The organism is Mesorhizobium huakuii (assembly GCF_030160235.1).
Taxonomy (GTDB): Bacteria; Pseudomonadota; Alphaproteobacteria; order Rhizobiales; family Rhizobiaceae; genus Mesorhizobium; species Mesorhizobium huakuii.
Map to the genome: position 1 here is coordinate 115344 of NZ_BSNY01000007.1, position 42610 is coordinate 157953.

At 63.1% G+C, this 42610-nt stretch carries 35 protein-coding genes and 1 tRNA gene; 13 read left to right on the forward strand and 23 right to left on the reverse strand.

The window, feature by feature from the left end:
* Nucleotides 1-80: 80 nt before the first annotated feature.
* Together yidD and QQK95_RS01875 are read right to left on the reverse strand one after the other, a co-directional pair.
* Nucleotides 81-455 carry a membrane protein insertion efficiency factor YidD gene (gene yidD / locus QQK95_RS01870; RefSeq protein WP_284268263.1) on the reverse strand — a complete coding sequence of 125 codons (375 nt, stop codon included), beginning with the start codon at nt 453-455 and terminating at the stop codon, nt 81-83.
* A gap of 65 nt (nt 456-520) precedes the next feature.
* Nucleotides 521-703, reverse strand: a complete 183-nt coding sequence (locus tag QQK95_RS01875; protein WP_284268265.1) for a hypothetical protein — start codon at nt 701-703, stop codon at nt 521-523.
* Nucleotides 704-794: 91 nt separating this feature from the next.
* Between QQK95_RS01875 and QQK95_RS01880 the strand changes: the two genes are divergently transcribed.
* On the forward strand, nt 795-1703 hold the full coding sequence (locus QQK95_RS01880) for a LysR substrate-binding domain-containing protein (protein ID WP_284268266.1): 909 nt from the start codon (nt 795-797) through the stop codon (nt 1701-1703).
* A gap of 57 nt (nt 1704-1760) precedes the next feature.
* Here QQK95_RS01880 and QQK95_RS01885 read toward each other — a convergent pair whose 3' ends face one another.
* Together QQK95_RS01885 and QQK95_RS01890 are read right to left on the reverse strand one after the other, a co-directional pair.
* Complete coding sequence (locus tag QQK95_RS01885) at nt 1761-2195, reverse strand: cell envelope integrity protein TolA (protein WP_284268268.1); 435 nt, start codon at nt 2193-2195, stop codon at nt 1761-1763.
* Nucleotides 2196-2258: 63 nt separating this feature from the next.
* On the reverse strand, nt 2259-2705 hold the full coding sequence (locus QQK95_RS01890; protein ID WP_284268270.1) for an iron-sulfur cluster assembly scaffold protein: 447 nt from the start codon (nt 2703-2705) through the stop codon (nt 2259-2261).
* Between the two features lie 241 nt (nt 2706-2946).
* Here QQK95_RS01890 and folE point away from each other — a divergent pair, with 241 nt between their 5' ends.
* The 3 genes from folE (at nt 2947) to QQK95_RS01905 (ending at nt 5141) form a co-directional block, all read left to right on the forward strand.
* Complete coding sequence (folE, locus tag QQK95_RS01895; RefSeq protein ID WP_284268272.1) at nt 2947-3582, forward strand: GTP cyclohydrolase I FolE; 636 nt, start codon at nt 2947-2949, stop codon at nt 3580-3582.
* Between the two features lie 41 nt (nt 3583-3623).
* The gene (gene hisI / locus QQK95_RS01900; RefSeq protein ID WP_284268275.1) at nt 3624-4085 is read left to right on the forward strand and encodes a phosphoribosyl-AMP cyclohydrolase; all 462 of its coding nucleotides are present in this window, start codon (nt 3624-3626) and stop codon (nt 4083-4085) included.
* An 84-nt stretch (nt 4086-4169) separates the two neighbouring features.
* Entirely contained in the window at nt 4170-5141 is a 972-nt protein-coding gene (locus tag QQK95_RS01905) for a patatin family protein (protein WP_284268277.1), read from the forward strand.
* Nucleotides 5142-5158: 17 nt separating this feature from the next.
* Here QQK95_RS01905 and recJ read toward each other — a convergent pair whose 3' ends face one another.
* From recJ to QQK95_RS01945, 8 genes are all read right to left on the reverse strand, one after another.
* Nucleotides 5159-6937, reverse strand: a complete 1779-nt coding sequence (gene recJ / locus QQK95_RS01910; RefSeq protein WP_409371645.1) for a single-stranded-DNA-specific exonuclease RecJ — start codon at nt 6935-6937, stop codon at nt 5159-5161.
* Nucleotides 6938-7130: 193 nt separating this feature from the next.
* A complete protein-coding gene (locus QQK95_RS01915; protein WP_284268279.1) occupies nt 7131-7355 on the reverse strand; it encodes a DUF6434 domain-containing protein in 225 nt (74 codons plus the stop codon).
* Between the two features lie 72 nt (nt 7356-7427).
* Entirely contained in the window at nt 7428-8411 is a 984-nt protein-coding gene (glpX, locus tag QQK95_RS01920; RefSeq protein ID WP_010909766.1) for a class II fructose-bisphosphatase, read from the reverse strand.
* Between the two features lie 203 nt (nt 8412-8614).
* A complete protein-coding gene (locus QQK95_RS01925; RefSeq protein ID WP_010909767.1) occupies nt 8615-8782 on the reverse strand; it encodes a Thivi_2564 family membrane protein in 168 nt (55 codons plus the stop codon).
* Nucleotides 8783-8852: 70 nt separating this feature from the next.
* Nucleotides 8853-9212: a hypothetical protein gene (locus QQK95_RS01930; protein WP_284268281.1), complete on the reverse strand. Its 360-nt coding sequence runs from the start codon at nt 9210-9212 to the stop codon at nt 8853-8855.
* Nucleotides 9213-9335: 123 nt separating this feature from the next.
* Nucleotides 9336-10649 (reverse strand): homoserine dehydrogenase, encoded by a 1314-nt coding sequence (locus QQK95_RS01935; RefSeq protein WP_284268282.1) that lies wholly within the window; start codon nt 10647-10649, stop codon nt 9336-9338.
* Nucleotides 10650-10686: 37 nt separating this feature from the next.
* Entirely contained in the window at nt 10687-11904 is a 1218-nt protein-coding gene (locus QQK95_RS01940; RefSeq protein WP_284268284.1) for an LL-diaminopimelate aminotransferase, read from the reverse strand.
* 45 nt (nt 11905-11949) lie between these two features.
* Nucleotides 11950-12345 carry a hypothetical protein gene (locus QQK95_RS01945; protein ID WP_284268286.1) on the reverse strand — a complete coding sequence of 132 codons (396 nt, stop codon included), beginning with the start codon at nt 12343-12345 and terminating at the stop codon, nt 11950-11952.
* A gap of 98 nt (nt 12346-12443) precedes the next feature.
* On the opposite strand from QQK95_RS01945, the gene phaC reads away from it, so the two are divergent.
* From phaC to QQK95_RS01965, 4 genes are all read left to right on the forward strand, one after another.
* Nucleotides 12444-14279, forward strand: a complete 1836-nt coding sequence (gene phaC, locus QQK95_RS01950) for a class I poly(R)-hydroxyalkanoic acid synthase (RefSeq protein ID WP_284268288.1) — start codon at nt 12444-12446, stop codon at nt 14277-14279.
* Between the two features lie 216 nt (nt 14280-14495).
* The gene (locus QQK95_RS01955) at nt 14496-15752 is read left to right on the forward strand and encodes a YcbK family protein (protein ID WP_284268290.1); all 1257 of its coding nucleotides are present in this window, start codon (nt 14496-14498) and stop codon (nt 15750-15752) included.
* 297 nt (nt 15753-16049) lie between these two features.
* A tRNA-Glu gene (locus QQK95_RS01960) sits at nt 16050-16124 on the forward strand.
* 422 nt (nt 16125-16546) lie between these two features.
* Nucleotides 16547-17083, forward strand: coding sequence for a DnaJ domain-containing protein (locus QQK95_RS01965; RefSeq protein ID WP_284268292.1), 537 nt, complete (start codon nt 16547-16549; stop codon nt 17081-17083).
* A 31-nt stretch (nt 17084-17114) separates the two neighbouring features.
* Here the strand turns inward: QQK95_RS01965 and QQK95_RS01970 are convergent, their stop codons facing one another.
* The 3 genes from QQK95_RS01970 to QQK95_RS01980 all read right to left on the reverse strand — a co-directional run bounded on the left by QQK95_RS01970 (nt 17115) and on the right by QQK95_RS01980 (nt 19311).
* A complete protein-coding gene (locus tag QQK95_RS01970) occupies nt 17115-17468 on the reverse strand; it encodes a TadE/TadG family type IV pilus assembly protein (protein ID WP_284268294.1) in 354 nt (117 codons plus the stop codon).
* 166 nt (nt 17469-17634) lie between these two features.
* On the reverse strand, nt 17635-18075 hold the full coding sequence (locus tag QQK95_RS01975) for a TadE/TadG family type IV pilus assembly protein (protein WP_199643412.1): 441 nt from the start codon (nt 18073-18075) through the stop codon (nt 17635-17637).
* A gap of 6 nt (nt 18076-18081) precedes the next feature.
* Nucleotides 18082-19311, reverse strand: a complete 1230-nt coding sequence (locus tag QQK95_RS01980; RefSeq protein WP_284268295.1) for a pilus assembly protein TadG-related protein — start codon at nt 19309-19311, stop codon at nt 18082-18084.
* Between the two features lie 609 nt (nt 19312-19920).
* On the opposite strand from QQK95_RS01980, the gene QQK95_RS01985 reads away from it, so the two are divergent.
* On the forward strand, nt 19921-20454 hold the full coding sequence (locus QQK95_RS01985) for a hypothetical protein (RefSeq protein ID WP_284268296.1): 534 nt from the start codon (nt 19921-19923) through the stop codon (nt 20452-20454).
* An 81-nt stretch (nt 20455-20535) separates the two neighbouring features.
* On the opposite strand, the gene QQK95_RS01990 is transcribed toward QQK95_RS01985, so the two are convergent.
* The 5 genes from QQK95_RS01990 to QQK95_RS02010 form a co-directional block, all read right to left on the reverse strand.
* Nucleotides 20536-31491, reverse strand: coding sequence for an autotransporter outer membrane beta-barrel domain-containing protein (locus tag QQK95_RS01990; RefSeq protein WP_284268298.1), 10956 nt, complete (start codon nt 31489-31491; stop codon nt 20536-20538).
* Between the two features lie 313 nt (nt 31492-31804).
* Nucleotides 31805-32068, reverse strand: coding sequence for a DUF6074 family protein (locus QQK95_RS01995; protein WP_284268299.1), 264 nt, complete (start codon nt 32066-32068; stop codon nt 31805-31807).
* Nucleotides 32069-32278: 210 nt separating this feature from the next.
* Nucleotides 32279-32575 carry a DUF982 domain-containing protein gene (locus QQK95_RS02000; protein WP_284268301.1) on the reverse strand — a complete coding sequence of 99 codons (297 nt, stop codon included), beginning with the start codon at nt 32573-32575 and terminating at the stop codon, nt 32279-32281.
* A 182-nt stretch (nt 32576-32757) separates the two neighbouring features.
* Nucleotides 32758-32997, reverse strand: a complete 240-nt coding sequence (locus QQK95_RS02005) for a hypothetical protein (protein ID WP_140890411.1) — start codon at nt 32995-32997, stop codon at nt 32758-32760.
* 110 nt (nt 32998-33107) lie between these two features.
* Nucleotides 33108-33446, reverse strand: a complete 339-nt coding sequence (locus QQK95_RS02010) for a hypothetical protein (protein WP_284268305.1) — start codon at nt 33444-33446, stop codon at nt 33108-33110.
* A 276-nt stretch (nt 33447-33722) separates the two neighbouring features.
* Between QQK95_RS02010 and map the strand changes: the two genes are divergently transcribed.
* The 3 genes from map (at nt 33723) to QQK95_RS02025 (ending at nt 36668) form a co-directional block, all read left to right on the forward strand.
* Nucleotides 33723-34550 (forward strand): type I methionyl aminopeptidase, encoded by an 828-nt coding sequence (gene map / locus QQK95_RS02015; protein WP_284268308.1) that lies wholly within the window; start codon nt 33723-33725, stop codon nt 34548-34550.
* Between the two features lie 57 nt (nt 34551-34607).
* Nucleotides 34608-35267, forward strand: a complete 660-nt coding sequence (locus QQK95_RS02020) for a JAB domain-containing protein (protein ID WP_284268310.1) — start codon at nt 34608-34610, stop codon at nt 35265-35267.
* A gap of 147 nt (nt 35268-35414) precedes the next feature.
* Nucleotides 35415-36668, forward strand: a complete 1254-nt coding sequence (locus QQK95_RS02025) for a tyrosine-type recombinase/integrase (RefSeq protein WP_202359845.1) — start codon at nt 35415-35417, stop codon at nt 36666-36668.
* A 335-nt stretch (nt 36669-37003) separates the two neighbouring features.
* Here the strand turns inward: QQK95_RS02025 and QQK95_RS02030 are convergent, their stop codons facing one another.
* Complete coding sequence (locus QQK95_RS02030; protein ID WP_284268314.1) at nt 37004-38464, reverse strand: winged helix-turn-helix domain-containing protein; 1461 nt, start codon at nt 38462-38464, stop codon at nt 37004-37006.
* Between the two features lie 767 nt (nt 38465-39231).
* Here QQK95_RS02030 and QQK95_RS02035 point away from each other — a divergent pair.
* Nucleotides 39232-39924, forward strand: coding sequence for a class I SAM-dependent methyltransferase (locus QQK95_RS02035; protein ID WP_202359843.1), 693 nt, complete (start codon nt 39232-39234; stop codon nt 39922-39924).
* Between the two features lie 130 nt (nt 39925-40054).
* Here the strand turns inward: QQK95_RS02035 and QQK95_RS02040 are convergent, their stop codons facing one another.
* Together QQK95_RS02040 and QQK95_RS02045 are read right to left on the reverse strand one after the other, a co-directional pair.
* Nucleotides 40055-41704, reverse strand: coding sequence for an alpha/beta hydrolase (locus QQK95_RS02040; RefSeq protein ID WP_202359842.1), 1650 nt, complete (start codon nt 41702-41704; stop codon nt 40055-40057).
* Between the two features lie 571 nt (nt 41705-42275).
* A complete protein-coding gene (locus QQK95_RS02045; RefSeq protein WP_202359841.1) occupies nt 42276-42491 on the reverse strand; it encodes a helix-turn-helix transcriptional regulator in 216 nt (71 codons plus the stop codon).
* Nucleotides 42492-42610: the final 119 nt, after the last annotated feature.

Here is a 42610-nt window from a genome sequence, read left to right on the forward strand (position 1 = left end):
AATGCGCAGTCTTTGTGCAGGCTTGCGTTAACCCTACCGGATCGTAAACATGCGCCCTGCCCGAGATGTGGCCGGCGCGATCATGCCCGCTTTTCGGCGCGCTTGCGGCCGATCCGCCAGTACCGCCACGGCATGAACCAGACATAGCGATCCGCCAGCACTTCCGGTACCAGGTCGATGCCGTGCGTGCCGAACGGCCCGCAGCGCAGCACGCGGAAAAATCCCATCCAGCCGCCGGCCCACAGGCCATGGCGGGCGATCGCCTCATGCGCGTATTCGGAACAGGTCGGCAGATGCCGGCAGGAATTGCCGATAAAGCCAGACAAAGTCAGCTGGTAGAGACGTACGAACGAGGTGCCGAGAAGACGGCCAGGCGTCTTGCGCCATGGGCCCGGCCAGTTGCGGCCACGCCCTGGTGGTCTGGCGCTATGCGCATGCCCATGATGGTCGCGCACCGCAGTCTCCGTATCGCGTTTCCCATGCGATAGATGTGAGCTTCGGCTGGAGAACGCAATCCCTTTCACTTCCTCCCCTCACCATTGGCTTCAGTGTCTTGAACGCGAAAAGGATGCAGGTCGGTCGAAGGCGACCAACGGCCAGGTCTTGTCGGTTCTTCGCGGCGTTTTGCATGCAGTCTGCCGCCATGCCGTTGAAACGTCGCGATCAGCATCACGTCGCGGAGAATACTCAGAAATTCATTCATCTCAGATCTCCTTTGACGCCGATTAGACCGCTGCTGGCCATAGCCCTCAAACGAGTATATTTTCCGCCTCGGATAACTTGAGATTATGCGAATGAAGCGCGGACGGCTCCCGCTGACGGCACTGAGGAGTTTCGAGGCAGCCGGCCGGCATCTGAGCTTCAGCCGGGCGGCTGAAGAGCTTTTCGTTTCACAGGCGGCGATCAGCCGACAAATACGGGAATTGGAAATCTTGATCGGCAGGCCACTCTTCGAGCGGCTTCACCGCAGAGTCGAATTGACGGAAACGGGGCAAACGCTCCTCGGTCAATTGACCACCAGCTTTGACGACATCGACCGTCGGCTGTCGGAAATCATCAGCAAGCCGGCTCAGAGCCCGTTGCGGGTCAGCGTCGAGCCATCCTTTGCGGGCGAATTTCTGATACAGCGGCTCAATTCGTTCCAGCAACACCATCCTGAGATCGACATTTCGGTCGACGCGGACTCTCGGCTTATAGAGTTTCGTGGCCACGAAGCAGAAATCGCGATCCGATACGGAGCCCATGCCCGGTCCTGGCCACGTACCGAAGCGCGGCATTTGGTCGACGTTCTGGTGACGCCGGTCATGGCATCGGGATTGCTTGCGTCGGGCGCGCCCCTGACATCGCCTGTCGACCTACGGCACTACACCTTGCTCCATGACTACAATCGCGATGGCTGGGCGACCTGGTTTCAGGCAATGGGCCTTCCAGAACTCGCCCTCCAGAGAGGACCGCTTTACACGGACGCCGCGCTTGCCATGCAGGCCGCGAAACTTGGGCACGGTGTTGCTTTGGGCGATCGCATTCTGAACGGCGCAGATCTTCATGCCGGTCTTTTGGTCCGTCCGTTCGAAATGGAAGTCCCTTATGGCGCGTATTGGCTTGTCGCCTCCGACTTCCGGCGCCTTAGCCGCCAGGCGGAGGTTTTTGTGGACTGGCTTGTCGAAGAGCTGCGCGCGAGACCAACGGACGGTGAGGTCTAAGCCACCCATTCCGCACGTCTCCTGTCCCTCGCTAAATGGAACCCACCAGGCTCGCGGCTACTTTGCCTTTTTGTATTTTTCGAGAAACTTGTCGATGTCGTTTGCCCCGGCTGCCGGAGGCCCGCCCATTGTGACGTGCGCCGGGTGGAATGTCAGGACGACCTCACGCCACAGATCATAATGGGCCGCGTAGGGCACCAGCCCGGAAAATGGCGCGCAGCGCGTGATTGCCCGCGCGGCGGCCTCGGCGACCTTGTCGAGCGGTGGTGTCACAGGATCGAGGATCTTCGGCGGGCCGGCGAGCGAACCGTCCTTGTTCAGGTTGATCCGGACGCGCGCAACGCTCGTGGCATTTGCGGGCACTGCCCAACAGGCCTGGATAGCCTTCATGAGATAACCGTGGATATCCCACGTGACTGCCACGTCGGCCCGGCTCGCGCCGCAGCCCGAGATGAGTGCGGCGGCAAGGCTCCAAAACGAATACCGGGCCATGGAAGGGTCGGTGTCGCGGGCTGCCGCGAAGTCCGCACATCGTGAGAATGGAAAACGGCAAGATCAGGCCGCTTGTTCGGCGCGCTTCTTCTCGATCTGGCCGATAGCGTCGACCACGGCGTCGAAGGTCAGCATGGTCGAGGCATGGCGTGCCTTGTAGTCGCGCACCGGCTCGAGGTACTTCAGGTCGGCGAAGCGCCCTTCCGGCGGCGCGCCGTTCTCCTTCAGCATCTTCAGCATGGTGTCGCGCACCGTGCGCAATTCCTCGGCGCTCGCGCCGACCACATTCTGGGCCATGATCGAGGACGACGCCTGGCCGAGCGCGCAGGCCTTCACGTCATGGGCGAAGTCGGTGACCACGCCGTCCTCCATCTTGAGATCGACGGTAACGGTCGAGCCGCACAGCTTGGAATGGGCCTTGGCGGTCGCGTCCGGATGATCGAGCCGTCCGATGCGGGCGATGTTTCCGGCAAAACCGAGAATTTTCGCGTTGTAGACATCGTTGATCATTATTTTCCAATCCGTCGCCGCCAAGCGAACAGCGATTGCCGCTGCTGCGTCTTCCTTTCGCTCGCTACGACCTTATATAATGCTGGCAGTCCGGTAACGACAAGGCGATGAGCGCCGCTGTCCTGGCCGGGAAGTTCACGCCGCTTACGGGGCTGGAAACGGGGCGAGTTTCCGACACCGAAAGGTCGTGGTCCGTTCAACTCGTTCCTCCTTGGAGAGGAACTACGGGAGACGCCTTTTTATGGATGCCGTCATCAAGAAACTCATGCCCCAGTCCGTCTACATGGAAAAGCCGGTCACCGACCGGCCGAGCGAAGCTGAGGTTGAGGCGGCCGTGCGCACATTGCTGCGCTGGACCGGCGACAATCCGGACCGCGAGGGGCTGATCGATACGCCCAAGCGCGTGGCCAAGGCCTACCGTGAAATGTTCGGCGGCTACGACATGTGCCCGGCCGAGGAACTCGGCCGCACCTTCGAGGAGGTCGCCGGCTACGACGATCTCGTCATCGTCAAGGACATTCAGTTCCACTCGCATTGCGAGCACCACATGGTGCCGATCATCGGCAAGGCACATGTCGGCTACCTGCCGGATGGCAAGGTCGTCGGCCTGTCCAAGATCGCGCGCGTCGTCGATATCTTCGCCCATCGGCTGCAGACGCAGGAAGCGCTGACCGCGCAGATCGCCGGCGTCATCCAGGATGTGCTCAATCCTCGCGGCGTCGCTGTCATGATCGAGGCCGAGCACATGTGCATGGCCATGCGCGGCATCCGCAAGCAGGGCTCCACCACCCTCACCTCCACCTTCACCGGCGTCTTCAAGGATACGCCCGAGGAGCAGGTTCGTTTTGTCACCATGGTGCGTGGCGGCGGGGCGTAAGCCCCTCGCCGGCGTCTGGTCAACAGGAAAATAGACCGGCGATGTCGGCACTGGAATTTCCCAAAACTCCATCTGACAAGAAGGCCTTGGAGGAAGGCGCGGTGTTCTCGCCGCGCTTTGACGCCGCCGGCCTTGTCACCGTCGTCGTCACCGATGCCGAAGACGGCATGCTGCTGATGGTCGCGCACATGAATGCGCAAGCACTCGCGCTGACACTGGAAACCGGCATCGCCCACTATTGGTCGCGCTCGCGCAACGCGCTTTGGAAGAAGGGCGAAACCTCGGGCAATTTCCAGCATGTCGTCGAGATGCGCACCGACTGCGATCAGGACGCATTGTGGCTGCGCGTCAAAGTGTTGGGCCACGACGCAACCTGTCACACCGGCCGGCGTTCATGCTTTTATCGGACGGTGGGGCTCGTCGACGGCAAGGGGACGCTTGTTGACGACGGCAGCAAGCCGCTGTTCGATGCGGAATTCACGTATCGGAAGCCATCGTCTTGAACCATCTGCCTCACGCCAACCACACAGATTCATCATTTCGATACGGCCTGTCCGTATATTAGTCTTGGGACAAGGGAGATCATGATGCTCGAGTGGGCGTCATTGCGGAACAGACCAGATGTCAGGGAGGCCAACGGCCTGACCTCTTCCGGCGGTGCGTCCGAAACCAAATCTCCCAAGAAAACAGGCATTTCGCTCGCTTTGGGCGGCGGTTGCGCCAGAGGCTGGGCTCATATCGGCGTGCTGCGCGCGCTCGATGAAGCCGGCATCGAAGTCTCTATGATCGCCGGCACCTCGATTGGCGCACTGGTCGGCGGCTGTTATCTCGCCGGCAAACTGGATGAGCTGGAAGAGTTCGCCCGCAGCCTCACCAAGCGACGCATTTTCGGCCTGCTCGATCTCAATCTGCGCGGCAGCGGCCTGTTCGGCGGCATGAAACTCGATGCCCGTCTGCGCGAGCATGTGGCGGGCGTCCGTTTCGAGGACCTGCCGAAACCCTTCGTCAGCGTCGCGTCGGAAATCCGCACCGGCCACGAGATCTGGCTGTCGCACGGCTCGCTGATCACAGCCATGCGCGCGTCCTACGCATTGCCTGGCGTGTTCGAGCCGGTGAATTGCAACGGCCGCATGCTGGTCGACGGCGCGCTGGTCAATCCGGTTCCGGTCTCGGTTTGCCGCGCCTACGAACAGCCGCTGGTCGTGGCGGTCAATCTTCACTACGACCTGTTCGGCCGCGCCGCCGTGATCAAGCACAGCGCCGGCGAACTGGTTGTCGAAAAGGACGCGCCGCGCGCCGGCCATGTCGACCCGCAGCACCAGTCGCATCAGAGCCGCCTCGGCATCACCGGCGTCATGGTCGAGGCTTTCAACATCATCCAGGACCGCATTTCGCGCGCCAGGCTGGCCGGCGATCCGCCCGACATGTCGCTGCAGCCCAAGCTCAGCCATATCGGCCTCACCGAATTCCATCGCGCCGACGAGGCGATCCAGCTCGGTTATCAGGCGACGATGGCCCAGATCGGCGAGCTGACCCGGCTGCAGACCGTTCTCGCCTGATCAAGTCCGGATAGCGCTCACGCCCGCGCCGCATCGACGATGCGGAATTGCACCGTGCGGTTGCCGTTCCAGTAATTGCCCGACAGCGAGCCGGCGACGTGCACGCTCTTGCCCCGGTTCTTGAACAGGAATTCGCCAAGCACCGTATCGACGGCACGAAAGGCGATCGCCTGGATGCGGCCGCCGCTGTCCGACTGCAATTCGCAGCGTATATGGTTGGTGCCGACCGGCCGGGCGTCGGCCAGCCTGTGGCGCGGCAGCACGAAGACTGGCGCGACGTGGCCGGCGCCAAAGGGGCCGGCCTTTTCCAGCGCGTCGAGCAGGCTGAGCGTCGCGCCTTCGGCTGCCAGCGCGCCGTCGATCGCCAGGCTCTCCTCATCCTGCAGCCGAAACACGTCGGCAGCCGCCCGTTCCTCGAAGAACGCCCTGAGTTCGCCCAGCCTGGCGCGCTCCACGGTGATGCCGGCCGCCATGCCATGGCCGCCGCCCTTGACGATCAGCCCGGCATCGGCGGCCTCGCGTACCAGCCGGCCGAGGTCGAAGCCCGACACCGAACGGCCCGAACCGGTACCGATGCCCACAGCGTTGAAGGCGATGGCGAAAGCCGGCCGGCGCGCATGATCCTTCAGCCTCGAGGCGAGCAGGCCGACAATGCCGGGATGCCAGTTGTTGCTGGCAGTGACGACGATCGCCGGGCCGCTGCCGCCGGCGAGCTCGGCATCGGCCTCGGCACGCGCCGCGGCCAGCATCTCCTGCTCCATCTGTTGCCGTTCCTGGTTCAGCCGATCGAGCGTCTCGGCGATGGTCCGGGCCTCGACCGGATCGTCGGTTGCAAGCAGCCGGCTGCCAAGTGCTGCGTCGCCGATGCGCCCGCCGGCGTTGATGCGCGGCCCGATCAGATAGGCGAGATGGAACGTGCTGATAGGCTCGCCAATGCGCGATACCCGCGCCAATGCGGCCAAGCCTTCATTCTTCTGCTGGCGCGCCATTTGCAGCCCTTTGACGACAAAGGCACGGTTGACGCCAGTGAGCGGCACCACATCGCAAACGGTCGCCAACGCAACGAGATCGAGCAGCGACAGCAGGTCGGGCGGCGGGACGTCGCTCAGGCCACGCAGGATCTTTGCGGTCTGCACCAGGGTCAGGAACACGACGCCGGCGGCGCACAGATGCCCCTGCCCGGAAAGATCGTCGTCACGGTTTGGATTGACCACGGCAATCGCCGCCGGCAACGCGCCGCCGACCTGATGGTGGTCGAGCACCACGACATCGGCGCCGGCTTCATTGGCGGCATCGACGGAAATGGCACTGTTGGTGCCGCAATCGACGGTGACGATCAGCGTCGCGCCGCGCGAGACGAGTTCGCGCATCGCATCGGGATTGGGACCGTAACCCTCGAAGATACGATCCGGAATATAGATTTCCGACGGTATGGAGAAATGCGCCAGGAACCGCTTCAGCAAGGCCGACGAGGCAGCGCCGTCGACATCATAGTCGCCGAAGATCGCCACCTTTTCCCGCGCTATCACTGCCGCGGCAATGCGGGTTGCGGCCTTGTCCATGTCGGTCAGCGAGGCCGGATTGGGCAGCAGGTCGCGGATCGTCGGGTCGAGGAACCGCTCGGTCTCGTCGGCGGTCACGCCGCGTCCGGCCAGAACGCGCGCGACGATGTCGGGCACGCCATGGCCCTGCGCAATGGCAAGCGCGACCATGTCCTGCCGTTCGGTCAGCCGGTGCTCCCATGAGAGACCGGTCGCCGACTGCCTGACATCGAGGAAAAGGCGCCTTTCGCCCATTATGCGCTTTGCCAATTCATGGTTGGCCGCACGATAATGCATGTCGCCCAAAAGTCTGCAGCGGTTTCGGGATGACGACATGCACAAACGACATCCTGAGGTGCTGCGCGTGAACGCAAGGCGCGTCAGGGCCAAAGACGGGCAAAGCCAGGCGGTTCGCGGCGGGTGGCGTCGCAGGAGAATTCAAGAAAAACTACGCTTTCCGCTTTTCAGCCTGGCGCCGGATCCATTCGTCGGCGGCGTCCCCCATCGTCTTTTCCCGGCCGTCCTTGAGCCAGGCCATGAAAGGCCGATCGAACCTGAACGCATCACCGCATGCGTGGGTGAAAAAGCGGCGTGCATTCTGGGTGTTGCGATAGGATTTCGTGATGGGCGTGGCACGCGAAATCGGATCCGCGTGCCAGTCGAACGCATTCATCGTCAATCCTTGCGCCGCCAGGTTCAGATGCAGCCATGGGCTAGCAACTGCGGCGCGGCTTAGCAAGCAGGCCTAGAACTTATCCAGATCCTGGTGCCGGGCCTTGATCTCGCGCACGGTGCGCGACGACGAACGCAAGACGATCGTATGCGTGGTGATATAGGTGCGGCCGAACTTGACGCCGGCCAGCATATTGCCATCGGTGACACCGGTGGCCGCGAACAGCACGTCGCCGCGCGCCATGTCTTCCGCATGGTAGATCCGCTTCGGATCGGAAATGCCCATTTTGGCGGCGCGCGCGACCTTTTCTGGCGTATCGAGGATCAGCCGGCCCTGCATCTGGCCGCCGGTGCAGCGCAGCGCAGCCGCGGCCAGCACGCCCTCCGGCGCGCCGCCAGTGCCGAGATAGAGATCAATGCCGGTTTCCTCAGGGTCGGTGGTGTGGATGACGCCGGCGACATCGCCGTCGCCGATCAGCCGGATCGCGGCTCCCGTGGCGCGCACGGCATCGATCAGCTTGGCATGGCGCGGCCGGTCGAGGATGCAGGTGGTGATGTCGGACACAGCGACGCCCTTGGCCCGCGCCAGGCTCGCGATGTTCTCGGCCGGCGAGGCGTCGATATCGATGACGCCTTCGGCATAGCCCGGACCGATGGCGATCTTGTCCATATAGACGTCGGGCGCGAACAGCAGGCTGCCCTTCTCGGCGATGGCGATGACGGCAAGCGCATTGGGCAGGTTCTTGGCGCAGATCGTCGTGCCTTCGAGCGGATCGAGCGCGATATCGACCGCCGGACCTTTGCCGGTGCCGACCTCCTCGCCGATATAGAGCATCGGCGCCTCGTCACGTTCGCCCTCGCCGATCACCACCGTGCCCTTGATGGCAAGGCGGTTGAGCTCCTGGCGCATGGCGTCGACAGCGACCTGGTCGGCAGCCTTCTCATCGCCACGGCCGCGCAGCCTGGCGGCTGCCACGGCGGCCCTTTCGGTGACGCGCACCAATTCCATGGTGAGTATCCGGTCAAGGCCGGCGACGATGTTCTGGGCCACATTCATGTTGGGGAAATCCTCGTTCGCATACCGCCTCCCGCCGGAGGCGCGCCTGTTTTGTCAAACGAGCATGACAACGGCAAGACCTGCCGGACGTTTTATCGAAAGGCCAGCAATATCAATCGATTGAACCGCATTTCGACATGATTGCGGCCCGGTCGGAAACGGCCGGGCCGCCGTGAAGACGCACAAAGGGTGGCTCTCGCGATCTAGAAAACCGCGAGATATCTGAGCAGCGAAATGATGCCGATGATGATGACGATGACCTGCACGATCTGTCGCATCCTGGCGTCGAGCGGCAGGCGCTGCACCAGATAGAGAACGAGAATGATGACAAGGAATGTGATCAGGATGCCGATCAACATGGATGAAGCCATGACGCCCTCCTTCAAATGATTTCCTGAAACGAGAAGACGAGCCGGCAATGCCGGCTCGATGCCGGCACGTTCAATACCAGCGGCGCGACGTGTCGTTGTTCATCGACTGGCCGACGGCGATCCCGGCCAGAAAGCCGAGCAGGCCGATCACGCCGATCACGGCTGTCGTGGTGCCCGGGTTTTCGCGCGCGACTTCCGAAACCGCCTGGGCCTGGTTGCGCAGCTGCTGTGCTGTGCGCGACGCACGCGCCGCGGCCGTATCATAGAAATCCGAGGCCTGCTCGCTGGCGTCATCGAGCATTTCCGCGCCCCGCGCCGAAATGCTCTTGTTGATCTTGGTGATCTCCTTGCGCAGTTCGGCGATCTGTTTTTCCAGCGTTTTCTGGATGTCGTCTATGCCTGGGCTGTCGGACTTGTTGGTATCGGCCATGAAGCGGCTCCCTTGGTTGCTGACCAAGAGAACGGCGCCGCAACGAATTCGTTCCGGCCGGTCATGGCTGAGCGCCATCGGGTCGACCGCAAGGCCGGCGGGGATTGTTACCCCCGGACGGAGTTACCCTGCCCGCTCGATGCGGATGACCTGCGGCTTGTCGGTCAGATGACCGTCCTTGGTTATGCCGTCGACGGCCTTGCGCACGGCGGCCTCGGTGGTCTCGTGGGTGACGAGGATCACCGTTTTCTGCGCCGCCGCCTCGCCGCTGACCGCATGCTGGACGATCGATTCCAGCGAAATATCGTTGTCGGCCATGCGCTTGGCGATCGCGGCGAAGACGCCGATGCGATCATGCACCGTCAGCCGGATGAAGTAGCCACCGGCATGGCTGCGCATCTGCGCCTTCTTGTAGGGCCTCAGTTCCTTCGCCGGCCGGCCAAAGACCGGACCATGCTGGAAGCCGGGCCGGCTCTTGGCGATGTCGGCGACGTCGCCGATGACCGCCGAGGCGGTGGCGTTGCCGCCGGCGCCCGGGCCTGAAAGCAGCAGTTCGCCAAGGATGTCGGTCTCGATCGCCACCGCATTGGTGACGCCGTGCACCTGCGCGATGACGGAGGCGGTCGGCACCATGGTCGGGTGCACGCGCTGCTCGATCCCGCTTTCGGTGCGCTGGGCGACGCCGAGCAGCTTGATCCGGTAGCCGAGATCGCCGGCCGCGCGGATGTCGGCCTGGGTGATGTTGGAAATGCCTTCCATATAGATGTCGTTGGCGGCGATCTTGGTGCCGAAGGCAAGGCTGGTCAGGATCGACAGCTTGTGCGCGGTGTCGTGGCCCTCGATGTCGAAGGTCGGGTCGGCCTCGGCGTAACCCAGCCGCTGCGCGTCCTTCAGGCAGGCATCGAACGAGATGCCTTCGGCCTCCATGCGGGTCAGGATGTAGTTGCAGGTGCCGTTGAGAATGCCGAACACGCGGGTGACCGAATTGCCGGCCATCGCCTCGCGCATCGTCTTGATGACGGGAATGCCGCCCGCCACCGCCGCCTCGTAGTTGAGCAGCACGCCCTTCTTCTCGGCGATTTCGGCCAGCGCCACGCCATGCTTGGCGAGCAGCGCCTTGTTGGCGGTGACGACATGACGGCCAGCTTCGAGCGCCGCCTTGACCGACAGGCGCGCCGGCCCTTCGTCGCCGCCGATCAGTTCGATGAACACGTCGATCTCGGCGCTCTGCGCCATCTTGACCGGATCCTCGAACCATTTCGCGGCGCTGACATCGACGCCACGGTCGCGTTTCGGGTCGCGCGCCGAGACCGCCGACACGACAATGTCGCGCCCGCATTGCCGGGTCAGTTCCGCAGCCTTGTCGCGCAGCACGCGCGCCACCGATGCACCGACAGTGCCAAGTCCGGCAATTCCAACACGCAGAGCTTCAGCCATGGAAGGCGACGTCCCTCAAATCAGATCGAATTTTTGCTTATCGGTGGGCGGACAGCGGCACCACATTGTTGGGCTGCTTGGCGCTGGTCGACAGGAAGCGCTTGATGTTGCGCGCCGCCTGGCGGATCCGGTGCTCGTTCTCCACCAGCGCCAGGCGCACGAAATCGTCGCCATGCTCGCCGAAGCCGACACCGGGCGCCACCGCCACATCGGCGTGCTCGATGAGCAGCTTGGAGAATTCGAGTGAGCCGAGATGCTTGAACGGTTCGGGGATCGGCGCCCAGGCGAACATCGAGGCGGCGGGAGCCGGAATGTTCCAGCCGGCGCGCCCGAAGGAATCGACCATCACGTCGCGGCGCTTGTGGTAGACCTCGCGCACCTCGGCGATATCGGCGCCGTCGCCGTTGAGCGCATGGGCCGCCGCCACCTGGATGGGCGTGAAGGCGCCGTAGTCGAGATAGGACTTCACCCGGGTCAGCGCCGAGATCAGCCGCTCGTTGCCGACGGCAAAACCCATGCGCCAGCCGGGCATGGAGAAGGTCTTCGACATCGAGGTGAATTCGACGCAGATATCGATGGCGCCGGGCACCTGCAGCACCGAAGGCGGCGGGTTGCCGTCGAAATAGATCTCCGAATAGGCAAGGTCGGACAGGATGATAATGTCGTTCTTCTTCGCGAACGCCACAACGTCCTTGTAGAAATCGAGCGAGGCGACCAACGCCGTCGGGTTCGACGGATAGTTGAGGATCAGCGCCAGCGGCTTGGGGATCGAATGGCGTATGCCGCGCTCGACCGCCGGAATGAAGCCGTCATCGGGCTCGACCTGCAGCGAGCGGATGACGCCGCCCGACATGATGAAGCCGAAAGCATGGATCGGATAGGTCGGGTTCGGGCACAGGATGACGTCGCCAGGCGCGGTGATCGCCTGCGCCATGTTGGCGAAGCCTTCCTTCGAGCCGAGCGTGGCCACCACTTGCGTGTCGGGGTTGAGCTTCACGCCGAAGCGGCGCTGATAATAGGCGGCCTGGGCGCGGCGCAGGCCGGGGATGCCGCGCGAGGAGGAATAACGATGCGTGCGCGGATCGCGCACCACTTCGCACAATTTGTCGACGATGGCCTTTGGCGTCGGCAGGTCCGGATTGCCCATGCCGAGGTCGATGATGTCGGCGCCGCGCGAACGGGCGCTGGCCTTGAGCCGGTTGACCTGCTCGAAAACGTAAGGCGGAAGCCGGCGGACCTTGTGAAACTCTTCCATGGCAGTTCCAGACAGCAAAAGGGGTATTGGGCGCGCGCTATATACTCATTTGCAGGTAGGGTCGAGGGTGGGATCGCATTTGCCTTCGATCTGCTTCAGCGCCTGCGGGCCATGTTTCGCGGCCAGCTCCGCCAGTGCCGCCTGGTTGGCGACCGCGGTGCCGCCGCGGCTTTTGGCGCCCTGCGCGTTGCCGTCAGCCTTGAGTTCGGCGAGCTTGGCGTTCGTCTCGGCTTCCGTAAGCTGCTTGTTCGCCACTTTGGGCGGGATGTTGAGATTCGGAAAGGTGCCGGTATCCTTCGGGCCTGCATTCTCGGCCATCGGCACCGGACCGCTGGTATTCGTGCTCGAACACCCGGCGATCCCCACAAGGACGATCGCCGCGCCGATGCGGCAAAACCGTGCGGCAGCAAAAAAAACAGTCTCGCCAATATTAATCGTCATATTGTTTCCTTGGCAGCCGAGGTAGAGCGAGATTGGACCCTGTCGGATGTCCCATGTTAATATGTCAAGAAAACGCTTCGGGAGGAACCCCGCGAACCATGTCCAAAACACCCGATTCGGGCAAAACGGAAGATGACGAGCCTTCGACCGTCGAGCAATATCTGGTGAAGGATCCGGAGCGCTTCGCGTTGAACATGGCGCGCATGATCGAGCAGGCCGGCAAGGCGGCGTCCGCCTGGGCCGAACCGCGCGAGCGCGGCGAAGTGCGCGACCACGTCGCCGAGCCGGTCGTCGACATGGTCAAGACGTTTTCCAAACTCAGCGAATACTGGCTCGCCGACCCGCAGCGCGCGCTCGAAGCGCAAACGCGGCTGTTCGCCGGCTACATGACCGTGTGGGCGAACGCCATCCAGCGCGTCAGCCCCAACGCCGAAGGCACCGACGACGCCGTCAAGCCGGAGCGCGGCGACAAGCGTTTCCAGGACCCGGAATGGGGCCGCAACGCCTTCTTCGATTTCCTCAAGCAGGCCTATCTCGTCACCTCGCGCTGGGCGTCCGAACTGGTCGAGCACGCCGAAGGTCTGGACGAACACACCCGCCACAAGGCGAGCTTCTACGTCAAGCAGGTGTCCAATGCCATCTCGCCGTCGAATTTCATTCTGACCAACCCGGAACTGTTTCGCGAGACCGTCGCTTCCAACGGCGAGAACCTGGTGCGCGGCATGAAGATGCTGGCCGAGGACATCGCCGCCGGCAAGGGCGACCTGAAGCTGCGGCAGGCCGACTATTCGCCCTTCGAGATCGGCAGGAACATCGCCACCACGCCCGGCAAGGTGGTCGGCCGCAGTGATGTCGCCGAGATCATCCAGTATGATCCGGCGACCGAGACGGTGCTGAAGCGCCCGCTGCTGATCTGCCCGCCCTGGATCAACAAGTTCTACATACTCGACCTCAACCCGCAGAAATCCTTTATCCGCTGGGCGATCGAGCAGGGCCACACCGTCTTCGTCATCTCCTGGATCAATCCGGACGAGCGCCACGGCGCGAAGGGATGGGAAGCCTATATCAGGGAAGGCCTGCAATATGGCCTCGACACGATTGAGGAGGCGACCGGCGAGCGGGATGTCAACGCGATCGGTTACTGCGTCGGCGGCACGCTGCTGGCGGCGGCTCTGGCTCTGATGGCACAGGAAGGCGACGACCGCATAAAGTCGGCGACCTTCTTCACCACGCAGGTCGACTTCACCTATGCCGGCGACCTGAAAGTCTTCGTCGACGAGGAACAGGTCGCGGCGGTGGAAAAGTCGATGAACGAGAAGGGCTATCTCGACGGCACCAAGATGGCGACCGCCTTCAACATGCTGCGCTCCGGCGACCTGATCTGGCCCTATGTCGTCAACAACTACATGCGCGGCAAGGATCCCCTGCCCTTCGACCTGCTGTACTGGAATGCCGATTCGACGCGCATGGCGGCGGCCAACCATTCCTTCTACCTGCGCAATTGCTATCTCGAGAACAACCTCTCGCGCGGCAAGATGGAACTGGCGGGGCATACGGTCTCGCTCGGCGATATCACCATTCCGGTCTACAACCTCGCCTCGCGGGAAGATCACATCGCGCCGGCGCTGTCCGTCTTCCTCGGTTCGAAATATTTCGGCGGCAAGGTCGACTACGTGATGGCGGGATCTGGCCATATCGCCGGCGTCGTCAATCCGCCCGCCTCCGGCAAGTACCAGTATTGGACCGGAGGCAAACCGGAAGGCGATTTCGGCCAATGGATTGCCAAGGCGGCCGAGCATCCCGGGTCGTGGTGGCCGCACTGGCAAAGCTGGATCGAGGCCAAGGACAACACCCGCGTGCCTGCCCGCAAACCCGGCAACCATATGAAAACCTTGGGCGATGCTCCCGGCAGCTATGTGAAGGTGCGTGTGTAACGGACTGTAATGTGTGGTGAGTTGACGGCCCGGTAAAAGCGGGCGAAATGGTGTCGTCAACCACCAAGCGGCCGTAATTCGGCAATCACTGCAAAAATACTTCCAGGCTTGCGGATTTGACACAGGTCTCGTTTCCGGATCGGAGACAAAGGTAACCTTGGACAGCGACTTCCAGTGCCGCGACAAGGACGTGCCGACCGGACATCGAGGGGGAATTTGACTTTGAAATCAGCAGGATGGAGCCTCGCAAAGGGAGAACGCAGCGCCATCTTGGCAGCGCTCTGCTGTGTGCTCTTGGCCTCCTGCACATCGGCCGGCGACCCGACAATGTCGGTCGGAATGCCCGGCTACAATGCCTCCGCCTCGGACATCAATGCGGCCGCCACCGGTAAGTCCGTCGCCACCGCCGATTCGACATCGCAGACGACGGCCACGCAAACGACCGTGATGAGCGAGGGCGATACGGCACTCCCCGAAAAAGTCGCTTACGTACCGATGGCCAAGCCGCAAGCGGCCTTTCCGCTGATAACGCCGGCCGGCGCCGAAACGATCGCGGGACAAACGCCGCAGGCCTTGCAGCAGCCGGCCCAGACGGCACAGCAGACGGACGCGGTCGCCCAGAAGATCGCCGCGGCCGATGCCGCGGTGACAACGCCAAAGCCGGCCGCGGCGCCGGTGATGAACAATCCGGTCTATGTGACAGCGGGTGAGGCGCCACAAGCCGAGGCGCCGAAGAAACGCGGCTTCCTGGCCTCGATGTTCGGAGCAACGCCCGCTTCGGCCACACCGGCTCCGCTGATCAACACACGATCGGGCGAACAGCCGGCCGCACAGGCCAAGCCCGCTCCTGCGCCGGCGGCAAAGCCGATCATCACTTTGGCCTCGGCCGACTCCACGGCAAAGCCGATACAGTTGGCCTCGACCGGTGACGACGCCGGTCATATCACCGGCAGCGATGCGTTGCCCGGCGTGCGCCAGACCGCCCTGTTCGAGATCAAGCGCAAATCCGGCCTCGACGACGAAAGCGACGTCGACCTCAATGAGGACGAGGGTCCAATCGGCGGCAGCTATCAGGTCGCGTCCGCCGCCGGCATGGCCCGACTCGCGCCCAATGGCCTGCTGAAGCAGAACGAAAGCGTCGACGTCGCCTGCCTGAAGCCGTCGCTGGTGCGCGTGCTGAAGACGATCGAAGGCCATTACGGCCGCAAGATGGTGGTCACGTCAGGCTACCGCGACCCTGCCCGCAACCGCCGCGCCAACGGCGCCAAGAACTCGCTGCACATGTACTGCGCCGCCGCCGACATCCAGGTGCCCGGCGTCTCCAAATGGGAACTGGCGAACTACATCAGGACCATGCCCGGCCGCGGCGGCGTCGGCACCTATTGCCACACCGAATCGGTCCATGTCGACGTCGGCCCCGAGCGCGACTGGAACTGGCGCTGCCGCCGGCGCAGCAGCGGTGGCGACGGCTAAACGGCCCGATTTGACAGCTGGCCCCTGTTCGCGAGCAAAGCCGTTCCGGCAGGATCGTTCCGCTGGATCATCTCCAAACATGCGAGATTGGCCGAGGCGCCCCCCTCTTCGTCTTCCACGGGCGGAGCAGGAGCGAAGACCCGTGGATGACGAAGCGATGGGTGTCTCCACCGATGATCAAGCCATGCGGTCGCGATGCCCCCCCTAATTCCAAAGCCCCGCAAAAAAGTTGTCCAAGGCGGCACCTGACGGGTTGCCGGCTGTGCACAACGTCAGTATAAGCCGCTTCGTCTGAGCGCGCCCATCGTCTAGCGGTTAGGACACCGCCCTTTCACGGCGGTAACAGGGGTTCGATTCCCCTTGGGCGTACCAGAGTTTCGAGCACTGAGCTCCATCCCTCTTTTTACCGAGTATCCATTCGTGTCTCAGACGCCCTTGGCTTAGTCTCGGGGCAACCGTATCAACCATCTTATTAGCAAATGCTTGTATTCCCCATTAAGCCGGATCATTATCCAGACCATCAGGTCGCTGAAGGGGTAGAGCGCCATGGAACTGAGTTGCTATGATCCGAGCGGGAGCATTTTTGCATCACCCGCCTTCCTTAACCTCACGGCTGTTTTCATCATTCTGGCAGCCTTCGCCGCTGCGCGGCTGATTGCAATGTCACGCGCGGATTCTCTTGACCAGCTTCAATTCGCGCCGATCCAAGCCGCAAGTTGAGGACTGTTGTTCCTTGCCTTCATCGGTCATGCTCTCGACGGTGTGCGCAATAGCGATGTTGTGGGGGCGCCATCTTGTTCGTTGATTACTACGAACTCCTGGAAATCAGCCCGAACGCCAACTCGGAAACGATAGAACGGGTGTTCCGCTATTTCGCCATGCGCTACCATCCTGACAATCAGGATACCGGCGATGAATCGCGCTTCAGCGAAATCCTGGAAGCCCACAATGTTCTCAAAGATCCGGTCAAGCGCGCGCGGTATGACATTCAGCACAAGGACCATTTGAATCTGCGAACGGAGTTGATTGGGGACGCCAGTAGCAACACAACCATCGAACGCGACGTGGCCATTCAGGCAAAACTGCTCTCGCTGCTCTATGTGAAACGCCGACAAGACGTAAACAATCCCGGCATTGGCGATACAGAGATCGAACGTTTGTCGGGCTGTCCACGAGAACATCTTGAGTTTCATCTCTGGTACCTGAAAGCCAAGGGCTGGATCGGAAGGATCGAGAACGGAACCTTCGCGATCACCGTGGAAGGCATCGATCGCGCCAATTCCGAACATCGCCGTGACACCCCAACAAGACTGCTGGACCATGCAGGCTGAAACGCGCGAACTCGCGTCAGCGTCGCATTGACTAACCACCGACCAGCGGCACGGTAACGGTGGTGGCGTAGTTGATCGGAAAGGTGTCGAGGTAAGGAAAATCGACGACGAAGGCATAGGTGGCGGTCAGATGGGCCATGCGGAAACCGCCGCTCACCGGGTCGATGGCGATCGTCACGTTGACATCCTTCAAACCCAAGGCCTGCAATTTCTGCGTGGCGATCGATTGGATGTCGGCCTGGGTCAGCGTGTTCTGAAGCTGCAGCGAGCGCGACGATGTCTCCAGCGTATAGCGAACGCTGGACACCGAATGCATCGACCAGCCCAAGGCAAAGATCCCGAACAGCAATATGATGAGGAACGGCGCGATCAGCGCGAACTCCAATCCGGCCCCGCCCGATCGATCCTGCCGGAAGGCGCTTGCGCCAGCGCAATTCCAGGAAAAGTCTGAACCGGTTTTCCCGGGAAAAGCGCGCAGCATGTTCCCTTGGGAATCGCGGCAAAACAGAGAGCCAGGGCGCTTCGCCGTTTCCGCGAAACGGTGAGCCCTCCTAGCGAACACGGATCACCTCCAGATGGCCGATGACGCTGGAAGCGGAAAAGACGCCGAAGGTGAAAGGCGGCGTCCAGGTGGCCGATGCCTGGATCTGAACATAGACCGATGGCACCTTTGGCCCGCTGCACAGAGTGGAGGCGTCGACCACGGTCGTCCCGCACATATAGATCCGGCTTAGCGTGACCTGGCCGTCCGCCGGCCGTTTCTCCCAGCTCGAAATGGCAACGGCCTGCGTCGCCGTATCATTGGTCGATCCTTCCATGATCAGGTTCGCGGCGGTCTTCACGCCGGCGCGCATCGACAGCGAGCTCGTTACATAGGACCAGCCGTCGATGATACCAAGCAGCGCCGCGCACAGGAACGGCAGGACCATCGCGAACTCGACTGCCGCAACGCCCGCATCGTCGCCAAGGATCGGCTTTGACCGGCGTTCCACGGAAGGCTACTCGACCAGTGCGACGGACTGCGTCGCCGGAATGTCGCGCATTCCCAGGCTCGTGCAATCCTGACTGATGGTCGAGTTACCCGACCATTGGATCAGGTCGGCAACAACCTGGGTGCACCCGCTCTTGCCGGAGAAATTGCCGAGATAATTGACCTGCTGCTTGGGGAAATAGAGTGCGCCCGTCAGCAGCGAATCCGCCGTGCCGTTGAAAGTGCTCTGTCCGCCGGTGCTCGTTCTGTCGCCATACATCAGCACGCCGGAATAGATGCCCGAAGTCGGCGCGCTCAGGGACACGGTGGCGTTGCCGTTCATCGAGACGCGCGAGGCGCCGGCGAGGTAGATGGTGACGCCGTCACCGGAGACGTTGGCATTCGCATTCACTTTGAAATCGCCGCTCTGGATGACATAGACGCCAGGCTGTAACGTGACGGTGCCGCTGAGGCTGAGCCCACTGCAGTAGGTGCCGGGCTTCAACGTCGACTTGTTGGCGTTCTGGCAGGGGTTCGAGGCGGCAGGGGCCGGCAGGTCGGCAAAAGGATCGGCGGCAGGCAGCGCCTGGGTTATCGGGGCCGCGCAGACGGTCGTAACGGGATTACTGAGAGCAACACCGCCCCCCGATATCAGGCAATCGGCCTGCAGGCCCGCCGAGCCCTGGAGCTTGATGGCGTCCGATGCGATCGAATTGGCCATGACCGAGCAACCGATGAGCTTGACGCTGGTGTTGCCGGAAAACAGCGCCGCCTGCGAAGCGGATGGGTCGAGCGCGAGCACGCAAGCCTTAGAAGCGTTGGTGATGAGGGCCACCGCCCTCGCCTGCTCGGGCACCTGACCTTGCGTGAAGATCGAGGTGAACATCCGGTTGAGGTTCTGGCCGACGATGACCTCGACCGCCTTCTTCGCCGTATTCGGCCCGGACGCCGGCGGCGTGTTGACGAGGATTGTGCCCGAGCCCAGACCGTTCGTCGCTGCCGACTGCGTCGCGGCCGCTATGATCGTCGGCTTGTCGGATCCCGAGATCTGTTCAAGCGCGCCGGCATAGGCCGCGGCATCGGCCGTCGCCTGCAGTCTCAGGCTGTTATAGTACCAGTAGGATGTCTCCACACCGAAGCCGGCCGCGCCGACGACGATCGGCAGGCTGAGGGCGAAGATGGTGGCGACATTCGCCCTCGTGCTCCGGCGTATACCGGTCGCAACGAACCGAATTCGGATGAAGCGATTGAAAGCCATGGCTTAAATTAGAAGACACGCATATATGAAGGAACGGCTAAAAAGTTCCGTTCATTTTTGATGATGGCTTCGATTGGGCTTCAAACTGGGCCGTCGGCTGATCGGCGCACGAAGACGACGCGACGAACAATAAACTCGCGCCGTGCGGCGCCGAAGCGGCAGCATCGTGTGGCACCCTTCACCCGTTGAGGCCGCCGAGTTTTTTCATGTTGCTGGCCGGACGAACCGGAGGCAGTGGGCGATGCAAAGGCTTCTGCCGCGGTTAAGGGGAAAGTCCGCCAGGGAGCCCAGCTGACATTTTGGCAATGAGGTCTCGTATTTCCATCGGCGCTCCTCCGAACAGCCCGCGGCAACGTCTTGTGGCGACGAAGCGAATTCCCGGCATTTAACTTTGATGTATTGAAGCCACGCAATGCCGCTTTAAACTCAGCGTCATCATCTTCCCATTGCCGCCCGCACTCGGTGTCCAGGCAGGACATTGGTCCGAGATATCGGCGAAATTGGTCTTATGAATCGCTTTCATTGGTCCTGGTTTGCCTTCTCCCCGGCAAGTTCAGGAATAATGGAGCAACGGGCCACGTTGCCTCCAGGTTAGCAAGGAGGACCATCATGCCCAAATTGACTTCAAGACGATTCGTCGGTCTCGCGCTGCGTGCAACAACAGCGTTGGCGCTGACATTGGCACCCTATCAGCTAAATCTCCATGCGGCGGCCAAGATCGGCCCCGCGGCGGCATACGCGAAGGGGGAAGGTGGTGGCGGAGAAGGCCATGGCGGCAGCTCCGGTTCTGGCGGCAGCTCTGGTTCCGGCAGCAGCTCTGGTTCCGACGGGAATTCCGGTTCTGGCGGCAATTCCGGCTCCGGCGGCGGAGATGACGGGGGCAATTCCGGCTCTGGCGGCCACGACGACGGCGCAGGCGACCATCACGGCGCCGACGACGGTAGCGATCACGACCACGGGCATGTCAATCCCACGACCGGCGACAAGGTCGAAGTGGACGGCAACAACATCGAAGTCAGTCATCCTGACGGGACCAAGGAGGAGATCGAGAACGGCAAGTTTGAGATGAAGGATGCCTTTGGCCGCACCATCATCGAGCGCCCGGCTACCCCTAAGGATATAGCCCGCCTCCAGGGTGCATAAGCCGAATACATTTTGGGCGAGGCTGGTTCGTCAAGGGCCGCCTCGCCGATTTCCTCGCTTCGCGGTCAGTTCCCGCCTCGCCTACCAGTTCAGCCTGAACCCGACATTGCCGCCATAGGTCTGCACCCTGTCGGCGAACTTGCCGTCGAAGGTGGCGAAGACCGATGTATTGGCGCTCCAGTTCAGCTTGACGCCGGCGTTGACGGTGACCGCGTCCTCGGCCGCCCCTGCTCCCTGAACAACGAAGGCATAGCCGGGGGCGGCGTGGAAGGTAGGTTCCACCGAGCGGTCGGGCTTGAATTCATGCAGCCAGGCGGCGCGGCCCCAGGCCTGCAGCGTCTTGCTCTCGCCGACAGCCACCGTCGTGTCGAGCTGCAGGCCGAGCGAGACCGGCAGCGAGATGACCGTGCGGCTGTCAAAGTCGAGGCCGAGCGCGCCATTGCTGGTCGACTTCTCCGAGAAAGCCTGCATCGCCAGAGCCTGGAATTGCAGCCCGGCGAACGGCGTGATGGCGCCGGCGCCGAATGGCTGCCGCCAACCGGCCTCGAGGCTGGTGCCGAAGCCGGCGCTCATGAAATCACCGGTCCAGTGTTCCCTTGATATCGCAGGCACCGGATTGAGCGGATTGGGCGCGCCAGGCACCGAGGTGAAGCGGTCGGTGGTGTTGCTGTAGAGATCCATCGACAGCGAGCCGTTGATATAGAACTGGCCCCATTTGCGCGCGCCATAGGCGCCGGCATGGCCGCCGATGATGTTGCCGGAGGTTTCGCGGTCCGGCACGGCGAACGATCCGGCGACGCCACCCAGTGCAAAGCCCATCAGGACATCGGGATCGCCCTGCGAGTCCAGGCCGACGGCGAAGTTGCCGGACTTGTAGCCAAGGGCCGCGCTGCCTACCACCGGATCACCGGCAACCGCACCCGAATTGCCGCCCGCCGTCGCCCAGTAACTCCAGCGCTGCTCGTTGGGCGCCTTGGTCAAGGCATCGAACGGATTGGCTTTGCCGGGTGGTTCGGCATAGGCCGCCTCCGACGGCTTCAGCGACTGGGTCATCGGGTCCGTCGTCAGGCCCATGCGCCAGGCGTCGGATTGCCGGCTCATCTGCGCCAGGAAGGTGCTGCTGGCGTCGAACTCCGGCTGCTGGAAGCCGCTGATGCCCTCGCCCGAGATCGCGTCGTAGACGGCGCCAAGCTGATCAAGCGTCGGGATATAGAAGATCGCGTTGGCGATCTTCGTGAAGTTCGGCGACGTCAGATCGGTCTGGATGGCGTTGATTGCCTGGCCCACCGCGGTCTGGTTCTCGGTCAGGCCGGTGCGGGCGAAATTGATGTCGACATTGAGGACGATATCCTCCGGGTTCGGATATTTCAGCGCATACTGCGCCACGGCGCTCGGGATCGTATCGAGCTTCAGTCCATTGTCGGTGACACCGCCCAGCGCGTGCAGGATGATGTAGTCCTCGTTGCCGGGCGAGGCCGCGCCCGGGTTCATGATATTGATGCTGACCAGGCCATTGACGTCGGCCGTCCCGCTCACATTGATGCGGTCCGCCTCCGGATCGAGGTCCAGGTCGAGCAGATAGACGCCGCCAAGCGATTGCGACCAGTTGCCGGTCACCTCGGTGGTCATCACGCGGTCGAGGCCGCCGGGAGCGGCAAAACCGTCATTGTTGAACTGGCCGGGCAGGTCGAGATAGACGGTGTCGCCCATCAAGTAGACGGCGTTGGTCTTGTTGTTGAAGATGTTGAGACCGGCGCCGAGATCCATCGAGCCGACCGTCAGGAACTTGTTGTCGAACGTCTCGTTGCCGACGCCGCCGCGCATGGCGTAGCCGTCGATCAGCGACACCGAACGGACGGTGCCGTTGTTGGTCAGCACATTGTCCTTGCCGTCCTTGTAGCCGATGCCGCCGCCGGCGCCCGAGCCGCCGGTGATCGTCACGCCACTTGCGATAGTGACATTGATGTCGCCATTGCCGGTGCCGCCGGCGCTCTGCTCCATCAGCGCGAAGGAATTCTTGCCGATGACCGCGAGATCGGCCGTCTGCGTGAAGGTGATGGCACCGCCGGTACCGCCGCCGCCGGCGCTGCCCATGAAGCCTTGCGGTGCGGCAGTCATGGCCATCATCATGCTGCTTGCGGCTGGTGCCTGGTCGAGGCCGAGATAGTTGCCGGAAAAGCCGCCGACGCCACCACCGCCGCCAATGCTCTGGCCGAACACGCCAACCGAATTGTCCCCCGTGATGAGCATGGCGACGTTGCTGTTGATGGTGACCACACCGCCATTGCCGCTGCCGCCGGCGACGGCCTGGACGATGCCGTCGGTGCCCGCCGTCACCACGCCGCCGCCGCCGCCGACGGATTGCGCGAAGATGCCGACAGAGCCGTTGCCGGTAAGCCTGATCTGCCCCGTATTGGTGACGGTGACGTCGCCGCCCTTGCCGGTCGCTCCGGTATCGCCGCCGATGAACACCGGCACGCCGATCGCCGCGGCGATCGCGGTGCCGCCCGAGCCGCCGCCGCCGCCAACCGATTGCGCGAAAATCGCAACGGAATTGTCGCCGTCGAGCTGCATGGCGCCATTGTTGATGACGGTGACGATGCCGCCGTCGCCACCGGCAGCACCCTTGCCGCCGAGCGCGATGGCAAGTCCGGGCGGGCCGCCCGATACGGAATAGGACGCACCGCCGGCGCCGCCGCCGCCGCCCACCGACTGCGCCATGATGCCGGTCGAGCCGAAGCCCTGTGTGTGGATGATGCCGTCGCTGAAATTGGTGACATTGACGTTGCCGCCCTTGCCATTGGCGCCGCCGTCGCCGCCAATGCCGAAGGTGAAGGCGCCAGGCGCGGGGCTAGCCGCCACGCTCATGGCGCCCGTGCCGCCGCCGCCGCCGATGGATTCCGCGAAGATCGCGACCGACGAGGCCGACACTGTCGTGATGTGGCCATGGTTATTGACGGTGACGACGCCGCCATCGCCCGAACTGCCGCCGCCGCCGCCCACGCCGATCGCCACAGGCACGATGCTGACGCCGAAGGCGCCACCGCCCGAGCCGCCGCCGGCACCGACCGACTGCGCGAAGATGCCATGCGCGCCGATGCCTTCGACCGTGATCGTGCCTTGGGCGTTGTTGTTGACGGTGACCGCGCCGCCCCCGCCGGTGCTGCCGGCGGTGGTGCCGTTGCCGACATCGCCGCCCTTGCCGCCGACGGCGATGAAGCCGATCGCGCGGCCGCCGGAGCCGCCGCCGCCGCCGATCGACTGGGCGTTGATGCCGTCCGCGCCGGCGCCATAGGTGTGCAGGCTATTGTTGTTGGTGACATTGACGATGCCGCCGATACCGGACGAGCCGCCGGCGCCGCCGATCGAGATCAGGGCCGGGATCGAGCCGGTGATGCCGCCATTCTTGCCGCCGCCCGAACCACCGCCGCCACCCACGGACTGCGCCTGGATGGCGTAGGAATCGATGCCGTGCGTCTCGATCATGGCATCGTTGATGACGTCCACCTGGCCGCCGGAGCCGCTCGCGCCGCCGGAGCCGCCGACCGCGATCGCGCTGATGCCGAGCGAACCGCCAGCGCCACCGCCACCGCCGATCGACTGTGCAAAAATGCCAACGGAATCATCGGCATGCGTGAGGATCCCGCCGTGGTTGTTGACCGTGACATGGCCACCGGTGCCGCCTGCCTTGCCGGAGCCGCCAAGCGACAGCAGGCCACCGGCGCCGCCGCCCGTGCCGCCACCGCCACCGACCGACTGTGCGAAGATGCCAGCCGAATAGCCTTGCTCCGGGTCGGTGCTCGGCGCGCCCTCCGCCGGTGGCGTCGGCGACGTGCCGAATGTCTGGATGATGGCGATGCCGGCCTGGCTGAGGTCGGTCTTGCCGTTGGTGACGGTGACCGAACCGCCATTGCCGGCGGCCTTGCCCTGGCCGCCAATGCCGACGGTACCGAGCGCGCCAGCCTCGCCATCGCCGCCATCGCCGCCGCCGCCGCCGATCGACTGGGCGTGGATGCCGTCAGACTTGGTGCCGTGGGTCGTGATCACGCCTTCATTGGCAACGATGACGGTACCGCCATTGCCGCCGCCCGCGCCATTACCGCCAATGGCGACCGCACCGGAGCGCGTCAGGCTTGACGTGCCCAGCGGCTTCAAAAACAGCGTAGGATCGACTTCTATCGGATTTTCGAACAGGCCACCGGTGCCGACATAGGCGTCGCCGCCAATGCCGCCGCCACCGCCGATCGACTGCGCGACGATGCCGGACGACTTGTCGCCATGCGTGGTGATGAAATCATAATTGCCGACATCGACGGTCATGGCGTCATTGCCGGTTCCGCCGGCGCCGCCGACGGTCGCCTGCAGGTTCCAGTTCGGTTTGCCGCCGGCCGGCTCACAGACCTTCGGAAGGGTGCATTTCGCACCAAGCTGCAGCGAGATCGAATTGGCGCGGCCGCCGGTGCCGCCGCCGCCGCCGATCGATTGCGCCAGGATGCCGAAGGCGCCCATGCCGTTGGTTTCGATGCCGCCATATTGCCTGATGGTGACGTTTCCGCCCGTATTGCCATTGCCGCCCGAGCCGCCAACGGCGACGCTGACATTGACCTGCGTGCCCGCATTGTTGCCTTTGAGGCCAAGCACGCCGGTGATGGCGTTGCCACCGGAGCCGCCGCCGCCGCCGACCGACTGCGCGAAGATGCCGTAGGCGCCATCGCCATTGGTCGTGGTCTGGCCGGCCGCGAGCAAGCCGGTCTGCAAGAGGCCGTGATTGGTCACGAAGACGTCGCCGGCGAAGCCGGCGTCTCCGCCGAAGCCACCGACGGTCACCCCTGCATTGAAATTGGTTCCGGTGCCGAGCGAGCCGATCACGGCCGAGACCGCCATGCCGCCATTGCCGCCGCCGCCGCCGATCGACTGCGCCTGGATGGCGTGCGACTCGATCCCGTAGGTCGAAACGGCGCCGGTGTTGTCCACCGTCACCTTGCCGCTGTTGGTGCCGGGGCCACCGAAGCCGCCGACGCTGGCCGACAGGGTTTTCGCATCGGTGCCGGCAATCACGCCTGATATCGCCATACCGCCATTGCCGCCGCTGCCGCCGACGGATTGGGCGAACAGGCCGACGGACTGATCGCCGGTGGTGATGGTCGAGCCGTGGCGCGTCAGCAGCACTTCGCCGCCGGTACCGCCGCCACCACCCTCGCCGCCGACAGCGGCGGTGATCTGGTTGCCGCCCTCACCCAGGTTGAGAGCTGCCGCCACGCTAAGCCCGCCGGTACCGCCACCGCCGCCGACCGACTGCGCGAGCACGCCGAAAGCCTTGTTGCCGCCGGTCTGGATGATGCCGGTGAAATCGACCGTGACCTTCTCGGCATCGCCGCCGGAGCCGGCGCCGCCACCGAGCGATACCGAGACCGCGCCGTTCTTGCTCGGGTTCTTGCCGAGCGAGCCCTTGATTGTCGCGGCAAAGGAGAAGCCACCATTGCCGCCGCCGCCGCCGACCGATTGCGCGAGAATGCCGTTCGCGCCGTTGCCTTGGGTCAGGATGTTGTCCACCGAGGTGACGTTGACGGTCTTGCCGTCACCGGAGCCAGCCCCGGAGCCGCCGATGGAGACGCCGATCGCGGCCTTGGCATTCTGGCCGGTGACCGAAACCGCGCCTGAGAAGCCGCCATCGCCACCGCCGCCGCCGACCGACTGCGCGAAGATGCCATTCGAATCCCCGCCCACGGTGTGGATGGTCGCATTGTTGGTGGCGAGCGTGGTGCCGACATTGCTGTTGATGATGACGCGCCCGCCATCCTGGCCAGTGCCGCCATTGCCGCCGACGCTGACGGCCGCGCCACCGGCGCCGTCGACGACCATCTCTCCGGAGATGGCGAAGCCGCCGGTTCCGCCACCGCCGCCGATCGACTGGGCGAGGATACCGTTGGCCTTGTCGCCGGTCGTGTCGATCGTGCCGATGTTGTTGACCGTGACCAGTTGCGAGGTGCCGCCCTTGGCGCCGCTGCCGCCGACCGATACCGCCGCTGCCGCTTTCTGCCCGGCGCCGGCGATGGTGACCGCGGCGCCGCCATTGCCGCCGCCGCCGCCGACCGATTGCGCCAGTATGCCGTTCGAACCGTTCTTGAAGGTGACGATGTTGCCGGTCGAGGTCACGGTGACAGTATCGGCGTTGCCGCCGCCCTTGCCGGAACCGCCGACACCGACGCCGATCGCGCCGGCTCCCGTGGTGATCGCCAGCGCGCCCGAGAAGCCGCCATTGCCGCCGCCGCCGCCGATCGACTGCGCCAGAATGCCGTCTGCCTTCAAACCTTCGGTCCTGAGATCGCCCGTCGAGGTGACGGTGACGGCTTTGGCGTTGCCGCCATTGTCGCCCGAACCGCCGACACCGACGGCCAGGCTGCCCGTGCCCTCGCCGGTCAGCGTGCCGGCTATCGCGCCGCCGCCATTGCCGCCGCCGCCGCCGACCGATTGCGCGAAGATCGCATGCGAGCCGTCGCCGTCGGTCTCGATGTTGCCGTGGCTGGTGACGGTGACGACCGCGGCGTCGCCGCCGCTCGAGCCGGAGCCGCCGACCGCGACGCTGGCCGCCATATCCTTGCTGCCGGCCAGCGCAATGGCGAAACCGCCATTGCCACCGCCGCCGCCGACCGATTGCGCCATGATGCCGAAGGAATCTTTGCCTCCGGTCAGGATGTTGTTGTAGCTGGTGACGGTGACTGTTTCGGCAGTCGAGCCGGATCCGGCGCCGCCGCCAATGCTAACGCCCAGCCCGCCGCCGCCGAGCCCGACGCCGAGACTGCCCGCGAAGCCGCCCGAGCCGCCGCCGCCGCCGACAGACTGCGCGAAAATACCGGATGAATTGTCACCCTGGGTCCAGATCGACACGATGTTCGAGGCTGGCGCCTGCAGCACCGGTTGGCCGTTCGCGCCGACGAGGCTGTAGCTGTTGACGATCACCTTGCCTGATGTCGAGCCGGTGGCGCCCGTGCCGCCGACGCCGACGCCGATGCCGGCATTGCCTGTCGTGGCAGAGCCGGCGACCGCGAAGCCGCCACTGCCGCCACCGCCGCCGATCGACTGCGCCAGTATGCCGTTGGAGAATTTGCCGGTCGTCGTGATCGTGCCGGTGCTTGTCACCGTCACGTCCTTGCCGACGCCGCCGACACCGCCCTTGCCACCGATCGCGACTGAGGCCGTTGCCGCATCGGGATCGCCGAGCGCACCGGTGACGGCGACGCTGAAGCCGCCATTGCCGCCGCCGCCGCCGATCGACTGGGCGATGATGCCGGACGAATTATCGAAATTGGTCGCGATGTTGCCGGTCGAGGTGACCTTGACGATGTCGGCGCTGCCGCCGCCGGCGCCGCTGCCGCCAAACGCCACGCCGACGGCGATCGACTTGCCGCCGGCAAGCGTGCCGGCGAAGCCGCCATTGCCGCCGCCGCCGCCGACCGATTGCGCCAATATGCCGGCCGCCCCCGTGCCGCGAACACCGCCCGATATGAAACCGGCGCCCGTCGAGATGTTGCCCGTCGAGATGACGGTGACATCGAGGCCGTTGCCGGCCGCGCCGCCCTTGCCGCCAAGCGCCACGCCGATACCGGCGTCCTTGGCAAGCGCCAGCGAAACGGTCGATCCGCCATTGCCGCCGCCGCCACCAACCGACTGCGCCAGGATGCCGATCGCCTGGTCGCCATAGGTGGTGATGTCGCCGGTCGAGGTGACGCGGACGGTTTTCGCGCTGCCACCACCGGCGCCGCTGCCGCCAAGCCCGACCGCGGCGCTGACGCCCTGCAGCGTGATCGCGCCGGCGCCGGCAAAGCCGCCATTGCCGCCGCCGCCACCGACAGACTGCGCCATGATGCCGATCGACTGGTCGCCATGGGTCTGGATGTTGCCGGTCGAGGTCACCGTCACTTCGCCGGCGCTCTGCCCGCTGCCGCCACTGCCGCCAACGGCCACCGAAGCGCCCAGCGCGCCGGTCGTGAACGTGCCGGCGACACTGAAGCCGCCATTGCCGCCGCCACCGCCGATCGACTGCGCCAGAATGCCGTCGGACTGTTTGCCGTAAGTGGCGATGTTGCCGTAGCTGGTGACGAAAACGTCCTTGCCGACGCCACCGGTCGCACCGCTACCGCCAACCGAAACCGCGGCCGCGCCGCCGGCGCCTTCATAGGAGCCGGAGACGCTGAGCGTCACGGCGAAGCCGCCATTGCCGCCGCCGCCGCCGATCGACTGCGCCAGGATGCCGGTCGAGTTATCGTCTATCGTCAATATGTTGTTCTGGGTGACGGTGTTGCCGACCTTCTTGCCATTGTTGACGGTCGCGGTACCCGCATCACCGCCGCCCCCACCAGTGCCACCGAGGCTGACGCCGACGCCGACAAGCCCGCCTGCGGCAAGGCTGCCGGAGAAACCGCCATTGCCGCCGCCACCGCCGATGCTTTCGGCCTGGATGCCGACCGCGTTCTTGCCTTCGGTGACAAGGTTCCAGGTGCCGGCATAGGCAGTGGCGATCGCATGGCCGGCGCCGTCGGCATTGACGGTGACATTGCCGGCATTGCTGCCGTCGGCGCCCGCGCCGCCAAGTCCGACGCTTGCCGCGCCGCCGCCAAGGGCCGCCGAGATGGTGAAGCCGCCATTGCCGCCGCCGCCGCCGACCGATTGTGCCAGGATGCCGGTCGAATTGTTGCCCTTTGTGTGGATCGAACCGGAACTGCCGACAATCACGTCCGCACCGGCACCACCGCCGGCACCCTTGCCGCCGATATTGACGGCAATACCGACCGCGCCGCCGATAGCGCCGCCGATCGCATAGCCGCCATTGCCGCCGCCGCCGCCAACCGACTGCGCAACGATGCCGCCTGCATTGTTACCGGCCGTCGAAATGTCGCTGAGGCTCGACACGGTCACCAGTTTCGATGCACCGCCGGCGCCGCCATTGCCGCCAATGCCGATCGCCGCCGCGAATGTGCCGGTGGCGTTGATCGCCACCGCGATCGCCGCGCCGCCATTGCCACCGGTGCCACCGATCGATTGCGCGAAGATGCCGCGCGATCCCTGGCCGTAAGTGGTCAGCGAGCCCGCGGTCTCCACCGTCACGATATTGCCGTCGCTGGCACTGCCGGCAGCCCCGCCCATGGCGAGCGCAAGCACGCCGACAGCGCCCGAAACCGAAAATCCGCCATTGCCACCGCCGCCACCAATCGACTGCGCGAAAACGGCATCCGACTGGTCGCCGTGGGTGATGATCGAATAGGCGGTGTCGTTGGCGTCGCGCAGCACCTCCACCGCGCCGGACGTGCCACCACTGCCACCCGCGCCGCCAATCGCCACGCTGAAGCCGATGCCGCCGGAGAACGCGCCGCCGCCATTGCCGCCGCCGCCGCCGACCGATTGCGCGAAGATGCCGGCGGAATTGACGGAACCGGCGCCATTTTTTCCGGTCTCGATGTCGCCGGCATTGGTCACCGTCACCCGCGCGCCATTGCCGCCGGCGCCGCCCTTGCCGCCGGCCGAGAACAGGCCGCCGGAGGTACCGCCATTGCCGCCGCCGCCGCCGACCGACTGTGCGAAGATGCCGGCGGACTGCTTGCCGTCGGTGCTGATCGAACCGGCTGATGTGTTCGTCACTTCGACGATGCCGCCATTGGTGGTCGAGGCGCCGTCGCCGCCAAGCGAAACCAGACCGCCGGAATTGCCACCGTTGCCGCCGCCGCCGCCAATCGACTGCGCCAGGATGCCGTTGGATTCCTGGCCATGGGTGACGATCGCGCCGGAATTGGTGACGCCGACCGTCACGACATTGGCAGGGCCGCCATTGCCACCGAGACTGCCGCTGCCGCCGGAAGCGAACAGACCGAAATTGGAGCCGCCGTCACCACCGCCACCGCCGATGGTCTGGGCCAGGATGCCCTGCGAATTGTTGCCCCAGGTGGTGATATTGGCATTGTTGGTGACCTGGACGATGCCGCCATTGCCACCATTGCCACCGCCGCCGCCGGAGGACGAAAACAGGCCGAAACCACCGGCGCTGCCGCCGCCGCCGCCACCGATCGACTGCGCGGCTATGCCGTGAGAGTAGATGCCGTAGGTGGTGATCGTCGTGCCCACACCGGTGAAGACCGTGGCGTTGCCGCCGGCGCCGGCCGGGCTGCCACCGCCCGGATTGAAGACCAGGCCGCCGCCGCCACCGCCATTGCCGCCATGACCGCCCTGGCTGATGGCGGCGATGCCCGCTGAATAATTGCCCAGCGTTTCGACGCTGCCGCTGTTGAAGTTGACGGTGGCGTAGCCGCCGCTGCCACCCAGCCCGCCATCACCGGCATCGCCCGAAATGCCCTTGGCGTCGCCACCATCGCCGCCATCGCCGCCGACGCTACTGGCCACGATGCCCGCATTGGGACAGGCTGTTGGCAGGACGCAATTGTTACTCGTCTTGACGGCCCCATCGACGTTGACGGTCACGGTGCCGCCATCGGCGCCACTGGCGCCGTCACCACCATCGGAGAAGACGTAGCCGTTGCTGCCATTGCCGCCGCGGCTGCCGTTCGAAGCGCCGAGAACACCGATGGTGCCGGTCGCGATCACCGCGCCGCTGTTGGGCGTGTTGGTGTTGGCCGTGGGCTGATTGTAGTTGACCACAAGTGTCGGGCCTGACGTACCCGAAGGCCCACCGTCGGCCTTGACCGGTGGTGCGACGCAATCCGGGCCAGCGCATGACTCGGCAGTGGCGGGATGCCCGTTACTGGCGGGCGTTGCGGGAGTGATCGTGCATCGTGCCGGATCATTGCTGCTGCAGGTGTAGTGCTGGACCCCGGCGCCCGGTGGCGGCGGCGCCGCGCCCGTACCGGTCAGGGATATCCGGCTGGGGTCGATCGTCAGCGTGTTGACGTCGAGCGTCGTGACGCCAGGCGCGGTGTAGCTGATGTCAGACTGTGTTCCAGATCCCGCGCAGGTCTCGACGCCGCCACTCGGCCCCGTGCAAGTCGCTTCGGCAGGCCCCGTCGAACCGACGAACAGCATCAGCGCCACGAGAATGGCCCCTACTGCCGCAAATCCTGAAAGGCCAAGAAATCTCCGTTTCAACGGGCCTGAAACAAGGCGAGACTCGTCTACGTCCCTACGACCACGAGTCATCAACACCCCCCTGATCCGCACCGCCCCGGCGCGAATCTGCCCTTGCTAATGCAACCTAGCAGATTGCAATGACTATGGGCGCCCCCCAAGAATAAAGGTGATGTAAATTAGGTGCTGTGTTGCCGTTCAAGCACACATGTCCACAGCAAAACACAGTGCTTGCGCGCTATTGGAGTAAACAGCGTGACGCAACAGGGAAATATTTGCTTCAGGCGGAAAGAATTGGAGTCTGCTCAGCCGCCAGTCCAGCCGAAAGCTCCCTCTGTACGGCCAGGAAAAACCTGCGCACTTCATCACTGGCGGTTGCTCTGTCCCGGCCCGACCCGACAACCAAGTCAAGCAGCTCGGCTGCTTTAGCCCTCCAGAACGAGGCTGCAGGCTCTCCATGCAGATTGTCTAGCTTGGCTGCAACTTCCCTGACCAAGAATAGCTGGCGGTCTATCGGGAATGCACGGACTTTTTCTGGGGACATCTTCCAAACCTGAACTGACGCAACGAATCAACCATTGCTGAACAAGCAATGGCGTAGCCGCCAAGGTGGAAACGGAAGCTTAACGCCGCTGCCGATGCGTCTCCGTGCGTGGAAATGCAGATGATGCTCCAGGCACGAGATCATCACGCATACTCAAGCCAAGTCGGTTGAGAAAGCGGAGTTGGTCGATCGAAACAGGCGAAACAGCCCTCAGGTCTGCAGCGCGCTCGCCTCGCCGCCACGCTTGCGTGGCGCCATCATGTCGCTGGCCATCAGTCCGGAGACACGGCAGAACGCCATGAACGCCCGGCAGGCATCCTCGGTCTTGACCACGTCCACCGTGGCGCCGAAGCAGGCATTGAAGGCTTTCTGATACACCGGTCCCTGCCGGCGCGCCGGCCAGTCCTGCAGAAAATCCAGCGCCTGCACGACGCTGTAAATCTCCTCGACGGGCAAGCCGGGGCCTTGCGCAATGCGCACCGGGACCTCGAACTGCAATCTATCCATCCGTGATCTCCCGAACCGGCGTCGCCCAGGCAACGCCGTTCGTCGTCAAAAGTTGCTTTGCCCGGTCAGTGCCACGCAAATGTGTCGTCACTGCGGAAACGGCGGTTTTTGCGGCAAACAGGCCGAGGAAAGTCCTGCCGGCGCCAGTCAGTCCGGCAGAACTTTCCCACTCGACGGCGCCACTATTGATTGGCCGGGTCGGTCTCCGCGTCGAAAGCCATGCGCACCACCGTCAAGAGAACATAGGCCGACGGCAAGGCGAACAGGGCGCCAAGGACGAGCGCTCCGGTTCCCGACAGATAGAGCGTCTCGGCGATCGCCCAATAGATGGTTCCGATACAGATGAACGCCTGGACGGACAGAAAGGAAGCAGCCGAGGCCGCACGCGTCAGGCTTTTGAATGTCTTGATACGTTGTTGCATTGCGATGATCCGGAATGACGCGCCACGTCACCCGTGCACGGCTGGAGGCCGCCGCACGGGTCGCGACGCGAATGGCTTGGAATGGAGATGAACGTGCGGTCCTGGACCGCTCAGACCTGCGTGGGCGGCGGCGCACGCGGCTGGTTGGTGCTCGCGCGGGGAGCGGACACCGCGCCGGATCCGGCAACGGGCGCGGTTGGGGAAATCCGGTCCAACCAAAGGAAAACAGCTTGCGGAGCCGGCAAGGCCGGATGGAAGCCGGCGAACTTGGCCAGCACCGGCCGGGCTGCGCGAACCTCCAGCGCCTGCGCCTTGTTGGTGACACGCAGCAGCGCCGCGACCTCACCCGACCGTTCCAGGCCAACGCTGGCGCCGGCCTGGGCAGGGTCCGCGAAAGCGGGAACATCGGGGCGGCCAAGGCACAGCATCGCCAGCAGCACCAGGCCCATCAGACATGAGCAGGCTGCCGTCAGCGACGCTTCAAGCGATCTCGCACGCTTGGGTAATGGACGCGATCTCCAAAACATGCACCCGCCCTAGCGCACGATGGCCGGAAAGGAAAGCAACCGCGCAAAACCGATAGAAATTGCCCCGACGAGACGAATATCCCGCCGGCCAAGGCCTTATCAGCCAGTTCTTCCTTGAACCTTTTGCCCTCAAGTGCCAAATCTGGCGGGATATTCACGCCAGCACTCCTGCAGCGCCCACCCTTCTATACGGACAAAATGGTCACCTATCTCGACGCCGCGACGGCCCCTCTCAGAAACACCGGCCAGATCCGCCTCTATGGCGAGGACGGTTTTGCCGGCATGCGCAAGGCATGCGATCTCACGGCCCGTTGCCTGGACGCGCTGGTGCCGATGGTCGCGCCCGGCGTCACGACGGACACGATCGACCGTTTCGTCTTCGAGTTCGGCATGGATCACGGTGCGCTGCCGGCGACGCTCAACTATCGCGGCTACACGAAATCGTCCTGCACCTCGATCAACCATGTCGTCTGCCACGGCATTCCCGACAACAAGCCGCTGAAGGATGGCGACATCGTCAACATCGACGTCACCTACATCCTCGATGGCTGGCACGGAGATTCCTCGCGCATGTACCCGGTCGGCACGATCAAGCGTGCGGCCGAACGCCTGCTCGAAGTCACCCATGAATGCCTGATGCGCGGCATCGCCGCGGTCAGGCCGGGAGCCCGCACCGGCGCCATCGGCGCCGCCATCCAGACTTTTGCCGAGGCTGAGCGCTGCTCGGTGGTGCGCGACTTCTGCGGCCATGGCGTCGGCCAGCTCTTCCACGACGCGCCGAATATCCTGCACTATGGCAGCGCCAATGAAGGCGTCGAGATGCGGCCCGGCATGATCTTCACCATCGAGCCGATGATCAATCTGGGCCGGCCGCATGTGAAGGTGCTGTCGGATGGCTGGACGGCTGTGACGCGCGACCGTTCGCTGTCGGCGCAGTACGAGCACACGGTCGGCGTGACCGACACGGGCTGCGAGATTTTCACGCTCTCGCCCAACAACCTCGATCGGCCAGGCCTGCCGGCCTGATATTTTAATAGGTCGGGCGACCGCCTTGCCCGACTGATTGGCTGGATGCGGGGGCTGATGGGGAAGGCCAGCGACGAAGACGAGCGGAGTTTCTTCTCCGAAGTGCCGGTTCGGCCAGCGCCGAAGGCGAGGCCCGCTCCAGCCGAAAAACCTGGATATCTCGGCCACCGCGACCGTTTGCGCGAGCGCTTTGCCTCGGCGGGCCCAGACGCCCTGCCAGACTATGAACTTCTTGAGCTCCTGCTCTTCCGGCTGATCCCGCGCGCCGACACCAAGCCGGCCGCCAAGGCGCTGCTGGCGCGCTTCGGCACGCTGGCCGAAGTGCTCGGCGCACCCGTCAACCTGCTGCAGGAGGTCAAGGGCATCGGCCCGGCGGTGGCGTTCGACCTGAAGGTTGTCGCCGCGACGGCGCAACGCATGGCGCATGGCGAAGTCCATGGCCGCGAAGTCCTTTCGTCCTGGACGCAGCTTCTCGCCTATTGCCGCTCGGCCATGGCCTTCGAGGCGCGCGAACAGTTCCGCATCCTGTTCCTCGACAAGAAGAACGCACTGATCGCCGATGAGGTGCAGCAAACAGGCACTGTCGACCACACGCCCGTCTATCCCAGGGAAGTGGTCAAGCGCGCGCTCGAACTGTCGGCCACCGCGATCATCCTGGTGCACAACCATCCCACTCGCCTCATTTTGATCACGCACAATCACGCTTTAGCACATTGATACATATCGCTTTTTCGACTTGTCGCAGAGTCGGATATCGTGGCATATTGGGGTCGGTTTTAGGGGGATCGAAGGCCCGTTTGGACCCAACCACAGACCCCTACTACCCGTCAGCCGATCCCACTCGAAAGCCTACGGGAGACCCCAGTGCCAAGCCTTACCGATGGAGAGATTCGCCGCGCTTTGAAGCAGGTCGAGGAGACCGGAAAGCAGCAGAACCTTGTCGATGGCGAGGGTCACGGAACAGGCCGCCTCGTTCTCGTGATAAAGCCAATGCCGACCCGCGTAACGGCGGACTGGATGGCCCAGCAATGGCGAGACCAAAAGCGCCTCAAAAAAAAGTTCGGCTCGTATCCGTCAATGGGCCTCAGCCAGGCTCGCGGGATTTTCAGACGCGATTTCGCCGACATGATCCAGAAGGGACGCAGCATCAAGATTGCAGGCGACACGCGACCCGGCACGGTCGCCGATCTGTTTGAGGCTTACGTTGCGTCGCTCAAGGCAGATGGAAAACCGTCCTGGAAGGAGGCCGAAAAGGGGTTGAACAAGATCGCCGATTCGCTCGGTCGCAACCGCCCTGCCCGTGACATCGAGCCCGATGAGATCAGGGACATCATTCGACCGATCTATCAGCGAGGCAAACGGTCCATGGCCGATCATGTTCGCAGCTATATTCGATCGGCCTACAGTTGGGGGCTGAAATCCGAGCACGACTATCGCTCGACCTCTGTCCGTCGCTTTCGTCTCATCTACAATCCGGCTGCTGGTATTCCGACAGAACCAAAAAACGTTGGAACGCGTTGGTTGGACGAAGAGGAATTTGTCCGTCTCTATCGCTGGCTCGAATATCCCGATGCGCCGGTACATCCCCCTTACACGCGTGCAGTAAGAATTCTTATGCTGACCGGCCAACGCGTCGAGGAGATTGCTCGGCTACACGTCGATCAATGGGATGCCGCTGAGTGCATCATCGACTGGTCCAAGACCAAGAATGGAAAGCCTCACGCCATCCCCGTGCCCAAGATTGCGGCCGAGCTTATCGGGTCGATCAAGCCGAATGAATTTGGTTGGTTTTTCCCATCCGCAACCGACCCGTCCAAGCCTGTCAGTCATGGAACGCTCTATTCATTCATGTGGCGACAGCGCGATCGCAAGGTCATTCCCGTCGTGACAAACCGCGATCTCCGGCGAACCTGGAAGACGCTTGCCGGCAAGGCAGGTCTCTCGAAAGAGATCCGAGACCGATTGCAGAACCACACTCTGCAGGACGTCAGTTCCAAGAGCTACGATCGCTGGAATTACATGCCGGAAAAGCGTGCTGCCATGGCCCGGTGGGACAAGTTTGTCCGCGAACTCGTGACGAAGAAGAAGCGTAAAGTCGCCCTTAAGGAAGCTGCATGAGCTAGCGACTGCTTTTTTGGCGTTTGAGACGGGACAGGGCCGACTTGATTTCTAAAATTCAGCCGGTTTTGGAAGAACGGATGTTTCCGCGAACGATTTCGCAGTTTGGCGTATATGTTCCGCAGCCTGTTCCGCCTCGACTGAGTCTACGAGTTGGGCTGCTTGCTGTAGATGCCTCGTTATATCAGCGCGAGTGGTGAAGCGGTCCAACTCGCACGGCTGCAAATCGCCCGCGACAGCTTTCAGATCGCGCAATACGGAAGCGATGTGTGGCCAAGGGAAATCGGTCGGATCTCTTCCCACATCGAGGGAGGGCAACCGATGGTGTCGGCCATTCAGCTGAGCCCCGCAATGTGCAATCCCTCGATGTAGAGGGCCCGGTGCTCTAGCCGCACCATCGGGTAGTATTTCTCCACCCAATCCAAAGACAGAGATGGCTGAAGCCGTTTCGCTTCGCTGAGAGCACGAACCGCCGTGGCCTGATCGCCGAACACGCCGGCAGACGCAGCGAGGGTGCGCCAGGCGGTTCCGAAATGGGGACGGAGCCTCACAGCCCGGCTCTCGAGCCGAACGGCCTCGGCGAAATCTCCAATGACGAAATGGCACATGCCCTTTATGGACAGGTTCGCCGCTTGGGTGAAGTCGCGGGGACTCAGCCTCTCCGCGATCGCTATATGGTGCAGACCGTCTCTAGGAAGGCCCCCATACCCGTAGGTCGATCCGAGGATGGTGTGAGCGATTGCAAGGCTGGGGTTCAGGCTGATTGCCTCGCTTAAGGCTTCGACTGCCTGATCAAGACGGCGCGCCACCATATAGGAAAAGCCGGCTGCAAAGTGCGTCCAGGGATCTATCGGATCACGCTGGATTGCACGTTCGGCCATTTCTTGGGCAGCGGCAAGGTTGGCCGTCGTATCCACAATTCCAAGCAGCGCTCGAGCCGTGCGCATGCAGGCGAGCAGGCTATTGGCACGGGGGTAATCAGGCTCGATCTCAGTGGCGTGCATAAGCAACGCCTCTGCGGCATCGATGTCGGCCGCCGGCCCCCACGTCCAAACATGAGGCATGGCCCTCATGACAAAGCCCCAGGCGTCGAGATTAGCGGGCGAGTGGCTCTGAAAGCGGTCATATTCCGCTGCATACAATCTCGGCTCGATTGCCCCGATGACACTGTCTGCGATTTGGTCCTGGAGAGCGAGAAAATCGGAGCTCTCAACATCGTAGCGCTCGGCCCACACCTGATGCCCACTCGACGTGTCGCTCACTTCGGCGCCAATTCTCAGACGTTGCCCGGAGCGGCGAACGCTTCCATCAAGCACGTAGCGGCCGCCGAGTTCTCGTCCTACCTGCTTGACGTCAACAGCCTTGCCCCTATAGCTGAAAGAAGAGTTGCGAGCGGGTACAAACAGCCAGCGCAACCGCCCAAGCCGCGTTATAATGTCCTCAGCCAGCCCGTCGGCAAAGTACTGTTGCTCTGCATCCTCGCTGAGATTTGTGAAGGGTAGCACCGCGATCGATGGCCCCGGCTCCGAAGATGCGGCTGCCACTGCAGGCTGATCGAGTTTTTCGACGGTGCCGGTGAACCGATAGCCGACGCGAGCGACTGTCGCGATCCAGTCCGTGCCGTCGGACATCGAACCCAACAATCTTCTCAGCGAAGCGATTTGAACCGACAGATTGCTCTCCTCGACCGCGATACCCGGCCAGGCAGCGTCGATCAATTCGGTCTTGGTGAGCACTTGCCCGGCCCTGTCTGTTAACTTCGCGAGAAGGAGCAGCGCCCGGTAACCGACCGGCACGGGAACTCCGCTTCGAAGAAGCGTACCGCTTTCCGAGTTCAGAACAAACGACCCAAAGGCAACGCGCGGCCCAAACATGTGAGGACCTTAAGTCTTTTCGGGACATTTCGGAACTTTTCCGAACGCCTTGGGGACATTTGAAACTCCCAGACACAAGGTACCTCCACGTTGATAGCGAGGAACCGAGAATGTCGTCGATCACACACGAACGGGCACCTGTCATTGCAGCACCAGATTTCCGTGAAACATGCGGGTTCGCAAAGCGAGGAAGACAAGAGGATTTTCGTCTGGCTTTGGATCGCTACCTGGCTGACTACGTCGAGTATCATAGAATAGTCCGGCTTCAATCCGGCCCAGATGTTTCCGGGTTCGCGAGAAGACATTTGCTTAATTTCATACAGCTACTAAGAGCGCTTTTTAACGGCGCCGGCTGGGGTACCTCTGCAGTGCTGCGCCCAGCGAGAAGGGCTATCGAGCCGCTCCATCAATCGCGTCCATTGGAGCGAATATCTTCCCACAAGCATTAGGTGGTATCTTTTCGCCTCGTCGTTATCGACCCCTTGAGATCCTGACGCCGCGTGTCGTGTCTTCTGGAGTCAAAGCAGGACGACACAGGTTGACGGCCCCTGGCAAAAGCCGGATATTACTTAAGCTGTGGCTAATATAATGGCTCGCTCCGAGCCAGCCCAGGCGCGAAACGGGTGACGTTCGAATCGGAAAGCACCGAGTTTTTTCAGTAAGCGAAATGCTCGCCTCGAGGAGGAGCCATGAAGTCCGACCAAGAGTTATTCGAGAAGGGTCTTGCAACATACCAGAAAGTTGTCGCGGCGAACTATATGGCCCATTGGGAGGTCTATGAAGCGCTGCGCCAAGTTCTTCTCGATGAGGCTTCCGACGGCTTCGTCTTTGCCGATCTGGCCTGCGGCACAGCCCCCGGCTCAGCAGCCGCACTGGCCGGCAGCAACGTCGCACGCTATATCGGCATCGACATATCCCAACCGTCGCTCAATGCAGCCAAGGAAGCGCTTGCCCCACTCACCTGCCCGGTCGAACTGCGTTGCGGAGATTTCGTTACTGCAATCGATTCCTGGGAGGGGCCGCTCGACGTTGTATGGATTGGTCAGTCCCTCCACCATCTTCTTGCGCCGGACAAGCGGAATTTCATGCGCAAAATCCGCGACCTGTTGCCCAGAGATGGTCTTTTTCTGATATGGGAGCCCACGCGCCTCGAGAGCGAGGATCGAGAGGGATGGCTGGAGCGATTTCATAAGATAAGGCCCGAGTGGGCGACGGTCTCGGACGAGGAGTTCGCCGCCTTTGAGACCCACTGCCGCGCATCCGATTATGCCGAGACGGCCGCGACTTGGATCGGCATGGGCCGCGAGGCTGGTTTCAGAACTGCGGACGAATTGATGATAGTGCCGAACAGACTGGCACGCGTCTACCGGTTCCGTCACTAGGGCCGTGAACTCATAAGTCCGGAATGAACTGAGACGAGTGAGACAATGGCCTGTCGGTTTCTTGCGACGGTAAAGATGCCTAGATCGTCCATTTCTACAAGCAGGAAAAAGACAAGCCAGCCTTGCAGCCTTAGCTGGCCTTCGTCGGAAACTTCACGGCGAGATAGTGTTGAATTGCGTCGACTAGACGGTCCGAATCGGCGCCCCAGATCAGGTGGTCATCTCCCGGAAGCTCAATGATCGTGGCGCCAGCAATGCGCTCGGACAGGTAAAGCGCTTCTTCGACCTTGACCCATCGATCGCCTTTCCTGTGGAGTATCAGAGTAGGCACGTGAATCGCGTGGAGGATGTTACGGACATCGACTTCGGCGCCCCAACGCCATAATGCGATCGCGTCGGAAGGAGACGCCGAACTCCTCAGATAGGCTGCGAACCACTGTTGCTCGCGCGTATCGTTCGCCAAGCTCGGCGCTCCTCTTCCCAAATCCCAAGGCTCTCCCCACTTGCGTTCGATCTCGGCCAGTTCTTCTTCCATGTCCTCCCTAGTCTTTGCCCAAGGATAATCGGGTGACCACAGTCCCTGGGCATAAGCACCGTGAAGAATGAGTGCCTGGGTTCGCTCGGGATAGGTCGCCGCAAAAAGCATGCAAAGGACGCCGCCTTCGGAACTGCCGAACAAGACCGCCCGTCGCGATCCGATTGCATCGAGTACCGCCCGTACATCGTCCGCCCGCTCTTGCAGCGTTGGAAAGCCCACGTTGCGATCAGAAAGCCCAGTGCCTCTCTTGTCGATGCGGACCAGCCGACAAAATGACCCCAGCCGGCGCAGCACGTGCGCCAGCCGCGGGGATTCCCAAGCATAGTCGAGGTTGGAAACCCAGCCCTGTACGTAGACGAGGTCGAACGGCCCCCCACCGGTTACCTGATAGGCAACGCTGACCCCGCCCGACTTTACATAGTGCGTTTCTGGGCGCAGCGAGGCTGGCACCGGACTATCGACAAGGCCTGCCGCGGGTTCCAACAACGTTGTTGAATTCGCTTTGGACGTTACCGAGCGGCTAGCACGGAGCCTGTCGTTCAGCTCACGCGTCTCCTTCTCCGGTTCCACCTGGAGGTGCTTGCGAAGGACCTCGCGGCATTGGGCATACTGCTTCAGTGCCATGTTCAATCGGCCTTGGCGGGCATAGATTTGCATGAGGCCTCGGTGAATGTCTTCCCTGAGTGGATCCGACCCGATTAGGCGCCTCGCTGCCTCGACATAAGCGGCCAGATTGTTCTCAACCGAGTAGTGATGCAGAAGCTTTTCCAGAACGCCGATCCAAATCGTCCTCAATCTCTCTCGTTCCACCCTCAGCCAGTCGTTGAACGGTTCTTCCTTCAGGGCGAAGCCATCGAGCAAGTCACCGCGATAGACAACAACGGCTTGTTCAAGCTGCTCGTGGTCTGCACCTGACGCTAGGCGCTCGAACCGTGCCACATCGATCTCAAGATCGTCGAGCTTGAGGGTGACATTGTCGCCGTCTGCCAAGAGGCGTCGGTCGTCGACCGATGGCAACGCCTTCCTGATCGCCGACAGGGCCTGTCTAAGGCTCATCCGCGCCTGCGGCTCCCCAGTATCGCCCCATAGAAGCGCGGCGAGTTTCTCGCGCGAATGGGACTGTCCAGGATTGAGGGCTAGATAAGTCACCAGACCACGCGCTTTGCGGCTCAGCGCTGCATTGGCAAACCCGCCTCCAGCAAGAGTGAAGCCGCCGAATAACAGAAGTTGTGTTTGCGCCACCGTTCGCAAGCCATGTTGGACACTCGATTGTTCCCCGGACCTGCTGCGACTTCAACTGCAATCTGTCTGGACAGGCGCTTTTCACGAACCAATCACAGTTCTTCGTACGCATCCCTCACGGCCATAGGAGAGGCTCTCAAATCAACTCTTTGTAAGGGAAACGCTATGCTTGGCCCCAGCCTTTCCGATTGGCCCATTCGATCCGGGAGATCGTCAACGGTAGAACAGCCCCCCGGTGACATTCGGCTATCCCGTTATGAGCTTGCACTGACATGCTACTTGGAACAACAAGAAGCCCATCGCTCAGCGATCATGGCATCTCGACAACATGCGCAGACACGTCTGGGCACCCTGGTCCTCCTGCGTCTATCGAGGGTCGGCCGCTTCTTGAAACGGAAAATCATCGCGGCGCAATAGGCCTATGACCCTTCGGACCGTCCGGTGTGAGTTGCGCGACCGCTTTGCGCTGCGTCCGTCGCAAAGCAGACAGTCCGCTTGCGGCCCTTCCCAGTCATTGAACCTGCCCCAGAGAAAAGTGTTCAACATAGAGCAACGTGCCACTCCATCGCCACTAGTCGCTGTTTTTTCGTGATGCGCTGGTGTGCCATGAGACTGGATCGTCAATCCATCGATTGACATCGGATTCCCGCCAGCCGGCCCCGTTGACACTGATCTTGATCTGGGCCGGGAACGTGCCTTCGGCGATCTTGCGATAGATGGTTGAACGGGACAGGCCGGTCCTGGCAAGGACGGTTTTGAGGCGCACGATACGATCCGGCTCGGACATAGCCTACCTGCACCTCACTGGTTCTCGCTGATGTCTGCTGGGACAGACAGGACGAACCCATGGAGCTATGGCGGAAAATGGGTGATGACGGTTTGAGAAGGGCGGCGTATCGAGGCGGG

Coding starts and splice junctions, on each gene's coding strand:
- QQK95_RS01875 (WP_284268265.1), bottom strand. CDS start 703: ATGAATGAATTTCTGAGTATTCTCCGCGACGTGATGCTGATCGCGACG.
- QQK95_RS01880 (WP_284268266.1), top strand. CDS start 795: ATGAAGCGCGGACGGCTCCCGCTGACGGCACTGAGGAGTTTCGAGGCA.
- QQK95_RS01885 (WP_284268268.1), bottom strand. CDS start 2,195: ATGGCCCGGTATTCGTTTTGGAGCCTTGCCGCCGCACTCATCTCGGGC.
- QQK95_RS01890 (WP_284268270.1), bottom strand. CDS start 2,705: ATGATCAACGATGTCTACAACGCGAAAATTCTCGGTTTTGCCGGAAAC.
- folE (WP_284268272.1), top strand. CDS start 2,947: ATGGATGCCGTCATCAAGAAACTCATGCCCCAGTCCGTCTACATGGAA.
- hisI (WP_284268275.1), top strand. CDS start 3,624: ATGTCGGCACTGGAATTTCCCAAAACTCCATCTGACAAGAAGGCCTTG.
- QQK95_RS01905 (WP_284268277.1), top strand. CDS start 4,170: ATGCTCGAGTGGGCGTCATTGCGGAACAGACCAGATGTCAGGGAGGCC.
- recJ (WP_409371645.1), bottom strand. CDS start 6,937: ATGGGCGAAAGGCGCCTTTTCCTCGATGTCAGGCAGTCGGCGACCGGT.
- QQK95_RS01915 (WP_284268279.1), bottom strand. CDS start 7,355: ATGAATGCGTTCGACTGGCACGCGGATCCGATTTCGCGTGCCACGCCC.
- glpX (WP_010909766.1), bottom strand. CDS start 8,411: ATGAATGTGGCCCAGAACATCGTCGCCGGCCTTGACCGGATACTCACC.
- QQK95_RS01925 (WP_010909767.1), bottom strand. CDS start 8,782: ATGGCTTCATCCATGTTGATCGGCATCCTGATCACATTCCTTGTCATC.
- QQK95_RS01930 (WP_284268281.1), bottom strand. CDS start 9,212: ATGGCCGATACCAACAAGTCCGACAGCCCAGGCATAGACGACATCCAG.
- QQK95_RS01935 (WP_284268282.1), bottom strand. CDS start 10,649: ATGGCTGAAGCTCTGCGTGTTGGAATTGCCGGACTTGGCACTGTCGGT.
- QQK95_RS01940 (WP_284268284.1), bottom strand. CDS start 11,904: ATGGAAGAGTTTCACAAGGTCCGCCGGCTTCCGCCTTACGTTTTCGAG.
- QQK95_RS01945 (WP_284268286.1), bottom strand. CDS start 12,345: ATGACGATTAATATTGGCGAGACTGTTTTTTTTGCTGCCGCACGGTTT.
- phaC (WP_284268288.1), top strand. CDS start 12,444: ATGTCCAAAACACCCGATTCGGGCAAAACGGAAGATGACGAGCCTTCG.
- QQK95_RS01980 (WP_284268295.1), bottom strand. CDS start 19,311: ATGGCTTTCAATCGCTTCATCCGAATTCGGTTCGTTGCGACCGGTATA.
- QQK95_RS01985 (WP_284268296.1), top strand. CDS start 19,921: ATGCCCAAATTGACTTCAAGACGATTCGTCGGTCTCGCGCTGCGTGCA.
- QQK95_RS01995 (WP_284268299.1), bottom strand. CDS start 32,068: ATGTCCCCAGAAAAAGTCCGTGCATTCCCGATAGACCGCCAGCTATTC.
- QQK95_RS02000 (WP_284268301.1), bottom strand. CDS start 32,575: ATGGATAGATTGCAGTTCGAGGTCCCGGTGCGCATTGCGCAAGGCCCC.
- QQK95_RS02005 (WP_140890411.1), bottom strand. CDS start 32,997: ATGCAACAACGTATCAAGACATTCAAAAGCCTGACGCGTGCGGCCTCG.
- QQK95_RS02010 (WP_284268305.1), bottom strand. CDS start 33,446: ATGGGCCTGGTGCTGCTGGCGATGCTGTGCCTTGGCCGCCCCGATGTT.
- map (WP_284268308.1), top strand. CDS start 33,723: ATGGTCACCTATCTCGACGCCGCGACGGCCCCTCTCAGAAACACCGGC.
- QQK95_RS02020 (WP_284268310.1), top strand. CDS start 34,608: ATGGGGAAGGCCAGCGACGAAGACGAGCGGAGTTTCTTCTCCGAAGTG.
- QQK95_RS02035 (WP_202359843.1), top strand. CDS start 39,232: ATGAAGTCCGACCAAGAGTTATTCGAGAAGGGTCTTGCAACATACCAG.
- QQK95_RS02045 (WP_202359841.1), bottom strand. CDS start 42,491: ATGTCCGAGCCGGATCGTATCGTGCGCCTCAAAACCGTCCTTGCCAGG.